Source organism: Schinkia azotoformans LMG 9581, assembly GCF_000307855.1.
In the GTDB taxonomy this organism is placed as follows: Bacteria; Bacillota; Bacilli; order Bacillales; family Bacillaceae_J; genus Schinkia; species Schinkia azotoformans.
On record NZ_AJLR01000125.1, the window covers coordinates 1 to 57,671 of the forward strand.

General features: G+C 37.4%; 65 protein-coding genes (1 of these 65 running past the window's edge). All 65 read left to right on the top strand.

All coding sequences use genetic code 11. From position 1 onward, the window contains the following. Positions 1–48 precede the first annotated feature (48 nt). Entirely contained in the window at positions 49–792 is a 744-nt protein-coding gene (gene rnc / locus BAZO_RS15105; RefSeq protein ID WP_003332499.1) for a ribonuclease III, read from the top strand. 166 nt (positions 793–958) lie between these two features. Further along, on the top strand, positions 959–4,516 hold the full coding sequence (smc, locus tag BAZO_RS15110) for a chromosome segregation protein SMC (protein WP_003332500.1): 3,558 nt from the start codon (positions 959–961) through the stop codon (positions 4,514–4,516). An 18-nt stretch (positions 4,517–4,534) separates the two neighbouring features. Continuing rightward, positions 4,535–5,542 (top strand): signal recognition particle-docking protein FtsY, encoded by a 1,008-nt coding sequence (gene ftsY / locus BAZO_RS15115; protein WP_003332501.1) that lies wholly within the window; start codon positions 4,535–4,537, stop codon positions 5,540–5,542. A gap of 83 nt (positions 5,543–5,625) precedes the next feature. After that, the gene (locus BAZO_RS15120; protein WP_003332502.1) at positions 5,626–5,958 is read left to right on the top strand and encodes a putative DNA-binding protein; all 333 of its coding nucleotides are present in this window, start codon (positions 5,626–5,628) and stop codon (positions 5,956–5,958) included. A 12-nt stretch (positions 5,959–5,970) separates the two neighbouring features. Next, the gene (gene ffh / locus BAZO_RS15125; protein ID WP_003332507.1) at positions 5,971–7,314 is read left to right on the top strand and encodes a signal recognition particle protein; all 1,344 of its coding nucleotides are present in this window, start codon (positions 5,971–5,973) and stop codon (positions 7,312–7,314) included. Between the two features lie 94 nt (positions 7,315–7,408). Next, positions 7,409–7,681 (top strand): 30S ribosomal protein S16, encoded by a 273-nt coding sequence (gene rpsP / locus BAZO_RS15130; protein WP_003332508.1) that lies wholly within the window; start codon positions 7,409–7,411, stop codon positions 7,679–7,681. Positions 7,682–7,695: 14 nt separating this feature from the next. Then, positions 7,696–7,923, top strand: coding sequence for a KH domain-containing protein (locus BAZO_RS15135; protein WP_003332510.1), 228 nt, complete (start codon positions 7,696–7,698; stop codon positions 7,921–7,923). 56 nt (positions 7,924–7,979) lie between these two features. Beyond that, positions 7,980–8,369, top strand: coding sequence for a YlqD family protein (locus BAZO_RS15140; RefSeq protein ID WP_003332512.1), 390 nt, complete (start codon positions 7,980–7,982; stop codon positions 8,367–8,369). Between the two features lie 15 nt (positions 8,370–8,384). Continuing rightward, positions 8,385–8,897: a ribosome maturation factor RimM gene (gene rimM, locus BAZO_RS15145; protein ID WP_003332513.1), complete on the top strand. Its 513-nt coding sequence runs from the start codon at positions 8,385–8,387 to the stop codon at positions 8,895–8,897. Further along, entirely contained in the window at positions 8,898–9,626 is a 729-nt protein-coding gene (gene trmD, locus BAZO_RS15150) for a tRNA (guanosine(37)-N1)-methyltransferase TrmD (RefSeq protein WP_003332514.1), read from the top strand. It begins immediately after the preceding gene. A gap of 138 nt (positions 9,627–9,764) precedes the next feature. Continuing rightward, positions 9,765–10,109, top strand: a complete 345-nt coding sequence (gene rplS, locus BAZO_RS15155) for a 50S ribosomal protein L19 (protein WP_003332515.1) — start codon at positions 9,765–9,767, stop codon at positions 10,107–10,109. A gap of 96 nt (positions 10,110–10,205) precedes the next feature. Continuing rightward, positions 10,206–10,754 carry a signal peptidase I gene (gene lepB / locus BAZO_RS15160; RefSeq protein WP_003332516.1) on the top strand — a complete coding sequence of 183 codons (549 nt, stop codon included), beginning with the start codon at positions 10,206–10,208 and terminating at the stop codon, positions 10,752–10,754. 13 nt (positions 10,755–10,767) lie between these two features. Then, positions 10,768–11,625 (top strand): ribosome biogenesis GTPase YlqF, encoded by an 858-nt coding sequence (ylqF, locus tag BAZO_RS15165; RefSeq protein ID WP_003332517.1) that lies wholly within the window; start codon positions 10,768–10,770, stop codon positions 11,623–11,625. A 133-nt stretch (positions 11,626–11,758) separates the two neighbouring features. Next, the gene (locus BAZO_RS15170) at positions 11,759–12,535 is read left to right on the top strand and encodes a ribonuclease HII (RefSeq protein ID WP_003332518.1); all 777 of its coding nucleotides are present in this window, start codon (positions 11,759–11,761) and stop codon (positions 12,533–12,535) included. A 31-nt stretch (positions 12,536–12,566) separates the two neighbouring features. Then, a complete protein-coding gene (locus BAZO_RS15175) occupies positions 12,567–13,715 on the top strand; it encodes a hypothetical protein (protein WP_003332519.1) in 1,149 nt (382 codons plus the stop codon). Further along, complete coding sequence (locus BAZO_RS15180; protein WP_003332520.1) at positions 13,712–13,999, top strand: FlhB-like flagellar biosynthesis protein; 288 nt, start codon at positions 13,712–13,714, stop codon at positions 13,997–13,999. Before BAZO_RS15175 ends, BAZO_RS15180 begins: the two co-directional genes overlap by 4 nt. A gap of 188 nt (positions 14,000–14,187) precedes the next feature. After that, positions 14,188–15,348: an ADP-forming succinate--CoA ligase subunit beta gene (gene sucC, locus BAZO_RS15185; RefSeq protein WP_003332522.1), complete on the top strand. Its 1,161-nt coding sequence runs from the start codon at positions 14,188–14,190 to the stop codon at positions 15,346–15,348. Between the two features lie 31 nt (positions 15,349–15,379). Then, on the top strand, positions 15,380–16,282 hold the full coding sequence (gene sucD / locus BAZO_RS15190; RefSeq protein ID WP_003332523.1) for a succinate--CoA ligase subunit alpha: 903 nt from the start codon (positions 15,380–15,382) through the stop codon (positions 16,280–16,282). A gap of 89 nt (positions 16,283–16,371) precedes the next feature. Further along, entirely contained in the window at positions 16,372–17,238 is an 867-nt protein-coding gene (gene dprA / locus BAZO_RS15195) for a DNA-processing protein DprA (protein ID WP_003332524.1), read from the top strand. Positions 17,239–17,371: 133 nt separating this feature from the next. Beyond that, positions 17,372–19,453, top strand: a complete 2,082-nt coding sequence (topA, locus tag BAZO_RS15200) for a type I DNA topoisomerase (protein ID WP_003332525.1) — start codon at positions 17,372–17,374, stop codon at positions 19,451–19,453. A 138-nt stretch (positions 19,454–19,591) separates the two neighbouring features. Then, positions 19,592–20,899 carry an FADH(2)-oxidizing methylenetetrahydrofolate--tRNA-(uracil(54)-C(5))-methyltransferase TrmFO gene (gene trmFO / locus BAZO_RS15205; protein ID WP_003332526.1) on the top strand — a complete coding sequence of 436 codons (1,308 nt, stop codon included), beginning with the start codon at positions 19,592–19,594 and terminating at the stop codon, positions 20,897–20,899. A gap of 208 nt (positions 20,900–21,107) precedes the next feature. Then, the gene (hslV, locus tag BAZO_RS15210; protein ID WP_003332527.1) at positions 21,108–21,653 is read left to right on the top strand and encodes an ATP-dependent protease subunit HslV; all 546 of its coding nucleotides are present in this window, start codon (positions 21,108–21,110) and stop codon (positions 21,651–21,653) included. Between the two features lie 16 nt (positions 21,654–21,669). Further along, a complete protein-coding gene (gene hslU, locus BAZO_RS15215) occupies positions 21,670–23,064 on the top strand; it encodes an HslU--HslV peptidase ATPase subunit (RefSeq protein WP_003332529.1) in 1,395 nt (464 codons plus the stop codon). Between the two features lie 88 nt (positions 23,065–23,152). Continuing rightward, complete coding sequence (gene codY / locus BAZO_RS15220) at positions 23,153–23,932, top strand: GTP-sensing pleiotropic transcriptional regulator CodY (protein ID WP_003332530.1); 780 nt, start codon at positions 23,153–23,155, stop codon at positions 23,930–23,932. 267 nt (positions 23,933–24,199) lie between these two features. Further along, positions 24,200–24,583, top strand: coding sequence for a flagellar basal body rod protein FlgB (flgB, locus tag BAZO_RS15225; RefSeq protein ID WP_003332531.1), 384 nt, complete (start codon positions 24,200–24,202; stop codon positions 24,581–24,583). A 2-nt stretch (positions 24,584–24,585) separates the two neighbouring features. Next, positions 24,586–25,038 (top strand): flagellar basal body rod protein FlgC, encoded by a 453-nt coding sequence (gene flgC / locus BAZO_RS15230; RefSeq protein ID WP_003332532.1) that lies wholly within the window; start codon positions 24,586–24,588, stop codon positions 25,036–25,038. 19 nt (positions 25,039–25,057) lie between these two features. Next, positions 25,058–25,366, top strand: a complete 309-nt coding sequence (gene fliE, locus BAZO_RS15235; protein WP_003332533.1) for a flagellar hook-basal body complex protein FliE — start codon at positions 25,058–25,060, stop codon at positions 25,364–25,366. 39 nt (positions 25,367–25,405) lie between these two features. After that, positions 25,406–26,983, top strand: a complete 1,578-nt coding sequence (gene fliF, locus BAZO_RS15240; protein ID WP_003332534.1) for a flagellar basal-body MS-ring/collar protein FliF — start codon at positions 25,406–25,408, stop codon at positions 26,981–26,983. Between the two features lie 11 nt (positions 26,984–26,994). Further along, on the top strand, positions 26,995–28,008 hold the full coding sequence (fliG, locus tag BAZO_RS15245) for a flagellar motor switch protein FliG (protein WP_003332535.1): 1,014 nt from the start codon (positions 26,995–26,997) through the stop codon (positions 28,006–28,008). Then, positions 28,001–28,819: a flagellar assembly protein FliH gene (gene fliH, locus BAZO_RS15250; RefSeq protein ID WP_003332536.1), complete on the top strand. Its 819-nt coding sequence runs from the start codon at positions 28,001–28,003 to the stop codon at positions 28,817–28,819. The genes fliG and fliH overlap by 8 nt, the downstream gene beginning before the upstream one ends. Further along, positions 28,806–30,116 (top strand): flagellar protein export ATPase FliI, encoded by a 1,311-nt coding sequence (gene fliI, locus BAZO_RS15255; protein ID WP_003332537.1) that lies wholly within the window; start codon positions 28,806–28,808, stop codon positions 30,114–30,116. Before fliH ends, fliI begins: the two co-directional genes overlap by 14 nt. A gap of 24 nt (positions 30,117–30,140) precedes the next feature. Continuing rightward, positions 30,141–30,584, top strand: a complete 444-nt coding sequence (gene fliJ / locus BAZO_RS15260; RefSeq protein ID WP_003332539.1) for a flagellar export protein FliJ — start codon at positions 30,141–30,143, stop codon at positions 30,582–30,584. Positions 30,585–30,592: 8 nt separating this feature from the next. Further along, complete coding sequence (locus BAZO_RS15265; RefSeq protein ID WP_003332540.1) at positions 30,593–31,213, top strand: MotE family protein; 621 nt, start codon at positions 30,593–30,595, stop codon at positions 31,211–31,213. Positions 31,214–31,259: 46 nt separating this feature from the next. Then, on the top strand, positions 31,260–32,612 hold the full coding sequence (locus BAZO_RS15270; RefSeq protein ID WP_003332541.1) for a flagellar hook-length control protein FliK: 1,353 nt from the start codon (positions 31,260–31,262) through the stop codon (positions 32,610–32,612). 18 nt (positions 32,613–32,630) lie between these two features. Next, positions 32,631–33,290 (top strand): flagellar hook assembly protein FlgD, encoded by a 660-nt coding sequence (gene flgD / locus BAZO_RS15275; RefSeq protein WP_003332542.1) that lies wholly within the window; start codon positions 32,631–32,633, stop codon positions 33,288–33,290. 15 nt (positions 33,291–33,305) lie between these two features. Beyond that, on the top strand, positions 33,306–33,686 hold the full coding sequence (locus BAZO_RS15280) for a TIGR02530 family flagellar biosynthesis protein (RefSeq protein WP_003332543.1): 381 nt from the start codon (positions 33,306–33,308) through the stop codon (positions 33,684–33,686). A 91-nt stretch (positions 33,687–33,777) separates the two neighbouring features. After that, entirely contained in the window at positions 33,778–34,566 is a 789-nt protein-coding gene (gene flgG, locus BAZO_RS15285; RefSeq protein WP_003332544.1) for a flagellar basal body rod protein FlgG, read from the top strand. A gap of 53 nt (positions 34,567–34,619) precedes the next feature. Further along, positions 34,620–34,832 carry a flagellar FlbD family protein gene (locus tag BAZO_RS15290; RefSeq protein ID WP_003332545.1) on the top strand — a complete coding sequence of 71 codons (213 nt, stop codon included), beginning with the start codon at positions 34,620–34,622 and terminating at the stop codon, positions 34,830–34,832. Continuing rightward, the gene (fliL, locus tag BAZO_RS15295) at positions 34,832–35,260 is read left to right on the top strand and encodes a flagellar basal body-associated protein FliL (RefSeq protein WP_003332546.1); all 429 of its coding nucleotides are present in this window, start codon (positions 34,832–34,834) and stop codon (positions 35,258–35,260) included. Before BAZO_RS15290 ends, fliL begins: the two co-directional genes overlap by 1 nt. Before the next feature lie 32 nt (positions 35,261–35,292). Beyond that, positions 35,293–36,291, top strand: coding sequence for a flagellar motor switch protein FliM (gene fliM, locus BAZO_RS15300; RefSeq protein ID WP_003332547.1), 999 nt, complete (start codon positions 35,293–35,295; stop codon positions 36,289–36,291). Next, on the top strand, positions 36,281–37,588 hold the full coding sequence (gene fliY, locus BAZO_RS15305; RefSeq protein ID WP_003332549.1) for a flagellar motor switch phosphatase FliY: 1,308 nt from the start codon (positions 36,281–36,283) through the stop codon (positions 37,586–37,588). Before fliM ends, fliY begins: the two co-directional genes overlap by 11 nt. Positions 37,589–37,617: 29 nt before the next feature. Continuing rightward, positions 37,618–37,980 carry a response regulator gene (locus BAZO_RS15310; protein ID WP_003332550.1) on the top strand — a complete coding sequence of 121 codons (363 nt, stop codon included), beginning with the start codon at positions 37,618–37,620 and terminating at the stop codon, positions 37,978–37,980. A gap of 22 nt (positions 37,981–38,002) precedes the next feature. Continuing rightward, positions 38,003–38,659 carry a flagellar biosynthetic protein FliO gene (fliO, locus tag BAZO_RS15315; protein WP_003332551.1) on the top strand — a complete coding sequence of 219 codons (657 nt, stop codon included), beginning with the start codon at positions 38,003–38,005 and terminating at the stop codon, positions 38,657–38,659. Then, positions 38,656–39,336: a flagellar type III secretion system pore protein FliP gene (gene fliP / locus BAZO_RS15320; RefSeq protein ID WP_003332552.1), complete on the top strand. Its 681-nt coding sequence runs from the start codon at positions 38,656–38,658 to the stop codon at positions 39,334–39,336. The genes fliO and fliP overlap by 4 nt, the downstream gene beginning before the upstream one ends. A 22-nt stretch (positions 39,337–39,358) precedes the next feature. Next, positions 39,359–39,628: a flagellar biosynthesis protein FliQ gene (fliQ, locus tag BAZO_RS15325; RefSeq protein WP_003332553.1), complete on the top strand. Its 270-nt coding sequence runs from the start codon at positions 39,359–39,361 to the stop codon at positions 39,626–39,628. Positions 39,629–39,631: 3 nt separating this feature from the next. After that, the gene (gene fliR / locus BAZO_RS15330) at positions 39,632–40,408 is read left to right on the top strand and encodes a flagellar biosynthetic protein FliR (protein WP_003332554.1); all 777 of its coding nucleotides are present in this window, start codon (positions 39,632–39,634) and stop codon (positions 40,406–40,408) included. A 1-nt stretch (position 40,409) separates the two neighbouring features. Further along, on the top strand, positions 40,410–41,501 hold the full coding sequence (gene flhB, locus BAZO_RS15335; RefSeq protein ID WP_003332556.1) for a flagellar biosynthesis protein FlhB: 1,092 nt from the start codon (positions 40,410–40,412) through the stop codon (positions 41,499–41,501). Between the two features lie 34 nt (positions 41,502–41,535). After that, positions 41,536–43,578, top strand: a complete 2,043-nt coding sequence (gene flhA / locus BAZO_RS15340) for a flagellar biosynthesis protein FlhA (protein WP_003332557.1) — start codon at positions 41,536–41,538, stop codon at positions 43,576–43,578. Then, on the top strand, positions 43,575–44,738 hold the full coding sequence (flhF, locus tag BAZO_RS15345) for a flagellar biosynthesis GTPase FlhF (protein WP_003332558.1): 1,164 nt from the start codon (positions 43,575–43,577) through the stop codon (positions 44,736–44,738). The genes flhA and flhF overlap by 4 nt, the downstream gene beginning before the upstream one ends. Beyond that, positions 44,722–45,585 carry a MinD/ParA family protein gene (locus tag BAZO_RS15350; RefSeq protein ID WP_003332559.1) on the top strand — a complete coding sequence of 288 codons (864 nt, stop codon included), beginning with the start codon at positions 44,722–44,724 and terminating at the stop codon, positions 45,583–45,585. Before flhF ends, BAZO_RS15350 begins: the two co-directional genes overlap by 17 nt. A 93-nt stretch (positions 45,586–45,678) precedes the next feature. Further along, on the top strand, positions 45,679–46,716 hold the full coding sequence (locus BAZO_RS15355) for a protein-glutamate methylesterase/protein-glutamine glutaminase (protein WP_051015820.1): 1,038 nt from the start codon (positions 45,679–45,681) through the stop codon (positions 46,714–46,716). 16 nt (positions 46,717–46,732) lie between these two features. After that, the gene (locus BAZO_RS15360) at positions 46,733–48,784 is read left to right on the top strand and encodes a chemotaxis protein CheA (RefSeq protein ID WP_003332561.1); all 2,052 of its coding nucleotides are present in this window, start codon (positions 46,733–46,735) and stop codon (positions 48,782–48,784) included. 39 nt (positions 48,785–48,823) lie between these two features. Further along, a complete protein-coding gene (locus BAZO_RS15365) occupies positions 48,824–49,294 on the top strand; it encodes a chemotaxis protein CheW (RefSeq protein ID WP_003332562.1) in 471 nt (156 codons plus the stop codon). Positions 49,295–49,298: 4 nt separating this feature from the next. Continuing rightward, the gene (locus BAZO_RS15370; RefSeq protein ID WP_003332564.1) at positions 49,299–49,937 is read left to right on the top strand and encodes a chemotaxis protein CheC; all 639 of its coding nucleotides are present in this window, start codon (positions 49,299–49,301) and stop codon (positions 49,935–49,937) included. Beyond that, positions 49,930–50,427 (top strand): chemotaxis protein CheD, encoded by a 498-nt coding sequence (locus BAZO_RS15375; RefSeq protein WP_003332565.1) that lies wholly within the window; start codon positions 49,930–49,932, stop codon positions 50,425–50,427. The genes BAZO_RS15370 and BAZO_RS15375 overlap by 8 nt, the downstream gene beginning before the upstream one ends. Before the next feature lie 41 nt (positions 50,428–50,468). Continuing rightward, positions 50,469–51,236 carry a FliA/WhiG family RNA polymerase sigma factor gene (locus tag BAZO_RS15380; RefSeq protein WP_003332566.1) on the top strand — a complete coding sequence of 256 codons (768 nt, stop codon included), beginning with the start codon at positions 50,469–50,471 and terminating at the stop codon, positions 51,234–51,236. A 26-nt stretch (positions 51,237–51,262) separates the two neighbouring features. Continuing rightward, the gene (locus BAZO_RS15385) at positions 51,263–51,574 is read left to right on the top strand and encodes a hypothetical protein (protein WP_003332567.1); all 312 of its coding nucleotides are present in this window, start codon (positions 51,263–51,265) and stop codon (positions 51,572–51,574) included. 73 nt (positions 51,575–51,647) lie between these two features. After that, the gene (locus BAZO_RS15390; protein ID WP_235786746.1) at positions 51,648–52,022 is read left to right on the top strand and encodes a DUF6115 domain-containing protein; all 375 of its coding nucleotides are present in this window, start codon (positions 51,648–51,650) and stop codon (positions 52,020–52,022) included. A 152-nt stretch (positions 52,023–52,174) separates the two neighbouring features. After that, on the top strand, positions 52,175–52,882 hold the full coding sequence (gene rpsB, locus BAZO_RS15395) for a 30S ribosomal protein S2 (RefSeq protein WP_003332569.1): 708 nt from the start codon (positions 52,175–52,177) through the stop codon (positions 52,880–52,882). Positions 52,883–53,042: 160 nt separating this feature from the next. Then, complete coding sequence (tsf, locus tag BAZO_RS15400) at positions 53,043–53,927, top strand: translation elongation factor Ts (protein ID WP_003332570.1); 885 nt, start codon at positions 53,043–53,045, stop codon at positions 53,925–53,927. A 79-nt stretch (positions 53,928–54,006) separates the two neighbouring features. Next, on the top strand, positions 54,007–54,729 hold the full coding sequence (gene pyrH, locus BAZO_RS15405) for a UMP kinase (protein ID WP_003332571.1): 723 nt from the start codon (positions 54,007–54,009) through the stop codon (positions 54,727–54,729). Positions 54,730–54,732: 3 nt separating this feature from the next. Beyond that, on the top strand, positions 54,733–55,290 hold the full coding sequence (gene frr / locus BAZO_RS15410; protein ID WP_003332572.1) for a ribosome recycling factor: 558 nt from the start codon (positions 54,733–54,735) through the stop codon (positions 55,288–55,290). 106 nt (positions 55,291–55,396) lie between these two features. Next, the gene (locus BAZO_RS15415) at positions 55,397–56,173 is read left to right on the top strand and encodes an isoprenyl transferase (protein WP_003332574.1); all 777 of its coding nucleotides are present in this window, start codon (positions 55,397–55,399) and stop codon (positions 56,171–56,173) included. 19 nt (positions 56,174–56,192) lie between these two features. Beyond that, positions 56,193–56,981 carry a phosphatidate cytidylyltransferase gene (locus tag BAZO_RS15420; RefSeq protein WP_003332575.1) on the top strand — a complete coding sequence of 263 codons (789 nt, stop codon included), beginning with the start codon at positions 56,193–56,195 and terminating at the stop codon, positions 56,979–56,981. A 13-nt stretch (positions 56,982–56,994) separates the two neighbouring features. Next, on the top strand, positions 56,995–57,671 hold the 5' portion of the coding sequence (locus tag BAZO_RS15425) for a 1-deoxy-D-xylulose-5-phosphate reductoisomerase (protein ID WP_003332576.1). 469 nt of this gene lie beyond the right edge of the window; 677 of the gene's 1,146 nt are visible here — the first part of the coding sequence; the start codon lies at positions 56,995–56,997; its stop codon lies beyond the right edge, outside the window.

Consider the following 57,671-nt stretch of genomic DNA (forward strand, 5'->3'; position numbering starts at 1 on the left):
CCAAGGCGCATTTGATATATATATTGCAGTTTGTTTCTGGAGGTTTTTATGACAAAGCCAATAAAAAAAAGAGAGAAGAAAATAGGGATTAAGCAAAAACTAAAGTTTCAAGAGCTGCAGGATTTGCTCAACATCCAATTTGAGAATGAGCATCTATTAGTTCAAGCTTTTACACACTCCTCTTATGTTAATGAACACCGTATTAAATCATCAGAAGATAATGAAAGATTGGAGTTTCTTGGAGATGCCGTTTTGGAACTAACAGTGTCCCATTATTTATTTAATAACTATCCCTCAATGAGTGAAGGGGATTTAACTAAACTGAGAGCCGCAATCGTTTGTGAACCATCTTTAGTGAATTTTGCTCATCAACTTTCCTTCGGAGAGTATGTGTTATTAGGAAAAGGGGAAGAACTGACAGGCGGAAGGGCAAGACCAGCGTTACTCGCTGATGTGTTTGAATCATTTATCGGAGCGCTGTATCTTGACCAAGGGTTAGATAAAGTGATTGAGTTCCTTCAAAAAGTCATTTATCCGAAAATTTCGGAAGGTGTTTTTTCCCACGTGATGGATTATAAAAGCCAACTTCAAGAAATCGTTCAAAGAAACGGACAAGGTTCCCTTGAATATTTAATCATCCAAGAAAAAGGTCCTGCACACAATCGTGAGTTTGTTTCGCGTGTAGCCTTAAATGGTGAAATTCTTGGTACTGGAGTAGGTAAATCGAAAAAAGAAGCAGAGCAAAAAGCTGCAAAAGAAGCACTTGATGAATTAAAAAAAGAAAGAAACTAAAATAAACTCAAACGTACTGTTACTTAGTTTTTTATCCGTTTGGTGAAAGACTTGGAACCAGTATGCTTGAGTTTAACTTTGTTCAGTAGAGGTCACCCACTGCCATAAGTGGTGGATTAATTGATCTTTACTAGTGCGCCTTTTCTTTTATAGGGAGGAACAATACATGCATTTAAAGCGTTTAGAAATAGTTGGTTTCAAAGCATTTGCTGATCGAACTTCAGTTGATTTTGTTCCAGGTGTAACAGCTGTCGTAGGACCGAATGGCAGTGGAAAAAGCAACATAACTGATGCTATCCGTTGGGTTTTAGGGGAACAATCTGTTAAGTCATTAAGAGGTTCAAAAATGGAGGATATCATTTTTGCGGGCAGTGATACAAGAAAGCCTCTTAATGTTGCCGAGGTGACCTTAACCCTTGAAAATGATGATCAATTTTTACCAATTGATTACCATGAAGTGAGTGTAACAAGACGGGTATACCGCTCCGGTGAGAGTGAATTTTATATAAATAAACAATCATGCCGCCTAAAGGATATTGTTGATTTATTTATGGATTCTGGGTTAGGCCGTGAAGCATTTTCAATCATCAGCCAAGGAAAGGTTGAGGAAATCCTCAGCAGCAAATCAGAAGATAGGCGTACCATTTTTGAGGAGGCTGCTGGGGTCTTAAAATACAAAACGAGAAAGAAAAAAGCCGAGATTAAATTATTTGAAACACAGGATAATTTAAACAGGGTTGACGATATTCTCCATGAAATAGAGGGCCAGGTAGAACCGTTAAAGGTACAATCCTCGATTGCCAAGGATTACTTGGATAAGAAAGAGGAGCTTGAAAAAACGGAAGTCGCATTGACCGTTTATGAAATAGAAGAATTACACGGAAAATGGGAGTTTCTATCAAAGCAATTTGAGGAGCATAAGGATGTTGAAATCGAGCTTTTAGCGAAGGTGCAAAAACAAGAGGCCGACATGGAAGCCCTTCGTGAAAACATTCAAGTGCTCGATGATTCGATCACCGAGCTTCAAGAAGTATTGCTTTTATCCAGTAATGAATTAGAAAAACTGGAGGGGCAAAGGGAGGTTCTAAAAGAGCGGAAAAAAAATGCCACTCAAAATCGTTCCCAACTTGAACAATCAATCGAAGATTTAAAGACGAAAACAGCAGACTATGAATCACAAATATCTATTCAAACGATAGTCTTAGCTCAATATCAATCTGAACTTCAAATTCTAAAAAAAGACTTAGAGAGCTGTGAGGAACAGCTTTTGGCAGTAAGCCATGATATTGAAGGCGAGCTTGAAAATTTAAAAAGCGATTACATCGATTTATTAAACAACCAAGCTTCCTTAAAAAATGAAAAAAGTCACTTGGATGACCAGCTAAAGCAATTGGATGGCAAGAAAGGGAGACTCGACCAGGATAACGAGAAATACTTGCTACTAAGAAAAAAATTAGAAGATAAAAAATCGGATTTACGTGCCAATGCTAAGCGAAAACAAGAGGAACTTCAAGCTCAAGTTTTAAAATATAAACAGTTGGAGCTTCAATTAGAAAAACAGCGGGATGAATACCACAAAAAAGAAACGCAGCTTTACCAAGCCTATCAATATTTACAAAAATTTAGATCAAGAAAAGAAATGCTTGAGGAGATGCAGGAAGACTATTCAGGTTTTTTTCAAGGTGTTAAAGAAGTGTTAAAAGCCAAACTGCCTGGTATCCTCGGGGCTGTTGCTGAATTAATTCATGTTGAAAAGCAATATGAAACAGCAATCGAAATAGCACTTGGCAGCGCCATGCAGCATGTGGTTGTTGATCATGAAAATCATGCCCGGGAAGCAATAGCTTTTCTAAAGAAACATCATCATGGCCGGGCTACATTTTTACCATTAAGTGTTATAAAGGGGAAAACTCTGCCCTTTACTCAAACATCGATGCTTGAACAACATCCGGCATTTATTGGTATAGCCTCTTCTTTGGTTACCTATGATAGCAAATATAATAATGTTATTGAGAACTTATTAGGAACCGTTATGATTACTGTTGACTTAAAAGGTGCCAATGATCTGGCGCGATTAATAAATCATCGCTATCGCATTGTAACTCTTGAGGGTGATGTAGTAAATCCCGGTGGCTCAATGACAGGTGGGTCGATTAAACAAAAAACAACTTCATTATTTACCCGTCAAAGAGAGTTGGAAGATTTAGTTAGCAAATTACCTGATATGGAACGGAAAACAGAAATCCTAGAACAACAGGTAAAAGTATTAAAAGAAGAAATTCATGAAAATGAAAATCAGCTGGCACACTTAAAAGAAATTGGTGAAACTTTTCGTATTGAAGAACATCAAATTAAGGGCGATATAAGAGAGTTAGAAATAGAAGAGAAAAATATCAATGAACGCCTCAAGCTTTATGACCTTGAAATAGAAGGATTTAATAAAGAAAAGGAAAGTGCCAATAAAAAACTGGATGAAGTAATCGAAAACCTTGCTAGATTAGAGGATAAAATTACATCCATTGATGAACAAATGACGATCCTTGCCAGTCAAAAGAAAAATCAACAAACATCTAAAGAAGCATTACAGCAAAAAGTAACGGAATTAAAAGTGTTAGCCGCTGAAAAAGGACAATTAGTTAAAAATCAGCAAGAGCAAGTAAATCGACTTCATGACGAAAAAACAATAACGATGAATCAATTAAAACTCGTGACATCGGACTTGGAGTTTTTAAATGATAAAATGAGTACCAATGTTTCAGGTGAAGGAAAGCTTGATGAACTAATTATTCAAAAAGCAAAGGAAAAAGACAGAACACTTACACTTATTACGAGCCGTAGGGAAGAAAGACTTGAGCAGCAATTGAAACTGGAGGATTTATCCCGGGAAAATAAAGAATTAAGACGGCAACATAGGCAAATGGTTGATGCGACAAAGGAAGAAGAAGTCAAAATAAATAGGCTTGACGTGGAGTTAGAAAATCGTTTAACCCATTTGCGTGAGGAGTATATGCTTTCCTTTGATGCTGCCAAGGAAAAGTATCCACTAACATTGGATATTGACGAGGCTAAACGAAAAGTAAAATTAATTAAAATGGAAATAGAAGAATTAGGGACCGTTAATCTTGGTGCAATCGAAGAATATGAACGAGTATCAGAACGTTATCAATTCTTAACTGAGCAGAAAAATGATTTAATGGAAGCGAAAAATACGCTGCATCAAATCATCGATGAAATGGATGAGGAAATGAGGAAACGTTTTGAACACTCCTTCTTTAGTATAAAAGCAGAATTTGAGCAAGTGTTTAAAGAGCTTTTTGGTGGTGGGCGAGCTGATCTCGTGCTTACTGCTCCGGAAGACTTACTTAACACAGGCGTCGATATTGTTGCCCAGCCACCTGGTAAAAAGCTTCAAAATTTGGGACTATTATCTGGTGGGGAACGTGCGTTAACAGCGATCGCCCTATTATTTGCCATCCTAAGGGTACGGCCGGTTCCGTTTTGTGTTTTGGATGAGGTTGAAGCAGCCCTTGATGATGCCAACGTTTCCCGTTTTGCTGCTTATTTAAAGCAGTTCAGCAAGGAAACTCAATTTATCGTCATTACCCATAGAAAAGGTACAATGGAGGAAGCAGATGTGCTTTACGGAGTTACCATGCAGGAATCCGGCATATCCAAGCTCGTATCCGTACGTCTTGAAGAATCAAAGCAGTTAATAGAAGGTTAACAAAAAGGAGGCTACATTTTGAGCTTTTTTAAAAAATTAAAAGAAAAGATTTCTCAAAAAACAGATGTAGTAACAGAAAAATTTAGGGATGGTTTGTCAAAAACAAGAAATTCTTTTTCCGAAAAAGTGAATGATCTCGTTTCACGCTATCGCAAAGTAGATGAGGAGTTCTTCGAGGAACTAGAAGAAATTTTAATCAGCGCTGATGTCGGCGTTACAACAGTAATGGATTTAATAGACGTTCTCAAAACCGAAGTTAAAAAACGAAATATCCAAGACCCGAAGGACGTTCAGGCTGTCATTTCCGAAAAACTGGTTGAATTATTCACTGATGATAATGATGAAAAGGTGGAAGGTTTAAATATCCAGCCAGATGGGTTAACAGTGATCCTATTTGTTGGAGTAAACGGTGTCGGTAAAACAACGACGATTGGAAAATTAGCTCATAAACTTAAAAACGAAGGAAAATCTGTACTACTAGCAGCAGGTGATACATTCCGTGCCGGAGCTATAGAACAATTAGAGGTATGGGGAGAGCGTGTCGGTGTTGAGGTCATTAAACAATCGGAAGGCTCTGATCCAGCCGCTGTTATGTTTGATGCGTTGCAGGCTGCGAAATCAAGGAAAGTTGATATCTTAATTTGTGATACAGCAGGACGCTTACAAAATAAAGTGAATTTGATGAAGGAGCTAGAAAAAGTTAAACGTGTGATTGAACGTGAGGTTCCTGGTGCTCCTCACGAAGTTTTACTTGTTCTAGATGCAACAACGGGACAAAATGCAATGAGTCAGGCAAAGCAATTTAGCGAAGCAACGAATGTAACCGGAATTGTGCTGACAAAACTCGATGGAACCGCAAAAGGTGGTATTGTTCTTGCGATTCGCCACGAATTGAAAACTCCTGTTAAATTTGTGGGACTTGGCGAAAAAACGGAAGACCTGCAAGAATTCGATCCAGAGCAGTTTGTATACGGGTTGTTTGCTGAAATGGTGGAAAGCTCTGAAACTGAAGACAAAGAAGTATAAAGTGTTTTTACTTGACATTACAGGTGGGGCAGTGTATATTTAAACCCGTAAAGGGAATTCACTTAACAAGGAGGGCACGGTGCATGCTCGAAAAGACAACGAGGGTAAATTATCTTTTTGACTTTTATCAATCCTTGTTAACAAAGAAGCAACGGAATTATATGTCATTGTATTACCTTGATGATTTTTCCCTTGGAGAAATCGCTGAGGAATATGATGTCTCAAGACAAGCTGTTTATGACAATATTAAGCGTACAGAGACGATGCTTGAAGATTATGAAAGTAAGCTACATCTTTTTGAGAAGTTTCAAGAAAGGCAAGAAATCATCCAAAAGCTAAAGCTTTGTTACAATAATCAACAATTAGATAGGGAAGCTATTAATGAATTGATGGATGCCCTTGAGAAATTAGATTAGGAGGCGGCCGCTATGGCGTTTGAAGGATTAGCCGACCGACTGCAAAATACGATCCAGCGAATTCGTGGCAAAGGGAAAGTAACTGAAGACGATGTTAATGAAATGATGCGCGAAGTGCGTTTAGCACTGTTAGAAGCAGACGTTAATTTCAAAGTCGTCAAAGACTTTATCAAGCGAGTGAAAGAACGGGCTGTAGGTCAGGAAGTAATGAAAAGCTTAACACCTGGCCAGCAAGTAATCAAAGTTGTTCAAGAAGAACTAACCGAACTTATGGGAGGTTCGCAAAGTAAAATCGCGGTCAGCAACCGTCCGCCAACCGTCGTCATGATGGTAGGTTTACAGGGTGCTGGTAAAACAACGACGACTGGAAAACTTTCAAATCTTTTAAGAAAAAAATATAATCGAAAACCTTTACTTGTAGCTGCTGATATTTACCGGCCTGCTGCTATTAAACAGCTTGAAACACTTGGAAAGCAGTTAAACATTCCTGTTTTCTCGTTAGGGGATCAGGTTAGCCCAGTTGAAATTGCAAAGCAGGCAGTCGAAAAAGCAAAAGAAGATCATCACGACTATGTATTAATTGATACAGCTGGTCGTCTTCATATTGATGAAACCTTAATGGATGAGTTAAAGCAAATTAAGGAACTTGCGAAGCCAGACGAAATCTTTCTTGTAGTTGATGCAATGACAGGACAGGATGCTGTTAATGTAGCTGAAAGTTTTAATGAACAGCTTGGTTTAACGGGCACGATCTTGACAAAACTAGATGGTGATACTCGCGGTGGTGCTGCCTTATCCATTAAAGCAGTAACCAATATTCCAATTAAGTTTGTTGGTATGGGTGAAAAGCTAGACCAATTGGAGGATTTTCATCCAGAACGGATGGCTTCGAGAATACTAGGAATGGGTGATGTGCTCACCTTAATAGAAAAAGCACAAGCCAATGTTGACCAAGAAAAAGCAAAAGAATTAGAAGAAAAAATGAGAACAATGAGCTTTACGTTTGATGACTTCTTAGAACAGTTGGCTCAAGTTCGCAAAATGGGTCCTTTAGATGATTTGATCGGCATGTTGCCGGGTGCTAATAAAATTAAAGGCTTAAAAGATTTGAAGGTAGACGAAAAGCAAATTAAGCATGTTGAAGCGATCATTCAATCGATGACAAAGAAAGAAAAAGTAAATCCAGAGATCATTAATGCCAGCCGGAAGAAACGAATTGCCAAAGGCTCCGGCAGAACCGTTCAAGAAGTCAATCGCTTGCTTAAGCAATTTGAAGATATGAAAAAAATGTTTAAGCAAATGAGCAACATGAACGTTAAAGGCAAGAAAAAAGGATTTAAATTTCCGTTTATGTAATTTCTAATAGGTGTCAATAAATTTTACTTTACAAATGAATCAAAACTTGATAGTATTTAAAAATGTGTAAAACATAATGGAGGTAGATTTAATTATGGCAGTAAAAATTCGTTTAAAACGTATGGGTCAAAAAAAGGCTCCTTTTTATCGTGTAGTAGTAGCTGATTCTCGTTCACCACGTGATGGACGTTTCATTGAAGAAATTGGAGTATACAATCCGGTTGCTAACCCAGCTGAAGTAAAAATCAATGAAGAAGCAGCACTAAAATGGTTACAAAATGGTGCAAAACCATCTGATACAGTACGTAACCTATTCTCTACTCAAGGCATCATGGAAAAATTCCACAACTTAAAGCAATCTAAGTAAGTTGTGTGATAACTATGATCGATTTAATTGAAACGATAGTTAAGTCACTTGTCGATTACCCTGATGATGTTGTTGTAAAAGAACAGGCAGACGAGCGAAAAGTCACATACAGCTTAACAGTTCATAAAGACGACGTAGGAAAAGTAATTGGTAAACATGGGCGTATAGCCAAAGCGATTCGGACAGTAGTTTATGCTGCTGCAACGAATGAAAGTAAAAGAATACACCTAGAAATTATGTAAGGGCGAGGATCAACCTCTCCCTTTTTTCATACCTTAAATCGTCTAGGAGAAAAGATATGAAAATTATTAGAAATATTGTTGTAAAGCAAATTTTGACTGAGAAAAGCAAACAAGAATTATTCATTCGATTTGAACAGCAAATTGAACAACTGAATAAGGAAATTGGGCAGCTTCGGTTTGAAAAGAAAAAGTATGAGAAAACTAAAAAAGCGCAGGCATCCCCGCTGGATGCGTCCCGATTTGATAAAGAAATCTCCAGTAGAATCGAAAAGTGCAAGTTATTACAATTTCAACTGGAACAATTAGAAATTCTGCCCGTTGGCACAGAGCTAAAAGAATCAGAAGTTCAAGGAATAGTGGAAATTAATGAAGGGGACAATTGGGGAGAACTTACAAAGGAACGAACGATTGTAATAAAGGATGGAATAATAGAAGAGATTAGATAGACGGGAGGTCTTTCGGTGGCAAAATATTTTAATGTCGGCAAAATTGTAAATACTCAAGGGATTAAAGGAGAAATTCGAGTAATTTCTTCAACTGATTTTCCTGAAGAACGCTTTCGAAAAGGGAACATTCTATATATAGAAGTTGCGCCGAATGATTTGATCGAAGTAAAAGTATCCTCACATCGGCTGCATAAAAATTTTCATCTGCTGACATTTGCAGGGTTCAATAACATCAATGACGTTGAAAAGTATAAAGGGAAAATGCTAAAAATCAGCGAAGATCAGCTTAATGATTTAGATGAAGGTGAATTTTATTACCATGAAATCATCGACTGTGAAGTATTTACAGACGATGGTGAAAAGCTTGGAACAATTAAAGAAATACTTTCACCAGGTGCGAACGATGTCTGGGTTGTAAAAAGGCCTGGGGACAAGGATTTGCTTTTACCATATATTGAAGATGTCGTTAAGGAAGTTGACGTGGAAAATAAAAAAGTAATAGTTCATTTAATGGAAGGATTACTGTAAATGAAAATCGATGTTTTAACTTTGTTTCCGGAAATGTTTCATGGTGTATTTGGTCATTCGATTTTGAAAAAAGCTGAAGAGCGTAATTTTGCAACATACCATGTACATAATTTTCGTGAGTTTTCTAAGAATAAGCATCAAAAGGTAGATGATTATCCATATGGTGGCGGAGCAGGGATGGTTTTGACACCGCAACCTATCTTTGATGCCGTTCATCACTTAACAAAAGATATGGAAAAACGTCCTAGAATTATTCTCATGTGTCCACAAGGAGAAAAGTATACTCAAAAGAAAGCGGAAGAATTAGCCGGGGAGGAGCATCTTATCTTTATTTGCGGGCATTATGAAGGCTATGATGAGCGGATTCGTGAATTTCTAGTGACGGATGAGCTATCCATTGGTGATTATGTATTAACAGGTGGCGAATTAGCCAGTATGGTCATTATCGACAGTGTTGTTCGCCTTCTTCCTGGGGTTTTAGGGAATGAAGAATCAGCTCCATGTGATTCTTATAGCAGCGGGCTATTAGAACATCCCCATTACACGAGACCGACCGACTTTAACGGTATGAAGGTTCCTGATACATTATTATCTGGGGATCATAAAAAGATCGAAGAGTGGAGACGTAAGGAATCAGTTAGAAGAACATTTCTAAGAAGACCGGATTTGTTAGAAAATCGAGAGTTAACGGAAGAAGAAAAAAAGTGGTTGAAAGAGTTTAAGAATTGATAATAGCTATTGAAACAAGCGGTTGTTTATGATATATTAATCCTTGTGCTTGAACTTGTGTTCAAGTTTTGAAAACGATGTTCCGCTGTAATATCAGATATTTTTTACATGAGCATCTGTGTGGAAGGAGTGAAAACGATGCAACAATTAATTCATGACATCACTAAAGAACAATTAAGAGCAGACATTCCTGCGTTCCGTCCTGGAGATACATTACGTGTACACGTAAGTATTGTCGAGGGTACTCGCGAACGTATCCAGGTGTTTGAAGGTGTTGTTATTAAGCGTCGTGGTGGTGGAATCAGCGAAACATTTACAGTACGTAAGATCTCTTACGGTGTAGGTGTTGAACGTACATTCCCATTGCATACACCGAAAATTGCGAAGATCGAAGTTATGCGTCGCGGTAAAGTACGCCGTGCTAAACTTTATTACTTACGTAGTCTTCGTGGTAAAGCAGCTCGTATTAAAGAAATTCGATAATTTGATGAAGAAGGAGCTTGGTATTCAAGCTCCTTTTTTCCAACTTACTTTAGCTTTATTGATTTCATATTTTTATGTATTTTGGAGGAACGGTATATGTCCCAAAGCAAGAACGAGGTATGGGAATGGATTAAAGCACTAATCATTGCAGTACTGTTAGCGGGTGGAATTCGGTTTTTCCTATTTGCTCCTATCGTTGTTGATGGTGAGTCCATGATGCCGACATTACATGATCATTATCGGATGATTGTAAATAAAATCGGCTACAAAATTGGAAAGCCTGAAAGATTTGATATTGTTGTATTCCACGCTACCGAGGAAAGAGATTATATTAAACGTGTCATTGGTTTACCTGGTGATCATGTTGAATACAAGGATGACGTTTTATATATTAATGGAGAGCCGATTGAGGAGCCTTATTTGGACCAATATAAACAGGATGTAAATGGGCCTCTTACTAATGATTTTACACTTGAAGAGGTTACAGGCTTGGATAAGGTACCGGAAGGTCACATATTTGTTCTTGGTGATAACCGCCGTTTTAGTAAAGACAGTCGAATAATTGGCACTGTGGAAATGGAAAAGGTATTAGGGAAGACAAATATTGTATACTGGCCACCAAGTGATTTTCAAATCATCAAGTAGTAGGTGAATAAGAATGACAATTCAGTGGTTTCCTGGCCATATGGCAAAAGCGAAACGACAAGTAATTGAAAAATTAAAATTAATTGATGTTGTAATAGAATTAGTTGATGCCCGGATTCCTTATTCATCGAGAAATCCAATGATAGATGAAATTATTTCAGGAAAGCCAAGATTAGTTTTATTAAACAAAGCCGATCTGGCTGATCCTAAAAAAACGGATGAATGGATTATATATTTCGAAAATAAAGGATATAAATGTTTAGCCATTAATGCACAGACAAAAAATGATATGAAAAATATCATCTCCGAATGTAAAGCCTTAACTCAAGAGAAATTTGATAAAATGAGGGCTAAAGGTATAAAGAATACAAGGGCGATACGAGCTTTAATCGTTGGTATTCCAAATGTCGGCAAATCTACATTAATCAACCGACTAGCTAATAAGCCGATTGCCAAAACTGGAGATCGACCGGGTGTTACAACAGGTCAGCAATGGATTAAGGTCGGTAAAGAGTTTGAACTGCTGGATACTCCCGGTATTTTATGGCCTAAGTTTGAGGACCAGGAAGTAGGATATCGTCTGGCCGTAACGGGTGCGATTAAAGAAAATCTCCTCGACTTTCAAGATGTTGTCGTTTATGCATTGAAATTTTTAACAAAGTATTATCCTGATAATCTAAAGGAACGTTATCAATTAAATGAAATTTCAACAGAAATGGTAGAGTTGTTTGATCAAATAGGTAAATTTAGGGGTTGTTTGATGGGCGGAGGACTGATTGATTATGATAAAACCGCAGAGGTTGTCATAAGGGATCTACGCTCTGGAAAACTCGGCCGTTTAACCTTTGATCATCCATCCGATATAGAATGATAAGGTGTCAGTCACTTCCTGAACGTTAATTAGTCCGGGAAGAGAGCTCGACACCTTCTTTATTTTTTTCAAGGAATGCCGATATAAGTTATATCTTTACTCAGTAAAAAAGAAAGTGAGTTTGAGTTTTACTATGACTAAAACAATCAAGGAAATCGAAGAAATATTTAGGAGCAGTGAAGATTTTTTCAATGAAGAATTTTTAGCGGAAGTAAAAAGTGATAAGCGAAAGGGCGTCCAGCTTTTATATAGCAAGTGGTTAAAGAACAAGGCAGAGGAAAAAAAGTTAAAGGACAAATTTGAGCAAATGTCCATTTATGAAAACGAATTACGGCATCAACATATACATAGGATTGCCGGTGTTGATGAGGTGGGAAGAGGTCCCCTTGCAGGTCCTGTTGTATGTGCAGCTGTGATTTTGGGAGAGAAATTTTTCCTGCCGGGTATAAATGATTCAAAAGCTATATCAGAAAAAAAACGGGAACTATTTTATGAATATATTATAGAGAATGCTATGAGTGTTGGCATCGGTAGTGCATCGGCAATTGAAATAGATGAATTAAATATTTATCAGGCTACAAAACTGGCAATGACCCGTGCTATTAAGAAATTGGAAATTTCACCTGAGTATTTACTAATCGATGCAATGGAGCTCCCGCTTTCGATTCCGCAAAAATCAATCATTAAGGGTGACGCAAAAAGTATATCAATCGCGGCTAGTTCAGTTGTTGCCAAAGTAACTAGAGACCGTTATATGAAAGAGCTGGGTAAGAAATATCCGCAATATGGATTTGAAAGTCATATGGGTTACGGCACAAGTCAACATTTACAAGCGATCGAAAAATATGGAGTCATAGAGGAACATCGGCGTTCATTTGCCCCGGTTAAAGATTTATTTCAATTAGTATAATGATCAATATTTAGCGAAGGAGAGGGTAGCATTGATTCAATTTAATAATCTGCAATCATTTTTCCAAAACGAAAAACTGCCTACAGGGCAAATGGTTCCTTCAAAAGTGGGGAATAATAGTATAGATGACCTTACGTTATCGAAAACGGAAAGTGCAGATATAGAAGAGCAGCTTATTACCCTTCTGAAAAAAGTAGGAATCGCTGATACGAAAGCGAATCAACAATTGCTGCGGTTATTTCTAAATGAACAGTTACCAATCTCAAAGGAGTCGCTAAAAGCTGCATCGGAGTGGTTAAAAGAAATGGCCAAAGGCGATATGCCCAAAGCGCTCGAAGCAATAAAAATGACAGTTCAGAAAGAACTGCCATTAACCGGGCCCATTCTTAATAGTATGTTGGCACTACAGACAGAAGAAACGATAACGACTAATCTAGCTAAAGTCTTTGAAGCACTTATATCAATCAACCCAAAAACAAATACACACCAACAGTTAGAAGCATTGTTAATACAGCTTACGGAACCAAGTCTACATTTAGAAAATGGAAAAGACATAACCCAATTGTTCAAACGAACGGTGGAAGCTATAGGATTACAATACGAGCACGATATTAGTATTTTGGAAAAAGAACAAACGGCTGAAAATAAATTACTTGCATTGAAGCCTTTATTAATGAAAGCACTAGAGGAAACATCTAACCCTCATGCTAGAGATAAAATGGATCAGTTATTAACGAGAATTACCGGACTCCAACTCATTAATAGCGGACAGGAAGGACAATTTCAGCAATTGTTAATACATCTTCCAATATTGCTTGGAAATCATTCAACAGATGTCAGATTTAAGTGGATCGGGAAAAAACAACAGAATGGTCAGATTGATCCGGACTATTGCCGCGTATTATTTTATTTAGAATTGGAGCATTTACAAGAGATGCTAGTAGATGTTCATGTCCAAAATAGAATTGTAAATATCCGAATATACAATGATAATCCGAAGCTAAATCCGGTTATTAAAAGTGTTCAGCAGCTATTAAAAGATAAACTTGAAAATCTTCAGTATCATTTGTCCAGCATAATTGTTTCAACGAAAGAAAATGAAAATAATAAAAAACCAAAAACAACTGAAAAACTATCCACATTTTCACCATCAATGAATGGAGTGGATATTAAAATATGAAACAGGATCTCAGGATGAAAAGAAAAGAAGCAGTAGCACTTTCCTATGATATTTCCAAAGATTTAGCTCCAAAGGTTATTGCAAAAGGGAAGGGTGAAGTAGCGGATAATATATTGGAAAAGGCAAAGGAATTTAGTATTCCTATCCAAGAGGACCCGACGTTAGTTGAACTTCTTGGTCAACTTGAAATTAATGAAACGATACCAGAAGAATTGTATCAAGCGATTGCAGAGATCTTCGCTTTTATCTACAGAATTGACAAATCGATGAAAGATGTCGAATAATAAAATGGATATTAATATTATATTGTCAAAATTTATCCCCAGCTGACTTTTTTTGTAAACAAAAAAATTTTAAAAGGAGTTTATAAAATTATGTAGAAATATAGACACTGGGGATAAAACTACTATACAATAAGACAGGTAGTCCAAATTTGTCTAAATTGTATACATAAGAGATTGGAGGATGGAGAATGAATATCCACGAGTATCAAGGCAAAGAAATCCTCAGACAATACGGGGTGGCAGTTCCAAATGGGAAAGTTGCTTTCACTGTTGAGGAAGCTGTAGAAGCAGCACAGGCATTAGATAGTAATGTATGGGTTGTAAAAGCCCAAATCCATGCAGGCGGTAGGGGTAAAGCCGGTGGGGTTAAAGTTGCAAAAAGTTTAGATGAGGTTAAACAGTATGCTAGCGAAATTTTAGGCAAAACGCTTGTGACTCATCAAACTGGCCCTGAAGGAAAAGAAGTGAAACGCTTATTAATTGAAGAGGGCTGCGACATTAAGAAAGAATATTATGTCGGCCTAGTCTTAGACCGAGCAACTTCTCGCGTTGTCCTAATGGCATCTGAAGAAGGTGGAACAGAAATCGAAGAAGTAGCAGCAGCTACTCCTGAAAAGATTTTCAAAGAGGAGATTGACCCAGCTATTGGCTTACAAGCGTTCCAAGCGCGTCGTCTAGCATACCAAATCAACATTCCAAATGAATTGGTTAATAAAGCTGTAGCGTTTATGATGGGCTTATATAATGCATATATCGATAAAGATTGTTCAATTGCTGAAATTAATCCGCTAGTTGTTACTGGAGACGGACAAGTTATGGCTCTTGATGCTAAGTTAAATTTTGACTCAAATGCACTTTACCGTCAAAAAGATGTACTTGCATACCGTGACTTAGAAGAAGAAGATCCAAAAGAAATTGAAGCATCTAAATACGATTTAAGCTATATTTCATTAGATGGAAATATCGGTTGTATGGTTAATGGTGCAGGTCTTGCAATGTCTACAATGGATATTATCAAGCATTATGGCGGTGATCCGGCTAACTTCTTGGATGTTGGTGGCGGCGCAACTGCCGAAAAGGTTACAGAAGCATTTAAAATCATCCTTTCTGATCCAAACGTTAAAGGTATTTTCGTTAATATCTTTGGTGGAATCATGAAGTGTGACGTTATTGCAGAAGGCGTAGTAGAAGCAGCGAAACAAGTAGGTTTATCGGTTCCTTTAGTTGTACGGTTAGAAGGAACAAATGTTGACTTAGGTAAGAAAATTCTTGCTGAGTCGGATATTGATATTGTTCCTGCAGAGTCTATGGCTGACGGCGCACAAAAAATCGTATCATTAGTAGGTTAATGAAAGCTGGATTAAGAAAGGAGAAAATGACGTGGGTGTATTTGTAAATAAAGATACAAAAGTTATTGTTCAGGGGATTACTGGTAAAACAGCCCGTTTCCATACACAACAAATGTTAGAATACGGAACAAAAATCGTAGGAGGAACATCTCCAGGTAAAGGTGGTACAGAGGTTGAAGGTGTACCTGTATTTAATACTGTTCAAGAAGCAGTAGAAGCCACAGGTGCTAATGCTTCCGTAATTTACGTTGCAGCACCATTTGCAGCAGATGCAATCATGGAAGCAGTGGATGCAGAACTTGATCTTGCCATCTGTATTACAGAGCATATCCCAGTATTAGATATGGTGAAGGTTAAGCGTTATATGGAAGGAAAGAAAACACGCTTAGTAGGTCCTAACTGTCCGGGCGTTATTACAGCAGACGAGTGTAAAATTGGTATTATGCCTGGCTACATTCATAAAAAGGGCCATGTAGGTGTTGTTTCACGTTCTGGAACATTAACTTATGAGGCTGTACATCAGTTAACTCAAGCTGGTGTTGGTCAAACTTCAGCAGTTGGTATTGGTGGAGACCCAGTAAACGGCACAAACTTTATTGATGTTTTAAAGGCATTTAATGAAGATGAAGAAACATTAGCAGTTATCATGATTGGTGAAATCGGTGGAACAGCTGAAGAAGAAGCTGCAGAATGGGTTAAAGCTAACATGACAAAACCTGTTGTAGGCTTTATCGGTGGTCGTACAGCTCCTCCTGGAAAGCGTATGGGACATGCTGGTGCGATTATTTCTGGCGGTAAAGGTACTGCTGATGAAAAGATCAGAGTTATGAATGAATGCGGCATTAAAGTAGCTGAAACTCCATCTGTTATGGGTGAAACTTTAATCTCAGTATTAAAAGAAAAAGGTTTATACGAAAAGTGTAAAAATCTATAGGAGCTAGACATTAGCGCGCAAAACTTATTACTAACTAGGGGCTGACACAACTTTTGTGACAGTCCCTTTTTAATTAGAGGGAGGACGTAATGGAAGAAATGAAAAAGCGGTTAGTCCATATACACAGCGCTAGAGGTATTGGATGGAAATCAATCTACAGATTTATTCATTTTGATTCTACACTTCAATTGATCTTCACTTTAAAAGAACATCAATTCCCTGCACTTTTTCAAATGACTGCAAAAAATGCAAAGTTATTTTATGCAGATTTACATTCCACATCTACCGACGCACTATTGGATCAGTTTCATAAAGAACAAGTGCACCTCTTAACTATTTTCGATAACGAATATCCTGCCTGTTTAAGCAAGATTTATGATCCCCCTTGGGTTTTATATTTAAAAGGTAAGAAATCACTACTAAAGAGCAATTGTATTAGCGTAGTAGGTACTAGAAATCCTTCGCCGTATGGAATCGACGTAATTAAGACGATTATCCCTCCGCTCATCAAAAATAATTGGACAATTGTTAGCGGACTTGCGCTCGGGATCGATGCTGAAGCACATAAAATTTCCATAAAGGAGAAAGGTAATACAATAGCCGTTCTCGGTTCTGGAGTTCATCAAATTTATCCCACAAGCAATCAAAGCCTAGCCTCTGAAATGGCAATCTCCCAGTTATTATTATCCGAATTTCCTCCATATCGGAAAGCTGAAAAATGGCATTTCCCATTAAGAAATCGAATTATCAGCGGTATATCAAAAGGAACGGTGATCATTGAAGCCAAAGAACGAAGCGGATCGTTAATAACAGCTGAACAAGCCCTAGAGCAAGGAAGAGACGTATTTGCAGTACCAGGTTCCATATTTGAACCTAGGAGCCATGGGACAAACCGCCTTATTCAACAAGGTGCTAAATTAGTCTTAACTGCAGAGGATATAATAGAAGAAATCTAAAAAATAATTATTAAAAAATAACGAAAATATACATTAAAATGTATAAATTGAGAAATCATGTTTGACAAAAGTATATAAAGTATTTAATAATAATGAAGATTTTATTATTACCTCGTTAGGGAGGGATAGGTATATGTCGGATTATTTAGTAATCGTAGAATCGCCGGCAAAGGCGAAGACAATTGAACGTTATCTTGGACGGAAATACAAAGTTAAAGCTTCCATGGGCCATGTTCGTGACTTGCCCAAAAGTCAAACTGGCGTTGACATAGAAAATCAATATGAACCGAAGTATATTACTATTCGTGGTAAAGGACCTGTATTAAAAGAATTAAAAACAGCAGCTAAAAAAGCGAAGAAAATCTACCTAGCAGCCGACCCTGACCGCGAAGGGGAAGCCATTGCATGGCACTTAGCCCATACACTTAATATTGATGAAAACTCTGACTGTCGTGTTGTCTTTAATGAAATTACCAAGGATGCAATTAAAGAAGCGTTCAAACATCCAAGAGCCATTAATAAGGATTTAGTGAATTCCCAACAGGCGAGAAGAATATTAGACCGCCTAGTCGGCTATAACATTAGTCCAATTTTATGGAAAAAAGTAAAAAAAGGACTAAGCGCTGGCCGTGTACAATCTGTAGCTGTGCGTTTAATCATAGACCGTGAAAAGGAAATACAAGAATTCGTTCCTGAAGAATATTGGTCGATCACGGGTCTATTTGAAGTAAATAATGAAACTTTCGAGGCCGGCTTTTATGGGGCGGATGGAAAAAAACTTGACTTAAGCAATGAAGATGAAGTGAAAAATGTTATAAATCGAATCAAGGGTAAAGATTATATTGTGCAATCCGTTAAGAAGAGAGAAAGAAAAAGGAATCCAGCAGCCCCTTTTACGACATCTTCCTTGCAACAAGAAGCTGCACGGAAATTAAATTTTAGAGCCAAAAAGACAATGATGATTGCTCAACAGCTTTATGAAGGGATTGACTTAGGCGGAGCGGAAGGAACAGTCGGTCTCATAACCTATATGAGAACGGACTCGACGAGAATATCCGAAACAGCCCAAACGGAAGCCAATCAATATATAGAATCCGAATTTGGAAAGGATTATACTGCGCAGAACGAAAAAAAGACTGAAAAAAAATCAGCCAATGCTCAAGATGCCCATGAGGCTGTGCGTCCTACCTCAATATTAAGGACGCCAAACAGCCTTAAAACGGTGCTCGGTAGAGATCAGCTAAGGTTATACCGCCTTATTTGGGAGCGCTTCGTTGCGAGTCAAATGGCTCCAGCAGTTATGGATACAATGACTGTTGACCTTGTAAATGAAGGCGTGATTTTCCGAGCTAATGGTTCTAAAGTAAAATTCCCTGGGTTCATGAAAGTTTATATTGAAGGTAATGATGATAATACCAAAGATGAGGATAAACTGCTCCCGGATATTGAGGAAGGGATGACTGTTTCCTCAAAAGAAATAGATCCAAAACAACATTTTACACAGCCTCCTCCAAGGTATACGGAGGCAAGGCTTGTAAAGACGCTAGAGGAGCTTGGAATTGGTAGACCATCTACCTTCGCCCCAACATTGGATACGATTCAAAAGCGGGGTTATGTTGCCTTAGATAATAAACGATTTATTCCAACCGAGTTGGGGACCATCGTTCATGAATTAATAATAGAATTTTTTCCGGAAATCTTGGACCTTGAATTTACGGCCAAAATGGAAACAAGTCTTGACCTTATCGAGGAAGGGCAGACAAATTGGGTTGAGATCATCGACGAATTTTACCAAGGCTTTGAAAAACGTTTAAGAGTTGCGGAAAAGGAAATGCAAGAAGTAGAAATAAAGGATGAACCTGCTGGAGAAGACTGCGAACAATGTGGTAGCCCGATGGTTTATAAAATGGGGCGCTTTGGAAAATTTATGGCTTGTTCAAATTTTCCGGACTGCCGCAATACAAAAGCGATTGTTAAAGAAATTGGCGTGAAATGCCCTACTTGTAAGGAAGGCAATATTATAGAAAGAAAAAGCAAGAAGAAACGGATTTTTTATGGCTGTGACACATATCCAAACTGTGAATTTTTATCATGGGATAAACCAATTGCACGGGCCTGTCCAAAATGCAGTGGCTTGTTAGTAGAAAAGAAATCAAAACAAGGAATGCAGGTTCAATGTACAAATTGCGATTATAAAGAAGAACCACAACAATAGTAGCTTTATTCAGTCTACTGAATAAAGCTGCTGCCTCCGGCGGATGCCTCAGATTTTCAGTGGTAGTTTTTCGAGCGAGCTCGAAAAAATCTGGGCACAAATACGCCAAGGCGCATTTGATTATAGGAGGGTTTGACATTGAGTCAGGATTTTATAACGATAGTTGGGGCGGGTCTTGCTGGCAGTGAAGCCGCGTGGCAAGCGGCTAACCGTGGCGTTAAAGTTCATCTTTATGAGATGCGTCCGGTAAAGCAAACACCTGCCCACCATACAGATAAATTTGCTGAATTAGTCTGCAGTAATTCATTAAGGGCCAATACATTAACCAACGCAGTAGGCGTCTTAAAAGAAGAAATGCGCCATTTGAATTCAATCATTATTGGTTCGGCGGATGAATGTGCTGTTCCTGCCGGTGGCGCATTAGCTGTAGATCGCCACGAATTTTCTGCTAAAGTTACGGAGAAAATAAAAAAACATCCGAATATTACTGTCATAAACGAAGAGGTTCAAAGGATTCCGGAAGGTATTGCGATCATTGCTTCCGGACCTTTAACTTCAGAAGCAATGTCTAATGAAATTAAGCAGTTAACCGGGGAAGAGTATTTTTATTTTTACGATGCCGCTGCACCGATCATTGAAAAAGAAAGCATTAATATGGAAAAAGCTTATTTAAAGTCAAGATATGATAAAGGTGAAGCAGCTTATATTAACTGTCCGATGACGGAAGAAGAATTTAATACCTTTTATAATGCCCTTATTCATGCGGAGACAGTTCCTTTAAAAGAATTCGAAAAAGAAATTTTCTTTGAAGGCTGCATGCCGATTGAGGTTATGGCCAACCGTGGAATAAAAACTATGCTTTTTGGACCGTTAAAGCCGGTTGGCTTAGAGGACCCAAGAACAGGAAAGAGACCGTATGCAGTTGTTCAGCTAAGGCAGGACGATGCCGCCGGAACATTATATAATATCGTTGGCTTTCAAACGCATTTAAAATGGGGGGCGCAAAAGGAAGTCATTCAGCTAATACCGGGTTTGGAGAATGCTGAAATTATTCGTTACGGCGTCATGCATAGGAATACGTTTATTAACTCACCAAACTTGCTAAAATCGACTTATCAGTTGAAAAAAGATGATAAGATATTTTTTGCTGGTCAAATGACCGGAGTCGAAGGCTATGTAGAATCGGCAGCTTCGGGGCTTGTCGCTGGCGTAAATGCCGCGAAACTTATTAAAGGCCAAACTCCTGTAAGTTTTCCGGAAGAGACCGCTATCGGAAGTATGGCTCATTACATAACGGCCACGAATGCAAAAAGCTTTCAGCCGATGAATGCTAACTTTGGCATATTTCCACCGCTTCCCCAAAAAATAAAAAACAAGCAAGAAAGATATGAAAAGCATGCAGACCGAGCATTGGGGTCTATTCAGAATTTTGTGAATTATTTATGAAAAGTTTGCAATTTACTATAGTAGTATGGTAAGATTTATGGGACTTAACCTTTAAACAGCAAAAGGACTTTTTTAGCAGCAAGGAATTGAAAAATTTGCTGCTGTTTCTTATGTTTGTTTCTAATAATAAATTCTTAATACATAAGAACCATTAGCTGATACATAGATTTAAGAAGAAGGAATTCCACTTATTCTTAGGGGGTCTTTTATGAGTTCATCATTTCATGCAACAACCATTTTTGCAATTCATCATAACGGGAAATGTGCAATGGCCGGCGACGGTCAAGTTACATTTGGAAATGCTGTTATTATGAAACATTCTGCACGAAAGGTCCGTAGATTATATAACGGGAAAGTCGTTGCCGGATTCGCCGGCTCTGTTGCAGATGCTTTCACATTGTTTGAAAAGTTCGAAGGACGATTGGAAGAATACAATGGTAATCTGCAACGCGCGGCAGTTGAACTTGCAAAGGAATGGCGCAGCGACAAGGTTTTAAGACAATTAGAGGCAATGCTCATCGTTATGAATGAAGATTATTTATTGCTCATTTCTGGAACGGGTGAAGTGATTGAGCCAGATGATGGCATACTTGCCATTGGTTCGGGCGGGAACTATGCATTATCAGCCGGTCGGGCATTAAAGCGATACGCTGGTGATCATTTAACTGCTAAGGAGATTGCAAAATCCGCTTTAGAAATAGCCGGTGAAATTTGTGTTTACACCAATAATAATATTATTGTGGAAGAACTTTGAGTTGGAGGGATCAAGGATGAAAAAGGATTTAACTCCGCGTCAAATTGTTGAACGCCTTGACCAATTTATCGTTGGGCAAGACAAAGCAAAACGTGCAGTTGCTGTTGCTCTTCGGAATCGATATCGTAGAACTCTACTTGATGATAGACTTCGGGATGAAATAACCCCCAAAAATATACTAATGATCGGACCGACCGGAGTAGGAAAGACGGAAATTGCAAGAAGACTAGCGAAGCTAGTTGGAGCTCCATTTATAAAGGTTGAAGCTACAAAGTTTACTGAAGTAGGCTATGTTGGCAGAGATGTTGAATCTATGGTAAGAGATCTAGTTGAAACATCGATTCGTCTTGTGAAGGAAGAAAAAATGCAAAGTGTCCGTGCGAAGGCAGAGGAAAATGCCAATAAACGAATTGTTGAATTGCTAGTGCCGACAAAACAAAAGCAAACACAATATCGAAATCCATTGGAAATGTTATTTGGTGGGCAAAATCAAACACAAGATTATGATCAACAGCCATCAGAGGACCAGAACATTTCACAACGAAGAAAGCAAATGGCTCATCAACTTGCTCTTGGTGAATTAGAGGATCATATCATCACTGTTGAGGTTGAAGAGCAACAAGCTTCGATGTTTGATCTACTCCAAGGTTCAGGTATGGAACAGATGGGCATGAATATGCAGGACGCGCTCGGCTCTTTAATGCCTAAGAAGAAAAAAAAGCGCAAGCTTACTGTAAAAGAAGCACGAAAAGTTTTGACACAAGATGAAGCTAATAAGTTAATTGATATGGATGAGGTAACAGGGGAGGCCGTTTCAAAAGCCGAACAAATGGGGCTCATTTTTATCGATGAGATTGATAAGATTGCCGGTAAAAATCAAAATTCCGCAGATGTATCTAGAGAAGGAGTTCAACGTGACATTCTACCGATTGTTGAAGGATCTACGGTTGTGACTAAATATGGTCCTGTGAAAACAGATCATATTTTGTTCGTGGCTGCGGGTGCTTTTCATATGGCGAAGCCTTCTGATTTAATACCTGAATTACAAGGTCGGTTTCCAATCCGTGTTGAGTTAACTAGTCTCTCTGTTGATGACTTTGTTCGAATTTTAACAGAGCCAAGCAATGCTTTATTAAAACAATATGAAGCATTATTGCAAACGGAAGGTATCAAACTTGAATTTTCTGACGATGCTATTCGTAAGATAGCAACAATTGCCTATGAAGTGAATCAGGAGACTGATAATATTGGTGCAAGAAGACTTCATACAATTCTTGAACGATTGCTTGAAGATCTATCATTCGAGGCTTCGGATATCAATCTGGAAAAGGTCATGATCACGCCGGAATATGTAGATGAAAAATTAAGTACAATTGCTAGAAATAAGGATTTAAGTCAATATATATTATAACTTTATTCATACTGAATAAAGTTAAAGCCTCTGGGCGCAAATACGCCAAGGCGCATTTGATTATTTTTCCAATATTAGGAGGATTAAGATGAAGTTACTTGATAAAACTAGACAAATTAACGCAATGCTGCAAAAAGTTGGCGGAAAACCAGTTAACTTTAAAGAAATGGCTGAAACTTTACGTGATGTGATTGAGTCGAATGTTTATGTCGTAAGTAGAAGAGGGAAATTGTTAGGATTTGCAATAAAGCAACAAATTGAAAATGATCGTATGAAATTGATGTTGGAAGAAAGACAGTTTCCTACTGACTACACAAATAATTTATTTAATGTAACAGAAACATCAGCAAATCTGGATATTGATAGTGAATATACAGCTTTTCCGGTAGAAAATAGAGATATTTTTCAAGCGGGCTTAACGACTATCGTTCCAATTAATGGTGGAGGAGAACGTCTAGGTACATTAATTCTTGCAAGAATTCAGGAAAATTTTTCAGATGATGATTTAATTCTTGCAGAGTATGGTGCAACAGTAGTAGGCATGGAAATTCTTCGTGAAAAATCAGAAGAAATTGAAGAAGAGGCAAGAAGTAAAGCCGTTGTTCAAATGGCAATCAGCTCATTATCATATAGTGAGTTGGAAGCAATTGAGCATATCTTTGATGAACTGGAAGGTAATGAAGGATTGCTAGTTGCCAGTAAAATTGCCGACCGTGTAGGAATTACACGTTCAGTTATTGTTAACGCACTAAGAAAATTAGAAAGTGCGGGTGTAATCGAATCACGTTCTCTTGGTATGAAAGGGACATATATCAAGGTATTAAATGACAAATTCCTTATTGAACTTTCAAAATTAAAAACCAATTAATAATAAAAGCTGTCCAATTTGGGTTGTTTCTACTAAATTTGGGCAGCTTTTTTTTATGTGGTTTTTGTAGGATAAATGGGACTTTTTTTCTAATTTTATAGACATTTGCCGACAATTTGTTTTTTTTGTTATCATTTGTATAGAAATGATTTATAATAATGTGTAAATTGTAATATGATATTCTATAGTGTATTTTATCTTGGGAATAATTACCTAATTCCTGTGGTTTAGTTACATAGTAAAATGAATGTAGTGAGGAGATATACTATGAAACTATTTTCAGATTCTATTCAGTCATTAGAAAATGCTTTGGCATACTCATCGCTTAAACAAAAGACGATCTCAAATAATATTGCCAATGTAGATACGCCTAACTATAAAGCTCAGGAAGTAAGCTTTAAATCTGAATTTGATCGTGCTACATTACAAGCACGTCGTTCCGATGCTCGGCATTTTGAGTTTAAGCGTGGAAGTTCCAATATTGAAGTAAATACTAGAGCCACAACGTCCTATAACCATAATGGAAACAATGTCGATATTGATAAAGAGATGGCAGAAATGGCTCAAAACCAAATTTACTATAATGTCCTTGTTGATAGGATGAATAGTAAGTTTAATTCTTTAAAAGAGGCTTTAAAGGGAGGTAACTAATCTTGCGTGTTTTTAATGGAATGAATATATCTGCCTCTGCTTTAACGGCTCAGCGCTTTCGTATGGATGTCATTTCATCGAATATGGCCAATGCGGAATCAACAAGAGCTAATTTTGTAAACGGTGAGTGGCAGCCCTATCGCAGAAAAATGGTCGAATTTGAACCTGTTAAAGGTTCATTCAATACTTATTTAAATAAGGCAATGAAGGAGTCGCAAAATCCGGGACAAGGTGTTCGAGTTAGAGCCGTTGTGGAGGACGAGACGCCATTTACGTATGTATATAATCCTGAACATCCAGATGCGAATGCAGATGGATATGTTGCTATGCCTAATGTCGATCCTCTTAAGGAAATGATAGATTTAATGAGTGCAACTAGATCATATGAAGCGAATATCACTGCTTTTAATGCGACGAAAAGCATGTTGATGAAAGCACTTGAAATTGGGAAGTAGTGAGGAGGTAAAGCATTAGATGGAACGAATTTCGCCCTTTAAATTAAATCAGCCAACAAATTTACGTAATGATTCTATTTCTCAAAGAGTCACTCCCTCTGAAGCACACCAGAAATTTTCAAGTGCTTTAAAGAGTGCAATCAATGAACTTAATCAGTCACAAATACAATCTGATATTGCTACGAATAAATTTATAAAAGGTGAAATAACGGATATTCATGATGTAATGATTGCAGCACAGAAGGCAAGTATAACAAGACAAGCAGCGATTGAAGTACGTAACAAAGTAATCGATGCCTATAAAGAAATTATGAGAATGCAAATCTAAAAAAAGAATAAAACATAGAGGAATATGCTGGGGGCCATCATGAACGAGAAGCTAGTAAACTTGAAAAATAAAATTATGGATTTTTGGAATGCTAGGACGAAAACCCAAAAAACCATTATTGCCAGTTCAGTAGGCGCATTCATCGTCATTTTGATTCTCGTTTCAATTTTTGCATCAAAACCTAATCTTGTCCCTCTTTATAGTAATTTATCTCCCCAGGAAACCGGGCAAATAAAAGCTACATTGGATTCAAAAGGGATAAAATCTGAAATAACAAACGATGGTACTACTATTAAAGTGCCATCCGAATTAGTAGATACATTAACAGTGGAATTGGCGGCTGAAGGTATACCTGACAGCGGTGAAATATATTTTTCATCATTTGGTGAGGGTGGATTTGGTACGACCCAAGAAGAGTTTGAGATGAGAAAAAATGCAGCTGTTCAAAGTGAGCTTAAAAGACTGATCAAAAGATTTGAAGGTGTGCAGGATGCGGAAGTAATGATTTCACTGCCACAGCAAAGTGTTTTTATCGGTGAAGAGCAAGGAACTGCTTCTGCGTCAATCGTCATCCACCAAAAACCAGGCTATAAATTTAAGGATGAACAAATTGAGGGACTATACCATCTTGTTTCTAAAAGTGTGTCAAACCTGCCTATAGAAAATATCGTCATCACAAACCAGTATTTTGAGCATCTAGATCAAAAAAAATTATTTGCCGGAAATAATGGAAATGCAGGTGTTAACTTTACAGAACAATATGAAATCCAAAAGCAGGTTGAAAGGGATATCCAACGCCAAGTTCAGCAAATGCTTGGACTCATGATGGGTAGAGATAAGGTTATTGTTACAGTAACAGCAGATATTGATACATCTAAGGTCAATACAACAAGTAATATTGTAAAGCCAATAGATGAAGAGAATATGAAGGGAATTGCCATCAGTGCAGAAAAAATCTCTGAATCCTTTGTTGGTGATGGAGCTGCAGGTGGACAAGTTGGAGCTGGACAAAATGATGTCCCAAATTATCCAGCCCAAAACGGTAATAATAATGGCGAATATGAAAATATTGAAGAAAGAATAAATTATGATGTAACAAGAATTATGGAAACTGTCGAAGGATCGCCCTATAAAGTGAAGGATCTTGGGATTCAAGTGGCTATTGACAGCACGGATTTAGATGATCAAACGAAGCAAACACTTGGTGCGGAAATCCAAAATATGCTCAATGGCATCATTAAAACGACAATCGACAATAAGGAAGCCGATCTAAATGGAAAAGTAAATGTGACCTGGCAAGCCTTTAATGGCATCGAACCAATGCCTGTACCGACATTTATGGATACGGTTCAAAGTAATTTAGCAATGATTATTGGCGGTGTTTTACTATTGTTAGCCGTTGTTATTGGTTTATTTATGTTCCTTCGCAGAAATAAGAAAAAAGAGGCTATCGAAGATTTGGCTCCAATTACGGAAGGGCCAATTATCGATATTCCAGATGTGAATGAGGAACAGCAAACGGAAGCAAGCGCAAGAAGAAAACAGCTTGAAAAATTGGCAAAAGAAAAGCCAGATGAATTTGCGAAATTATTGCGCTCTTGGTTGGCTGAAGATTAGGGGGGGCTTTTATGTCTAAAAACTCGGAAGAACTTACAGGAAAGCAAAAAGCTGCCATACTCCTTATTTCTCTTGGGCCAGAAGTCTCTGCACAAGTATATAAGCACTTATCAGAGGAAGAAATTGAGAAGCTTACATTAGAGATTTCAAGTGTAAAGAAAGTTGAAACAAAACAAAAAGAGGATATTCTTGATCAATTTCATCAAATCGCCCTTGCTCAAGAGTATATTTCACAGGGTGGTATTGGCTATGCGAAGACAGTTTTGGAAAAAGCGTTAGGACCAGAACAAGCGGCATCGATTATTAACCGTTTGACTTCCTCCTTGCAAGTTAAACCATTTGATTTTGCAAGGAAGGCCGATCCTTCCCAAATATTAAACTTTATCCAAAACGAGCATCCACAAACAATTGCGTTAATACTTTCGTATCTTGACCCGGAAAAAGCCGGTCAAATTCTGTCTGCACTCCCACAGGAAATGCAGGCAGATATTGCAAAACGTATTGCTTTAATGGATAGTACGTCACCGGAAATTATTAATGAGGTTGAACAAATTTTAGAACGAAAGCTATCTACTACGGTAACTCAAGACTATACTCAAACTGGCGGTATTGAGGCTGTTGTTGAAGTGCTAAATGGTGTAGACAGAAGTACGGAGCGGACTATATTAGATGCACTAGAAATTCAAGACCCTGAGCTTGCTGAAGAGATTAAAAAGAGAATGTTTGTCTTCGAGGATATTGTTACACTTGATAATCGTGCGATTCAACGTGTTATTCGTGATTGTGAAAATGCAGATTTAATGCTTGCACTTAAAGTAGCAAGTGAGGAAGTTAGAGAGATTGTCTTTAAAAACATGTCAAAACGGATGGCAGAAACATTCATCGAAGAAATGGAATTTATGGGACCTGTACGTCTTCGCGATGTTGAAGAAGCACAGACAAGGATTGTTGCTACGATCAGACGTCTAGAAGAAGCTGGTGAAATCGTGATTGCCCGTGGAGGAGGAGACGATATCATTGTCTAGAGTTATCAAATCTCCTTTCACACAAACTGAAGAAGGTAAAAAAAGGGTCATCCAATTAAAACCGTTAAGCGGAGAACGGCAGTATTTCGAAGATAGTTACAATCAAAGCGAAGAAGCGGAGGAGAAGGCTGTTGATTTAAGGGAAATTGAAGTAAAGGCCGACGAAATTATTCGCAATGCCGAGAAAGAGGCCATTTCAATTTTAAGAGATGCCGAAAATAAATTACAAGAAATCATGCATCAAATAGAAGTAGAAAAACAGAATTGGGATATCGAAAAAGAGCATTGGATTGAAACAGCCAAACAAGATGGGTATGCAGAAGGCTTTGAGGTAGGTAGACAGGAAGGAGTTCACGAATTTAAAACTCTGATCAACACTGCCAAAGAGACTGTAATCCTAAGTAAACAAGATTATCTAAAAAATGTGGAACAATCGGAAACAACCGTTCTTCATCTAGGATTAAAAGCGGCAGAAAAAATTATCGGTTTTATTTTGGAATTAAACGAGGATATTTTTCTGAATTTGGTTAAGCAGGTTGTTAAAGAAGTAAAGGACCATCAGGATGTACAAATCCATGTTCATCCTAAATATTATAGTCTTTTAATATCGCAAAAAGAGGAAATTAAAGCTTATTTCAATAACCCAACAACGCAAATTTATATTTTTCCTGATGATGAACTAAAAGAAACGGATTGTATCATCGAATCGTCATTTGGAAGAATCGACGCAAGTATAGATAGTCAGCTAAATGAACTAAAGCTTAAGCTACTCCAAATTTTGGAGGGAGAGATGGAAGATGAAAACTGCTAATCTCATCTCTATGATCGATTCAATTGATACTTTTAAACGCTATGGCCGTGTAACAAGAGTCATCGGTTTAATGATAGAATCGCGCGGACCGGAAAGCTCTATTGGGGACTTATGCTATATCCACGTAGGTTTGAAGCGAAAGCGGATTATTCCTGCTGAAGTGGTAGGATTTCGTGATTCATTTGTTTTGCTTATGCCTTATACCGATATACAGGATATTTCTCCGGGCTGCCTCGTTGAGGCTACAGGTGAATCATTACAAATTAAAGTTGGATCTGCCCTGATCGGAAAAGTTCTAGATCCGCTTGGTTTACCGATGGACGAAAGTCCGCTTCCGAAGGGATTAACACCAGCTCCAACAGACCAGTCACCTCCTAATCCGATGAAAAGGCCCCCGATCGAAGAAGAGATCGAGGTAGGAATTCGAGTAATCGATAGCACCTTAACAGTCGGTAAAGGACAGAGGATTGGTATCTTTGCCGGTAGTGGTGTGGGAAAAAGTACGTTGATGGGAATGATCGCTCGCAATTCTGAAGCCGATATTAATGTAATTGGTTTAATAGGTGAGCGTGGTCGTGAAGTAAGGGAGTTCATTGAACGAGATTTAGGGGAAGAGGGCTTGAAAAAATCGGTTGTTGTCTGCGCAACCTCTGATCAACCGGCACTAATGAGGTTAAAGGGTGCGTATACAGCTACTGCAGTCGCAGAATATTATCGTGATCAGGGCTATAATGTCATGATGATGATGGATTCGGTAACACGTGTTGCAATGGCACAGCGAGAGATTGGACTTGCTATTGGTGAACCACCGACGACAAAAGGGTATACACCCTCTGTATTCGCTATATTGCCAAAGCTCTTGGAACGAACCGGTATGAATGATAAAGGCTCCATTACGGCATTTTATACAGTATTAGTTGATGGCGACGATATGAATGAGCCCATCGCAGACGCCGTACGCGGGATTTTAGATGGTCACCTTGTTTTGGACCGGGCCTTAGCGAATAAAGGCCATTATCCGGCTATTAATGTATTAAAAAGTGTCAGCCGTGTTATGAATAACATCGTTTCAAAAGAGCACCGAAAAGCGGCTGAAAGATTAAGAGACTTGCTGTCAACTTATATAAACTCAGAAGATTTAATTAATATCGGTGCTTATAAACGCGGATCCTCTAAGGAAATTGATGAAGCTATTCGCTTTTATCCAAGGATTATCTCTTTTCTAAAACAAGAGACAGATGAAAACATCCGAAAATCAGATTCCATATCCACTCTCATTCAGTTATTCGAAAATTAAATCATGTTTTTGGGGGTAGTCGATATGGCATTTAAATATAAATTCGAAAAATTATTATCAATCAAAGAAAACGAAAAAGATGTCGTTATCGGTGAATACAACGATGCTGTCCAAAAATTTGAGAAAGCGGCAACTAAACTATATCAATTGCTTAAGCAAAAGGAAGATTTAATAGATCAACAAGGGAAACAATTAACATCGGGCTTAAATATTAGACAAATTCAGGATTTACAACGATTTTTGCCATTCCTTGATAAATCAATTGCGGAGTGGCAAGTTCAAGTCGCAAAAGCTCGTAAATTTATGGAATTAAAACAACAGCTTTTACTTGAAAAAAACATTGAGGTAAAAAAATATGAAATAATGAAAGAAAAATCCTTGGCTGCCTATAGTCAATTGGAGAAAGCAGAGGAAAATAAATTAATGGATGAGATCTCGATCCAACAATATATGAATCGAGGAAATTAGGTGTTTATATGAGCAATAAAGCTGAAGAACTAAGCCTAAATGAGGAGAAAAAAAGTAGCAAAATTCAGTGGTTTTTGTTTGTGATCGTGATTCCGCTCTTTTTTGCCATAGCTATAGCCTTAGTTGTGATGACAATGTCCGGTATTAATGTATTTGACTTAGCTAAAAAGTATAGCGGTGATATACCGATTATTTCATCAATCGTTTCTAATGATGAAGATAAGGAAGAAGTTAGTGATAGTGTTTTTTCTTTAAAAGCTACAATTGAAGATCAAAAAGCGGAAATTGCAAATTTGCAGGCTGAAATTGAAAGCAAGCAAAAAGATCTCAAGGCTTCGCAAGAAGAAATTGATAAATTAGTGAATGAAATCAAAGCTTTGGAAGAGAAAGAAAAAGAGGCAACAATCAAGCTGGAAGAGCTTGCGAAGGTTTACGAAACGATGTCGGCGAAAAAATCAGCTGCCATTCTATCCGTTATGGCAAATAAAGATTCGATTGAAATATTAGTCAAATTGAATAATGAAACAAGAGCCGCTGTTTTGGAAAAAATGGAACCTAAAAAAGCAGCAGAATTAACCGTTTTATTAAAAGCCGAAGAGAACAAAGCCGGAATTAATAGTGAAGGGTAAAAAATAGTATTCATTCTGCGTTTTTACTTGAAAGGAGGTGAGAAAAATGAATGCCGCAGCCGTATTTGTAAATCCTAAAGCAACACAAAAGGTAGACATTCCGAAGAAATCGATGGATACAGTGAAAAATGGTGGTAATGAGACAAACCCATTTGCAAAACTATTGAGTGGGGAAGTAAACAAAAACGAATATGTAACAGTTCCTAAAGGGAAAGAGGATTCTCAGCCTCTTTTAGTAAAAGCCGAAGTTGCAGCTGATAATTCGGTGGATTCCGAAGAACTACTTCAGGCAATGGAACAATTGCAGGAGTTAATTCCAATAGATCAAGGTTTTATTGATCCTAAACTGATAGAAGATCCGGAAGTGTTAGCTTTGTTGAATCAAATGCCTCCGCAAATTCAGCAGTTACTGAAGGATTTTATTCAATCAGGTCAATCATTTGAATATTTAGTAGCTCAAACAGAGACTGGCAGTCAAGAACAAATAGGTCTATTACTACTTTCTCTATATCAGCTTGAGAAAAAAGGACAATTACCAGATGATCTGAAACAGCCTGAATTTATGAAGCTTTTACAACGCCAAATAAATGAAGAGTTCAATGTTCAGATTCCTGAAAAAGAAGTTCAAAGCGCAAGCATGCTTTTAAGTAAGCTCAATGAATTGCTTAATAAAAAGAATACGACGAATCCGGTTGATACTGTCATGCAAAATAAATTTGAGCTAAGACAAGCGATTCAAAGGGTACTTTATAGTACGTCTGCTAACGAAAACGCTGGTCAGCAAGATACTGCTAAAAAGGAATCAAGTGGCACAACAAACAATGTTACTGAAGTTAAAATGACACAATCTGTTGTGCACGAGGATGTATTTGACCAGCTTGTTGCTAGTTCTATCAAGGATGGGGGATCGGTAAATCGAATCCAACAATATGCTTTAAATGTAGGACAAACTTCCGGCTCGCCGTTGCCTGAGGACCAAATTTTGGAACAACTCCAAACTATCATGAAGCAAAGTAAATTTAGCACGTCACCGAATGGGACTAATCAATTGATGCTTAAGCTAAATCCTGCGCATTTAGGAACACTTACGATCAAGCTAATTGAATCAAATGGTGAAATGATCGCTCGCATTATTGCATCATCGAAAACGGCCAAGGAAGTCATCGAAACAAACTTAAATTCACTAAGGCATGTTTTTACAACACAAAATATAACGGTTGAAAAGTTGGATATCCAGTATCAGGGTGATAGCCAGTTTGATGAAAGCAATAAAGGAAACCGTCAGCAAGAGGACCAATCGAAACGAAACGAGCAGGAACCAGCGAATCAAAGGAACAAAGATGAAGATTCAATAGATTCAAATTCATTTAAGGATGAACTATTAAACATTATGGTATAGGAATGAGGTTATCATGAAATGACAAATACAATTGATCCAAGCCTATATCTAGAGAATTATAGACAGGCACAACGAAAAGCACCATCTAACAATTTAGGGAAAGACGAGTTTTTAAAAATATTAATGGTGCAATTACAAAATCAGGATCCGCTAAATCCGATGGAAGATAAAGAGTTTATTGCCCAAATGGCTCAGTTCACATCATTAGAACAAATGACAAAAATGGCCTCTTCTTTCGAAAAATTTATCGAATTTCAAAAAAGCAACACACTTAGCTCTTATGTTGGTTGGATAGGGAAAAAAGTTGATTGGGAAATTATCATAAAGAATGTTGATGAGGACGGCAATGAACTTGAACCTACTATTGAAACAGGTTCAGGCACAATTGAATCAATTGTCAATAAAGGTGATATTGTCGAGCTTCACTTAGATGATGGTAAGGTAATATACCAAGATGAGATCAAAAAAGTGCAAAATCAATATGAATCATCTTATGAAAACCAATTAACAACGGCCAGCCAAATGATTGGCAAACTTGTTTCATGGATCAATGAAGATGATGAACCGATTGATTCAATCGTTAGATCTGTCCAAATGAAAGATGGTATAGTTCAGTATGAATTAGAGGACGGAACTTTAATTAGCGGCAATCAAATAACAAAGGTGACTAAACAATAATTAGGTGGTGGAAACATGGATCATCGAATACAGCAATTAAACTACCATCCACTCTCCCATATTAAGCAGCAAAGTAAAAAAACGGTCGACCATACTGGCCCTTCGTTTAAAGAACTGCTTGGCAATACTATCAAAGAAGATACTACCTTAAAAATTAGTAAACATGCAGAAAAACGTTTAACTGAAAGAAATATAAAAATAGACCAAGAGCTTTGGAATAAAATTGAGCAAAAGGTTCATGAAGCAAAAGGTAAAGGTGTCAGCGATTCATTAGTTGTTACGGATCAAGCGGCGTTAATTGTCAGTGCTAAAAACAATACAGTCATTACCGCAATGGACCGAATTGAAGCAAGTTCACAAATTTTCACCAATATTAATGGAACGATCTTAATTTAACGCAAGTATAGAGCTGGACCGTATGGGGGCTCTAAAACACTGCTGACCGATAGATGCAGTGAACAATAAACAATGAAGGAGCGCATATTTTATGTTACGTTCAATGTATTCAGGGATTTCAGGAATGAAAAACTTCCAAACAAAACTAGATGTAATTGGTAATAATATTGCCAATGTTAATACGTATGGGTTTAAGAAGGGAAGAGTAACGTTTAGTGATTTATATAGTCAACAAATATCAGGAGCCACTGGTGCAACTGGAACTAGGGGTGGGGTGAATCCTAGACAGGTTGGACTAGGGGCCCAGTTAGCCTCAATCGATACAATTTATACTCCAGGGAGTACGCAATCTACAGGGAGACCACTCGATTTAGCAATTACTGGCGATGGATATTTCCAGGTTAAAGACCCTGGTGGTAATATTTTATTTACTAGAGCTGGGAATTTTTATTTTGATGAGAATAATGGTGATATTGTTAATTCAGATGGATACCACTTGGTTGGAACTGGAGGAAAAACACCTTTAAATATTCCAGCAGATGCTGAGTCCTTCAGTATTGGTGCTGATGGTACGATCAGCTACATTCCTGCTGGAGGTGGAACAGTAAACACAAGTCAAAAGATTGAGTTAATGAATTTCTCTAACCCAGGTGGCCTAACCAAGGTTGGTGGCAATTTGTTCCAAGAATCAGATAACTCTGGTACTGCGACAGCAATGAAAAATCCAAAAATTCAATCCGGCGCACTTGAAATGTCCAACGTCGACCTATCTGAAGAATTCACAGAAATGATCGTTGCCCAAAGGGGATTCCAAGCGAACACTAAAATTATTACAACATCTGACGAGATCCTGCAAGAATTAGTTAATTTGAAACGATAAACGATAATGTAAGGAGGTAGGGAGTTAAGCCAACCGCTTGACTCCCATCTATTTTGATTAAACTTACACGATTAAATGGACAAACCTTTTATCTAAATGCAGTTTATATAGAGCAAATCCAATCGTTTCCTGATACAACAATTACCTTAACGAATGGCAAAAAAATTGTCGTGCGGGAAGTAGAGGAAGATGTTATTCTTTTAGTTAGGGAATTCTATCGTGATATTAATATATTAGGACTTTCTGAACAAAGGGAGGAGGAATAATGGCTAAAAATAAAATGATTAATATAATGATTATCATTTTAGTAGTGATTGCTTTATCGGGTGTAGTGGCTTATTTTGTCATTACAAATATAAATAAAGTTGATAGTCCAAAAGAACCGACGATTGATGAAATATTAGAACAATCGATTGATACCGAAGAAATAACAACAAACTTAAATGATGGCCATTATTTAGTTATTCAGTTGAAAATACAAACAGACAATAAAAAGACAAAAGAAGAGTTGGAAAAACGAACTTTCCAAATCAAAAATATACTTATCCAAGAGCTTTCTTCGATGAAGTCAGAGCAATTTACGTCGAAGGAAGGATTAATTGAAGTAGAAGAACTATTAAAAATGAGGCTGAATGAAATCGTGCAAAAAGGTACTGTAGAAAAAGTCTACATTACAAATCGATTAGTTCAGTAGTATGTAGAGGTTTTTTTCGGAGGTGAGGGTAATTGGCAGAAGAGGTTTTATCCCAAAGTGAAATAGATGCACTACTATCGGCACTTTCAGCAGGGGAAATGAACGCAGAGCAATTAAAAAAAGAAGAAAAAGAAAAGAAGGTCAAGGTTTATGACTTCAAACGTGCATTGCGTTTCTCGAAAGACCAAATTCGCAGTCTTACAAGAATGCACGAGAACTTTGCAAGACTCTTAACGACCCATTTCTCTGCACAACTTAGAACATATGTGCAAATCTCTGTCGCATCTGTTGACCAAATTCCTTATGAAGAATTTATACGCTCCATCCCGAAAATGACAATTTTGAATGTTTTTGAGGTGCCGCCACTAGAGGGAAGGCTTTTGATAGAAGTAAATCCAAATATTGCTTACGCAATGATGGACCGTGTCCTTGGTGGGAAAGGAAACAGTATAAATAAAGTTGAAAATTTAACTGAAATTGAAACAAAAGTCATGTCCAATTTATTTGAACGTGCTTGTGAAAATCTTCAAGAGGCCTGGGCTTCTGTTGCCGAAATTGATCCAATGTTAACGGACTTTGAGGTCAATCCACAATTTTTGCAAATGGTATCCCCAAACGAAACTGTTGTAGTCATTTCATTGAATACGACAGTTGGCGAAACAAGTGGAATGATTAATATTTGCCTGCCACATGTATTATTGGAACCGATTATTCCAAAGTTATCTGTTCATTATTGGATGCAAACCAATAATAAAGAACGGATGCCTGAAGAGATTTCGTTACTCGAAAAACGAATTAAAAAAGCAGAACTCCCTATACAGGCTATTCTCGGAGAGTCAACGATTAGTGTGCAGGAATTTTTAAACCTAAATGTTGGCGATGTTATTCAACTTGATCAACTTGTTGATAGCCCATTACAAATAAAAATTGCCGACCATCCAAAATTCATCGGGCAGCCAGGTAAAATGAGACATAATATAGCAATTCAAATATTAGACAAAATAAAGGCGGGTGAAGACAATGGTCAGTGATGGCATGCTGTCACAAGATGAAATTGATGCCCTACTCAGAGGGGGTGGGGATGATATCAGTTTTGATGAACCAACGAATTCAGATGATCAAACTACTAATATTGATGACTATTTGTCCCCTCTTGAACAAGATGCATTAGGTGAAATAGGGAATATTTCCTTCGGCAGCTCTGCGACTGCACTGTCGACTTTACTTAACCAAAAAGTTGATATAACGACTCCAAAGGTTTTTATCGTTAGGAAAAGTCAATTGGCAGAAGCATTTCCACAGCCCTATGTAGCAGTTCAAGTTCAATATACGGCAGGGTTTAAAGGAGTCAATTTGCTCGTTATTAAAAAAAGCGATGCCGCGATTATTGCTGATTTGATGTTGGGTGGGGATGGTAAAAATCCATCAGAAGATTTAGGGGAAATTCAATTGAGTGCTGTTCAAGAAGCAATGAACCAAATGATGGGTTCAGCAGCAACCTCAATGTCAACAATTTTTAGTAAAAAAGTTGATATTTCTCCACCAAGTATTGATTTTCTAGATTTTATGAAGGGATCAGGTACTGACAGAGTTCCTGACGAGGAAGTACTCGTTCAAATTTCATTTAATTTAAAAATTGGTGATTTAATAGATTCAAATATTATGCAACTTTTACAGATAGATTTTGCAAAGGACATGGTAGAAGGATTATTAAATCCACAGCCCAATAATGAACCTGATTTAGTAAATTCAAATCCGGCTAGTGTTATGAGTGCAGCACCAATGGAGCAGCCCGTTACTTCCGTCGAGCAAGAGAGCAATGCGCCGATTTTTAGTGCGCCAATGGAAGAGCCGACTATGAATATGAATTATTATCAGGATCCTAGACAACAACAAATGCCGATGGGGAATTTTGGACAGCCGATGATGCCGTCATTTAATGGAGCAATGCCTAGTAATCCGATTCAAAGTGGTCCACAGCATATTGGTAGTGGTCCGGTAAATCCAACTAATGTTCAACCTGTTGTGTTTTCATCATTTGAGCAACCGACATTGCAGCGACAGGAGTCTAGTAACCTTAGCATGCTTTTAGATATACCACTTCAAGTAACAGTTGAACTTGGAAGAACTAAACGGTCAGTTAAAGAAATATTAGATTTATCAGCCGGTTCCATTATTGAACTAGATAAATTGGCAGGGGAACCTGTTGATATATTAATAAATAATAAATTGGTGGCTAAAGGGGAAGTAGTTGTCATTGAAGAGAATTTTGGTGTAAGGGTCACTGATATCATTAGTCAATCAGACCGCATCAAAAATTTACAATAAATTATATAGAACCGATGGAGGTATGTATTGTGGCAAATAGAATTTTGATTGTAGATGATGCAGCTTTTATGAGAATGATGATTAAAGATATCCTAACTAAAAATGGATTTGAAGTAGTTGGAGAAGCTGCTGATGGATTGCAAGCAGTTGAAAAATACAAAGAGGTTAATCCGGATTTAGTGACAATGGATATTACGATGCCTGAAATGGATGGCATTACATCATTAAAAGAAATCAAAAAAATCGATCCAGGTGCAAAAATTATCATGTGTTCTGCAATGGGACAACAAGCAATGGTAATTGATGCTATCCAGGCTGGTGCAAAGGATTTTATTGTAAAGCCATTCCAAGCAGACCGCGTTTTAGAAGCAATCAAGAAAACACTTGGATAGTAAAAGAGGGGGCAGCATATGCTTGCGTAAATTACTATTAATACTAATACTTTTGGTTTATGCTCCGTTTGGGCTAAATGTCCAAGCGGAGACAGATACAGGAAACGAAACCGTTGATCAGATGTTACAGGAAAGTCAAAACACCGATGCAACTTCTAAAACGACGAAACAAACAGATCAAGAATTAGTTCAAACTGAACCACCTGCAATTGAAAATCAATTTGGATGGCTTGATTTTGTAAAGATGTTTTTTGCATTAGCTGTTGTTATTGCACTTATATACATTATTCTACGATTTATTAATAAGAGGAATCGTCTGTTTGGCCAAATGAAGGCAATGGAAAATTTAGGCGGCATTTCTGTAGGCCCAAATCGTTCAATTCAATTAATTAGAATTGGCGAAACAGTTTTAGTTGTTGGAGTTGGGGAGACGATTCAATTGTTAAAAGAAATAACTTCCCAAGATGAAATAGAGAAGCTTATAAGTCAAAATGAAATCCAGCCGATTCAAGTTGGACAAACTATACTAAATAAGATTATCTCTAAAAACGATGATAAAACTAGTATGAAAAGTAGTTCTGCAAATAGCTTTAGTCACATGCTTAAGGGGCAATTAGAGGATCTAGCTGAAGGGAGAAAAAAGCTTTATGACAAAATTAAGAGGGATCAGGACGAATGACTGAGTTTCTTCCGGGTATTGATCCAAGCTTTTTTAATAGTACAGATCCAGCTAACGTGTCCACAACTGTTCGGTTAATTCTTCTCTTAACAGTTCTTTCAATCGCTCCTAGTATATTAATTTTAATGACTAGCTTTACAAGAATCATTATCGTCCTTTCTTTTGTAAGGACGTCACTGGCAACACAACAAATGCCGCCAACACAGGTGTTAATTAGTTTAGCCCTTTTTATGACATTTTTTATTATGGCACCAACGTTTTCGGAAATTAATGACCAAGCGGTTTCTCCTTTTTTGGATGGTCAAATTACGGAACAGCAGGCGTTTGATCGTGCATCTGTACCAATTAAGGAGTTTATGAGTAAACATACAAGGCAAAAGGATTTAATGCTGTTTCTAAACTATGCAGATATGGAAAAACCAAAAACGATTGAGGATATCCCATTAACAGCGCTTGTGCCTGCTTTTGCGATAAGTGAAATTAAAACCGCATTTCAAATTGGTTTTATGATCTTTGTCCCGTTTTTAGTAATCGATATGATCGTAGCCAGCATTTTGATGTCGATGGGGATGATGATGCTCCCACCTGTTATGATATCATTACCATTTAAAATATTATTATTTGTTATGGTCGATGGCTGGTATCTAGTTGTAAAGTCATTGCTTTTAAGCTTTTAACTTCATTATATAGGGTGATTACATGAACTCTCATTTTGTGATCGGTGTCGCTGAACAAGGGATTATGACGGTGTTAGCAGTGTCTTTACCATTGTTATTATTAGCACTAGGGGTTGGACTTGTTGTCAGTATTTTCCAAGCGACAACGCAAATTCAGGAACAGACACTAGCCTTTATTCCGAAAATCATTGCGGTTTTGGCTGGTCTTGTCTTTTTCGGACCTTGGATGCTTTCAAGAATTGTAGACTATTCGTTTCAAATATTTAATAATCTTTATAAGTTTGTAGGGTAAGAAATGATAGATTTAATAAATGCTTTTCCGGTATTTTTATTAGTATTTATTCGGGTTACATCCTTTTTTGTAACGGTTCCTCTCTTTTCTTATCGGAACATACCAACAACTTATAAAGTAGGTTTAGGATTTTTTTTATCCTATATCATGTTTTTATCGATGGAACATCCAAGTTTAGCTATTGATGAAGCGTACTTTATGCTCGTCCTAAAAGAGATGCTAGTAGGTTTATTTATAGGACTAATCGCTTTTATGGTTTTGTCAGCCATCCAAATTGCCGGTGGATTTATAGATTATCAGATGGGATTCGCCATCGCTAATGTTATTGACCCGCAAACTGGAGCGCAAAGCCCGATCTTAGGTCAATATTTATATACATTTGCACTTTTACTATTGTTAATAGTGGATGGTCATCATTTAATCCTTGATGGTATTTATTACAGCTATAAAATAGTCCCGCTAGAGCAGGTATGGCTTCCGCTTGGCAGCGAAAGGCTCGTGGAATTTATCGCAACTACATTTAATTCGATGTTTATCATTGCCTTTCAAATGGCGATCCCGCTTGTTGGCTGTTTGTTCTTAGTAGATATAGCGTTAGGGATCACGGCGCGAACAGTTCCACAACTGAATATTTTTGTAGTAGGTTTACCATTGAAAATATTAGTTGGTTTTATTTTACTCGTAGTTGTGATGCCGGTCTTCTTAATTCTCTTTCAAAAATTATTTGAGTCCATGCTGTTCACGATGCGGGGATTGATGCAAATCTTTGGGGGCGTATGAAATGCCGATTCATGGTTATGTTCAACTGGACCTACAGTTTTTTGCGGGTGAAAAAACAGAAAAAGCAACACCGAAAAAACGCCAAGATGCTAGGAAGAAAGGCCAAGTAGCGAAAAGTCAGGATGTCAGCGCAGCGCTAATGCTATTTTTTGTCTTTCTTTTGTTCTTATTTTTTGGCGGTTCTTTAAAAGAGCAAATGTTAACATTGGTCACGGTGTCTTTAAATGAGTATATGCTTTGGGACATTACAGAAGCGAATATTCATAAATTGTTCATTGATTTTACGCTTCGGGCTTTATATTTTGTAGCCCCGATTATGCTAACGGTGGCGATTATCGCTGTTGCTTCTAATTTCATGCAATTTGGCTTTTTATTTTCAACAGAAGCGATTCAGTTTAAATTGGAAAAAATAAACCCGATAACTGGGGCAAAGCGAATATTTTCAATTCGCGCGATCGTTGAACTATTTAAATCGATTCTCAAAATTTCAATCGTTGGAACAGGAGCTTTTACTGTTCTTTGGTTGAATTTTGATGATGTATTGATTCTATCGCAAAAAAGTGTAGGTGCATCCTTAGCGTTTATCGGTAAGGTTACGACACAAATGGGCTTAGTTGTATCCATTTTATTAATTGTTTTATCAGTATTTGATTATGCTTATCAAAAATTTGAACATGAAAAAAACCTTCGCATGTCAAAACAGGATATTAAAGATGAATACAAGAACATGGAAGGGGACCCGAAGATTAAATCGAAAATTAAAGAAAAACAAAGGCAAATGGCGATGCAGCGCATGATGCAGGAGATTCCAAATGCAGACGTTGTAATCACAAATCCTACCCATTATGCTGTTGTTTTAAAATATGATGAAAGTAAAGCAGACGCCCCGATTGTGGTCGCAAAAGGGGTTGATTATATCGCCTTAAAAATTAAACAGATTGCCAAAAATCATGATGTTGTTACAATTGAAAACCGGCCATTAGCTAGGGCGTTGTATGCGCAAGCTGAAATCGGAGACGCGATACCTGAACAGTTTTTTAAAGCGGTAGCCGAAATACTGGCTTATGTATACAGACTGAAAAGAAAAGTTTGACTTTATATGACTTTTCTAGATCGGAGAGAATTATATGTCAGCAAGAGATCTTCCCGTTCTTTTGGGAGTAATTTTAATCATTGCAATGCTTATCATCCCATTGCCTGGGTGGTTATTAAGCATACTCATCATCATGAATATAACGCTTGCTTTGATTGTAATCCTAGTATCGATGAACATGAGGGAAGCTCTCCAATTTTCGATCTTTCCTTCATTACTATTATTATTAACTTTGTTTCGATTGGGGTTGAACGTTTCCACTACTAGATCCATCTTAAGTAAGGGTGAAGCCGGAGGAGTAGTTGAAACGTTTGGTCATTTCGTTATCGGTGGAAATGCGCTTGTCGGTTTTGTTGTCTTTTTAATCTTAATTATTATTCAATTCATCGTTATTACAAAAGGTGCAGAACGTGTTTCCGAGGTAGCAGCACGTTTTACGTTAGATGCGATGCCAGGGAAGCAAATGAGTATTGATGCTGATTTAAATGCCGGCATGATTTCTGAATTGGAAGCCCGTGAACGACGTGAAAAAATTCAACGGGAAGCAGATTTTTACGGGGCGATGGATGGTGCCAGTAAATTTGTTAAAGGTGATGCGATCGCCGGGATTATTATTACGATTATCAATATTATCTTTGGAATTATTATCGGTATGGTGCAAATGGACCTTGCCTTTGGTGAAGCAACCCATAGATTTACACTATTAACAGTTGGTGACGGACTTGTCAGCCAGATACCGGCGCTTATCATTTCAACTGCAACCGGTATTGTTGTAACAAGGGCCGCTTCAGATGGGAACCTTGGCTCAGATGTTGTCGGTCAGTTATTCTTTACCTTTCCGAAACTTTTATATATTGCAGGGGGAACAATTGCCGGACTAGGTCTTTTTACCCCGATAAATGATATACTTACATTACCGATTGCCGGACTTCTTTGCGCAGGCGCTTATTTCTTATCGAAAAATAGCCAGCCTATACATGAATTAGAAACTGCAACTGGTGAAGAGGAAATGGAAGCAGAGGATCTGAAAAGTCCAGAAAGTGTTGTTAGTTTACTTAATGTCGACCCGATTGAGTTCGAATTTGGCTACGGATTAATCCCGCTTGCCGATACGAATCAAGGTGGAGACCTCTTAGACCGAATTGTTATGATTAGACGTCAGTTGGCGATTGAGTTGGGTGTTATTGTCCCTGTTGTTCGGATTCGTGACAATATCCAACTGCAGCCAAATGAATATCGAGTTAAAATTAAAGGGAATGAGTTGGCACGAGGGGAGTTATTACTTGACCATTATATGGCGATGAGCCCTGGAATTGATGATGAAAGTATTGAAGGCATTGATACGGTGGAACCTGCCTTTGGCATGCCTGCTAAATGGATTGCTGAGGATATGAAGGAAACAGCTGAGTTATCAGGGTATACTGTCGTTGATCCGCCATCAGTTGTCTCCACCCATCTTACTGAGATCATCAAAAATAATGCAAATGTTCTCCTAGGAAGACAAGAAACGAAACAATTGATTGATCATTTGAAGGAGTCCTACCCGATCCTAGTGGATGAAGTAACTCCTGATCCGTTATCAATCGGAGATGTTCAACGAGTGTTAGCTAAGCTCCTAAAAGAGCGTGTATCAATTCGAAATCTTCCAGTTATTTTCGAGGCATTAGCTGATTATGGCAGACTGACAAGCGATTCTGATTTATTGGCAGAATATGTTAGACAAGCTTTATCACGCCAAATTACTCGACAATATTTGGTTGATGGTGAGTCTCTTAAAGTCGTAACTTTATCTGGTAAAGTCGAGAAAACTATTGCAGAAGGAATTCAACAGACGGAACATGGTAATTATTTGTCATTGGATCCTAATGTTACACAAGCGATTATTGAAAATATTGCGTCCGAAATGGAGCGAGTATCCATGTTTGAACAATCATCCGTTATATTATGCTCACCTGCCGTAAGGATGTATGTTAAACAATTAATTGAACCATATTTTCCGGTTATACCTGTTTTATCATATAACGAGTTAGAATCTACTGTAGAAGTTCAAAGTATAGGGGTGGTGAATATTGAATGAAGGTAAAAAAGTTTATTGCACCTAATATGCCGGAAGCGATGAAAATGATTCGTAATGAATTAGGAAAAGATGCGGTCATTTTAAATTCTAAGGTTGTGCAAAAGGGTGGGATTTTCGGTTTTTTTACTAAAAAAAATATTGAGGTGATCGCCGCTGTAGATCCTCAGCCAATACCGAAAAAGCAACCAATGCAAAAAGAAAAAATAGAACCTAAGATAGAGTTTCAACCGGCTCCGATCATTAAATCAGTTGAAGTTCCAAAAACGGATGCTGAATTGTTAAAAGAAATTAAAGATTTAAAAGAAATGCTGAAAGGATTATCGGTGCATAATGGTCGGGATAGCTTTGAGCACTATCCCGGTCCATTAAAGGATATGAATCAGTTTTTAAGCAACCAGGAAGTTGACCTGCAGCTGCGAAAAGAAATCATGGGCTTTTTGCTTGAAAAATGGTATGTGAATAAAGGTGAAGCAAATTTCGAACAAATTACCACTTGGGGTAAAGAGTATCTTGTAAACAGCATGTCACCTTTATCATTTGGAGCCATTAATTTCTCAAAGAAATATATTAACGTTGTTGGTCCAACCGGGGTAGGGAAAACGACAACTTTAGCTAAGATTGCTGCTCAGGCTGTGCTGAAATATGGAAAGAAGGTTGCTTTCATAACAACTGATACGTACCGAATTGCAGCGATCGACCAGCTTAAAACATATGCAAAAATATTAAATGTTCCATTAGAGGTTACATATACAATTGATGATTTTGTAAAAGCAAAAGAAAGATTCTCCCACTTTGATCTCATTTTAATTGATACTGCTGGAAGAAACTTTAGAAATAAACAATATGTCGAAGATTTGAAATCTGTAATTAGCTTTGATGAAAACCTTGAGACCATTCTAGTACTTGCTTTAACATCTAAATATTCAGATATGCTGGATATCTTTGAACAATTCTCATCCATTAAAATTGATAAGCTGATTTTTACCAAGGTTGATGAGACATCTAAATATGGGACAATATTAAACCTTATTTTTAAATACAAAATAGGGGTTGCTTACTTAACTAATGGACAAAATGTTCCCGATGATATTTTTGAAGCATCACCAGAATCAATAGCAAATACTGTTTTTGGGGTAAATAGACATGAAAGATCAAGCTGAAAAATTAAGAGCGAAAATTGAACTTTTGCAAAATAAGGCAAAGACAAAAACCATTGCTGTCGTTAGCGGTAAAGGTGGGGTAGGAAAATCAAACTTTTCGTTAAATTTTGCTCTAGGTTTGTCCAGTGCCGGGTCTTCAGTGTTATTATTTGATATGGATATAGGTATGGGAAATATCGATATTCTAATGGGCGTCACTCCAAATTATACGATTGTTGATATGTTTGAAAGTGATTTAAAGCTAACGGATATTATTGAAAAAGGCACTAATAATCTTTCCTATATTGCTGCTGGTACAGGTCTTTCGAAGATTTTTAAGCTTGACAACAATAAGTTTGAATTATTTATTACTCAATTAGAGGAGATTATCGAGGATTTTGAATATATCATTTTTGACATGGGTGCCGGCATTACTGAGGAAAGCATGCAGTTTATTTTATCCGTAAATGAGCTTTTTGTTATTGCAACTCCAGAACCTACTTCAATTACAGATGCGTATGCAGTCATGAAGTATATTCATTTAAAAGAATTAGATATGCCCTTTTATTTAATCGTTAACAGGACTTATTCCGAAAAACAGGCATTATCGACATCAAATCGTCTGAGTAATGCAGTGAAGCAGTTTTTAAACAAGGATGTTGTAACGTTAGGAGATTTGCCTGATGATCGGGTTGTTTTGAAGGCTGTGAGCCACCAAATGCCATTTTTACTATATGCCCCCAATTCAGATGTGAGTCGTTCGATGTTAAAGATTGTGGAGCGGTATACGAATCAAAATTTTGATCAAATGAAGTCAACATCCTCCTATAGTTTTATTTCTAAACTACGACGATACTTTATTAAATAAAAATCAAATGAGCGTGTTGAATTTGATTTCTAAAGGGAGGGTAGGTTTGTGACAAATCAAGTGAAAGTTTTAGTTGTTGATGATTCTGCATTTATGAGAAAGCTAATTACAGACTTTTTAAATGAGGATCCCCGTTTTAATGTTGTTGGAACAGCTAGAAATGGAAAAGATGCCATCCAAAAGGTTAAGGAATGGCAGCCTGATGTTGTCACACTTGATGTTGAGATGCCGGAAATGAATGGTCTAGATGCACTGCAAGCAATTATGAGTGAAAATCCTACAAGAGTTGTTATGCTCTCAACTACGACAAAAGAAGGCGCAGAAAACACATTGCTAGCCATGTTATACGGAGCTATCGATTTTATCGCAAAGCCTTCAGGAGCGATTTCACTTGATTTGGACAAGGTAAAAGAAGAAATTATTATGAAGGTTTTAATGGCCTCCAAAGTCAATGTTCAAGGGTTTTCAATGAAAAAGAATAAAGTTACCCCTCTTTTTGAAGATGTCCAGCCGCGGCAGACGAGGACAGTTGAAAAAACGCAAAAAAATACCGTTAAAAAACTTGTTTGTATAGGCACCTCCACTGGCGGCCCTAGGGCTCTTCAACAAGTATTGACGAAGCTGCCGAAAACAATAGATGCACCAATCCTTGTAGTTCAGCATATGCCAGCCGGCTTTACTAAATCTTTAGCGGCACGGCTTAATTCTATAAGTGCAATTAATGTAAAAGAAGCTGAAGACGGTGACATCTTAGAAAATGGAACAGCCTACATCGCACCTGGAGGTTATCACCTAAAATTAAAAAATAGTGGAGGAAATAATATTACTATTTATTTAGATCAGACGGTCCCCATTAATGGTCATCGTCCCTCAGTTGATGTTATGTACGAGTCGGTGAGTGAAATTAAAAATTATAGTAAAATTGCAGTGATTATGACTGGAATGGGGGCGGATGGGGCAAACGGCTTAAAAACACTGAAATCCTCCGGTAACACAATAGCAATTGCGGAATCTGAGGAAACGTCTGTTGTTTTTGGAATGCCAAAATCGGCAATTGCAACTAATTTGGTCGATGAAGTTGTCAACTTAGATAAAATCGCTTCAACTATAATGAAATATATTGAAAGTTGATATGGGGGTGTTCAATATGGATACAAATCAATATTTAGAGATGTTTATCGATGAGAGCAAGGAACATTTGCAAGCTATCAATGAGAATTTATTAGCTTTGGAAAATGACCCGAATGATATGAATATTGTTAATGAAGTATTTAGGTCTGCCCATACTTTAAAAGGTATGTCAGCAACAATGGGTTATGAAGATTTAGCCAATTTAACACATAAAATGGAAAATGTGTTGGACGGCATAAGGAACCATAAAATATCCGTTAATTCGGATATATTAGATGTTGTCTTTTCTTCTGTTGATGATCTTGAGGCAATGGTCAATGACATTGCTAGCGGTGGAGACGGAAAAAGAGATGTTTCCGAGGTTGTTCAAAAGCTGTTATTAATTGAAAAAGGTGAAGACCCTAAGAGTGGAACTGTAAAAATAGCTACGGAAGCAAAAAAAGAAGTGGGAAATACCGGAAATGACCGAATGGGTATCCTCGATGAATTCGAAATCACTGTGTTAGAACAATCAAAAGAGCAGGGATTTGACAGTTATCATATAACCGTAAAGCTAAGAGATGATTGTTTATTGCGTGGTGCTCGCGTTTTTATGGTGTTTGAGATTTTAGAACAAATCGGAGAAGTAATTAAAGCAAATCCTTCTGTTGAAGATCTTGAAGAAGAGCGCTTTGATTATGAATTTTCAGTAGTGCTCGTAACTAAAGAAAATGCTGAAGATATTGAAAAGCGGATCATGAAAGTTTCCGAGATTGAGAATGTAATAGTGAATGTATTTTCAATCGAGGAGTATAAACAGGACCAAAATAGCAAGAATGAAAATAATTTAATTGTTGAAGAAAATGCTTCTTCTTCTGCTACCCAGGAAACTAACTCCAAAGGGGAAAGTGGAAAAGAGAAAATAAAAGGACAAAATGTCTCTAATAAGACGATCCGTGTTAATATTGAACGTTTAGACATTTTAATGAATCTATTTGAGGAGCTTGTCATAGATCGGGGCCGTCTTGAACAAATCTCCAATGACTTAAATAACGCTGAACTTCACGAAACTGTGGAGAGAATGTCACGAATTTCAGGAGACCTTCAAAATATTATTTTGAACATGCGGATGGTTCCTGTTGAACAAGTATTTAATCGTTTCCCAAGAATGGTAAGACAATTAGCACGCGACCTAAACAAAAAAATCAATTTGGAAATTATCGGTGCAGAAACAGAATTGGATCGGACTGTAATTGATGAGATTGGTGACCCACTTGTCCATTTAATTAGAAATGCACTTGACCATGGAATTGAGACGCCTGAAGAACGAATTGCAAAAGGCAAACCTGAAGAAGGTACAGTAGTTCTTAAAGCGTATCACAGTGGAAATCATGTCTTCATTGAAATTGAGGATGATGGCGCAGGTATTAATCGTGATAAGGTGTTAAAGAAAGCAATTGAACGTGGGGTTGTAACTGCAGAAGCAGGAGCAAATATGACCGATAAGCAGGTTTATGAGCTTATTTTGGCATCCGGTTTTTCAACAGCAGATAAGATTTCTGATGTTTCGGGACGTGGTGTTGGACTGGATGTTGTTAAGAGCACGATTGAATCATTAAGTGGTTCCGTTTCGATCGAGTCCAGATTCGGTCATGGATCGATCTTCTCGATTCAATTACCATTAACATTATCCATTATCTCTGTCATGCTTATTGAAATTCAAGAGGAAAAATATGCAATTCCTTTATCCTCTATTATCGAAACGGCTATTATTAAAAAACAAGATATTTTAAATGCGCATAACCAAAAGGTGATCGATTTCAGAGGCAAGGTAGTGCCATTAGTATTTCTAAAGGAGATTTTCGAGGTACCAGTTGTAAACGAAGAAGATGGTCTTTATTCCGTAGTCATTGTTCGAAAAGGGGAAAAAATGGCCGGTCTTGTTGTAGATTCATTCATAGGTCAACAAGAAATCGTCTTAAAGTCATTAGGTAATTATTTAAATTCAGCGTTCGCTATTTCAGGTGCTACGATCCTTGGGAATGGACAAGTTGCCTTAATTATTGATTGCAATGCTTTGATTAAATAACAAAAGATGAAGGCACTTGATGATAAGGAGGAATAAATAATGTCCACGGAAGCTTTAACTGACATAAAAGTAATCGTTTTTCAGCTAAAAGACGAAGAATATGGTATTCCAGTTCAACAGGTCCAATCAATTGAGCGAATGATGCATATTACACGTGTGCCCAAAGTGGCTAAATTTGTTAAAGGGGTTATGAACCTGCGAGGGGTTGTGACTCCAATTATCGATTTGCGTAAAAGATTTGGAATTGAAGAGGTCGCATACACAGAAAGTACACGAATCATCATTGTTGGGGTGGCTGACATGGAGGTTGGCCTAATCGTCGATGCAGCAAACGATGTTATTGATATTCCTGAAGGAGCAATTGAACCGCCGCCGGAAGTAGTCGGTACTGTTGAAGTAGAATACTTAAATGGTGTTGCTAAACTTGATAAACGGCTTTTAATATTACTAAATCTTGAAAAAGTTTTAATTTCTGATGGAATTAAAGAATTAAAGTTAGTAGAGGGCTAAAACTATGTCTTTTATTGAACAAATTAAAGGTCACCATTTAGATATTCTAAGAGAGGTCGGAAATATCGGTGCCGGCAATGCCGCCACCGCGCTCTCAAAAATATTAGGGAAACGGGTTGATATGACCGTTCCTAATGTAAGAATTGTATCTTTTGATGAAATGATGGATATGGTTGGCGGAGCGGAAAATGTTATTGCGTCGATATTCCTTAGAATTGAGGGTGACGCACCAGGGAGCATATACTTTATGCTTCCATTAGAGCAGGCAGAAAAATATATAGAATTAATGACAGGAGAAGAAAATTTCTCGTTTGATAATCCACCTTATCCTGAGTTATCCGTTTCTGCTCTGCAAGAACTTGGAAACATCCTTTCCGGCTCTTATTTATCTGCATTGTCAGACTTTACAAAACTAAACCTATACCCAACAGTGCCAGCATTAGGAATTGATATGGTAGGTGCGGTTCTTAGTTATGGATTAATGGAAGTTTCTCAAGTTAGTGATTATGTGATCGTCATTGATACAGCTGTTAGTGAACAAGAAGAAATTAAAGATAGTGTTAAGGGGCATTTTTTCCTTTTGTTAGATCCTGAATCATTTGAGAAAATATTCAGTGCGTTGGGAGTACCACTTGATGAATGACACAGTAAACATTATTAAGGTCGGGATCGCTGATATGAATGTAGTCCAATCGCCAAGTCTTATTCGCACATCAGGATTAGGGTCTTGCGTTGGAGTAGTTATTTATGATACCCAAAAAGAGATTGCTGGTCTTGTACATGTTATGCTTCCTGATTCATCTTTAGCTAAAGCAGATTCTATAAATATTGCAAAGTATGCAGATACTGGTATAGAGGAATTAATAAACAGATTAACTAAAATAGGTGCGAGAGTTACTAATTTAAAGGCGAAAATAGCGGGTGGGGCGCAGATGTTTCAATTCTCTACTCAAAATGAGATGATGAGAATAGGACCTCGTAATGTAGAAGCGGTAAAAAAAGAACTGCAACGCTTTCGTATCCCGATTATAGCTGAAGATGTTGGGGGAAGTAGTGGGCGAACAATTGAGTTTAACCCAAGTACAAGAAAGCTAAATATTAGAACGGTGAATCAAGGGGTTAAAGATATTTAATACTATCAGAATTGTTGAAACGTCTTTGAAGGAGGATGACCATGACGAGAATACCTTCCAATGAGGATCAGATATGGCAGAAGTGGATCAATAATAAGGATCCTCAAGCTGGTGATTCATTAATACGTCTATATATGCCTCTTGTTAGTTATCATGTACAAAGGATTTCTGTAGGATTACCTAAGAATGTAAATAGAGAAGATGTAAAAAGCTATGGTCTAATGGGATTATATGATGCTCTTGAAAAATTTGATCTTTCTAGAGATTTGAAATTTGATACTTATGCATCCTTTCGAATTAGAGGTGCCATTTTGGATGGTCTTCGTAAGGAGGATTGGCTTCCTCGAAGTTTGCGGGAGAAAAATAAAAAAATTGAAGCCACCATCGAACGATTAGAACAAAGATTTATGCGAAATGTTACAGTTGAAGAAATAGCAGCGGAAGTTGAAATGACTGAAGATGAAGTAAATAATGTGATTACAGAAGGTTTTTTCGCTAATATTTTATCCATTGATGAAAGCAATAAAGACTCTGATGAGAAAGAGGGATTAAGCTTTTCCATTCGTGATAAAAACAGTTTAACCCCTGAGGAGCATACGATAAAAGAGGAACTATACAATGAACTTGCCGATGCGATTGTCGAACTAAATGACAAAGAGCAACTTGTTGTAAGTTTATTTTATCACGAAGAATTGACACTTACTGAAATTGGACAGGTCTTAGGTCTATCCACTTCAAGAATTTCGCAAATCCATTCTAAGGCTCTTTTTAAACTTCGCTCCTCATTAGGAAAAATCATGTCCATGTAATTATCCTTTACGAAGGAAGTGAGAAGATGAGTTTAAAGCTTGTAGAGTTACAGGTTGCGCTTCCAAGAACACAGGATTTAGGGAAAATACAAGAACAATTACAGCAAAAAGGTCAACTTGTGCAAGATCAGTTAGCTTCAGCACAACAAAAGGAAGATCTTGAAAAGCAAAAACAAGTAAACAAATATGATGAAACTACAAAAAATAAACTTCAAAAAGATGGTCAAAATTCTAATGGTGCCTACGTCACAAATAAAAGAAAAAAGCAAAACAAACAAATGCATCCTGCTGAAGCACATCACCCCTATAAAGGAAATCTAATAGATATAGAGGGATAAAATGTATCCATATATGCTTACAATCAGTTTTATCTTACATGTTTTCGCATTCTTTTGGATATTCTTATTATCGATGCGTTTAAAACGTACAAATGAAATAGAAAAAAGGCAAGCGGAAATACAAAAAGAAATAGAAGATTTGTTTCAGTCATACCTGCTGGAGATGAAAGAAGAAAATGAAAAGTTGTTGAATTTGATTGATAAATCAAAACCACCTATAAATAAACGTGAAAAAGTGACTCAACAACCTTATCAAACTCAGGAAAAACCGAAGCCAAAAGAGTATACACCACCAATGCCTTCTGCTCAAGATCGTTTTGAGCAATCATTAAATTCCAAAGTGGTTTTACTTCATGAGCAGGGTTTTAAAGCAGAGGAAATTGCCCAAAAATTAAATAAAGGAAAAACTGAAATAGAGTTAATTCTTAAATTTAATGGGTCAAAATGATAAAAGACTTGATTTAGAGATGTGCAGTATGGTATAGTAACTTTCGGTGTTAAATACACACGTCCGTTGATTAAAATATAGGTGCTGCAAATGCAGTCATATTTTAAAATGATGCGAACGGAGGAAATAAAACCATTTAGGAGGAAAAAAGAATGTCAGTAATTTCAATGAAGCAATTATTAGAAGCTGGTGTACATTTTGGACACCAAACACGCAGATGGAATCCTAAGATGAAGCGTTACATCTTCACAGAGCGTAACGGCATCTACATCATCGACTTGCAAAAAACAGTTAAAAAAGTTGAAGAAGCTTTCAACTTCATGAAAGAAGTAGCTGCAAATGGTGGAACAATTCTTTTTGTAGGTACTAAAAAGCAAGCTCAAGATTCTGTTAAGGAAGAAGCAGAACGCAGTGGACAATACTTCGTTAACCAACGCTGGTTAGGTGGTACTTTAACAAACTTTGAAACAATCCAAAAACGTATTGCACGCCTTAAAGAAATTGAAACAATGCGTGAAGATGGAACATTTGATGTATTGCCAAAGAAAGAAGTAGTTAACCTAAATAAAGAATTAGAGCGTCTTGAGAAGTTCTTAGGCGGAATTAAGGAAATGAAACAGATCCCTGATTGCTTATTCATTATCGACCCTCGTAAAGAGCGTATCGCAGTTGCTGAAGCTCACAAATTAAACATTCCAATTGTGGCAATTGTTGATACAAACTGTGATCCAGATGAAATCGATTATGTAATTCCTGGTAACGATGATGCAATTCGCGCTGTTAAGCTTTTAACTGCAAAAATGGCTGATGCTATTATCGAAGCTAAACAAGGTGAAGAAGTAGCAACTCCTGCTGAATAATAAGAAAAGCGGAAGTGCCCGTTTTTGGAGTCGCTGGGTGCTGGAACTGGACATAGAAGTAATTATAAAGGTGATAAGAGGGACATGCCTTTTATCACCTTTTTAAAAACATTCACAAAATAAAATGGGTATACATAACTAATCTTAAGGAGGATTCAACATGGCAGTTACTGCACAAATGGTAAAAGAGCTACGTGAAAAAACAGGTGCTGGAATGCTTGATTGTAAAAAAGCACTTACAGAAACGAATGGTGATATGGATAAAGCAATTGACTTTCTTCGTGAGAAAGGGATCGCTAAAGCTGCAAATAAAGCAGACCGTATTGCTGCTGAAGGTACAACTTCAGTATTAACTAATGGTAATAAAGCAGTTATTTTAGAAGTAAACGCTGAAACAGATTTCGTTGCTAAAAATGATGCTTTCAAACAATTAGTGTCAGAGCTTGGTGAACATTTATTATCCGAGCAACCAGCTACACTTGAAGAAGCATTAACTCAAAGCTTAAATGGAAATGGTCCCGCTCTAGAGGAACATATTAATGCTGCAATTGCAAAAATCGGTGAGAAGATCTCATTACGCCGCTTCCAATTGGTTGACAAAGAAGATAGCGATGTTTTCGGTGTTTACCTACATATGGGAGGACGTATTGGTGTGTTATCAGTGCTAGCTGGTACTAATGATGCAGATGTAGCAAAAGATGTATCAATGCATATTGCTGCTGTAAACCCACGTTATATTACACGTGATGAAGTTCCTGCAGAAGTATCAAACCATGAGCGTGAAGTTTTAACACAGCAAGCCCTTAACGAAGGCAAACCTGCAAACATCGTTGAGAAAATGGTTGAAGGCCGTCTAGGTAAATTCTTCGAAGAAATTTGCTTACTAGATCAAGCTTTCGTTAAAGACCCAGATCAAAAAGTTGGCAAATATGTTCAATCTAAAGGTGCTTCTGTAAAATCATTCATTCGCTATGAAGTAGGAGAAGGAATGGAAAAACGTCAAGAAAACTTTGCAGAAGAAGTAATGAACCAAATCAAAAAATAATGGCAATTATGTAGGGAACACATCGTGTTCCCTATTTTTAGAAAGACGGAAGAAACGATTTTTCAACTTGGAGGTAGTCATGACTAATCCGAAGTATAGACGTGTTGTATTAAAATTAAGTGGTGAAGCCCTTGCAGGTGAAAAAGGGTTTGGGATTGACCCAGCTGTCATCAATAGCGTTGCTAAGCAAGTCAAGGAAATAGCTGAGATGGATGTTGAAGTAGCGGTTGTTGTTGGCGGCGGGAATATTTGGCGTGGTAAAATAGGCAGTGAAATGGGAATGGATCGCGCAACGGCTGATTACATGGGCATGCTTGCAACTTGTATGAATTCTTTAGCACTTCAAGATAGTTTAGAGAGCATGGGAATTCAAACTCGTGTCCAAACATCTATAGAAATGCGTCAAGTTGCAGAGCCGTACATTAGAAGAAAAGCGATCCGGCATTTAGAAAAGAAACGTGTTGTTATTTTTGCTGCTGGTACGGGAAATCCTTATTTTTCAACGGATACGACTGCAGCACTACGAGCTGCCGAAATAGAGGCAGATGTGATCTTAATGGCTAAGAATAATGTTGATGGTGTCTATAGTGCAGATCCTACTATTGATAAAAATGCAGTTAAATATGAGACTCTCTCTTATTTGGATGTAATTAAAGAAGGATTAGCCGTTATGGATTCTACTGCATCATCGTTATGTATGGATAATAATATTCCATTAATCGTATTCTCAATCATGGAAGAAGGAAATATTAAACGTGCAGTTTGCGGCGAAAATATAGGAACGATTGTAAAGGGGAAATAAGTAATGGGACAAACAGTTATTAAAAACACTAAAGAAAAAATGAATAAAGCCATTCAAGCATTCAAACGTGAATTAGCTACTGTTCGTGCAGGAAGAGCAAACCCATCGCTACTAGACAGAGTATCAGTAAATTATTATGGTGCACCAACACCACTAAATCAATTATCTTCTATTACTGTTCCAGAGGCACGCCTTTTAGTAATCCAACCATACGATAAATCAGTTTTAAATGATATCGAAAAGGCAATTTTAAAGGCTGATCTAGGACTTAACCCTTCAAATGACGGAACCATTATTCGAATTGCAATTCCAGCGTTAACAGAGGAGCGTCGCAAGTCATTAGCTAAAGATGTTAAGGCAATGGCAGAGGATGCAAAAATTGCTATTAGAAATGTTCGTCGTGATGCCAATGATGACTTGAAGAAGTTAGAAAAAGATGGACAGATTACCGAAGATGAACTTCGTAGTTTTTCTGACGATGTTCAAAAAGAAACTGATAACCATGTAAAAGAAATTGATAATATTACAAAAGAAAAAGAAAAAGAAATAATGGAAGTTTAGACCAATTCACGATACAATATTATTTACAAAGAAACCCTCTTATCATTCAATCAGGGGGTTTTTTTACTATGACGTAATTCAAAAAAAGTTTAGGTGGAGGATCCGAATGCTCGATAAGTTCTCATTAAAAAAGAAAAAAAAAGAAGCCAGCGCTTCAAATTATTCCAAAGAACATATTGATCTTTCTTCCGTACCTAGTCACATTGCTATCATTATGGATGGAAATGGCCGTTGGGCAAAAAAAAGAGGTCTCCCTCGTATAGCCGGTCACCATGAAGGAATGAAAGTAGTTCGGAAAATAGTTAAAGCTTCTAATGAAATTGGAGTTAAAGCATTAACTCTTTACGCGTTTTCGACAGAAAATTGGAAAAGGCCGAAATCGGAAGTTGAATATTTAATGAGACTGCCTGAAGAATTTTTAGGATCATTCTTACCTGAATTGGTTGCAGAAAATGTCCAAGTGCGTGTTATGGGAAATAAAGAACAATTACCAGCCCATACATTACGGGCCATCAATAAAGCTATGAATGATACAAAAGAAAACGATGGGTTAATTTTAAATTTTGCATTAAATTATGGAAGCCGCTTTGAAATAATTGAAGGTATTAAGCAAATCATAAAAGATACGAATAATGGTAAACTAAGCGTCGATGATATTAATGAAGAGCTATTTTCGGAGTATTTAATGAGCTCTGACTTAGCTGAACCGGATTTATTAATTCGGACTAGTGGAGAGGTACGTCTAAGTAATTTTATGCTGTGGCAGTTAGCATATGCCGAATTTTGGTTTACCGAAGTATTATGGCCCGATTTTGAGGAAAAAAATTTTTATCAAGCGATCGTAGAATATCAACGTCGTGGCCGGAGGTTTGGTGGCGTCTAAATAAAAGTGAGGAACTAAAATGAAAACTAGAATACTGACAGCAATTATTGCAGCAGCCATTTTTTTACCGCTGGTTATTATTGGGGAAACCCCATTTGTTATTTTAGTGTACCTTTTAGGTACAATTGCCTTGAAGGAATTATTAAGGATGAAAAAAATTCGGGTGTTATCATTACCTGGTTTAATCGGATTTATATTTCTATGGGTATTGTTAATTCCCCATTCATTTTTAATCGAAAGCGTGGGTGCCAACTTTTCCAAAATTGAAGCGGCTCTTATTGTTGTAATGCTGCTGTTGATCTACACCGTCATTTCGAAAAATGAGTTTACATTTGATGATGCTGGATTCATCATTTTATCGACTGTATACGTTGGCGTTGGATTTTATTATTTAATCGAAACAAGAATGGCTGGGTTATCCTACGTCTTTTTTGCATTATTTGTCATTTGGGCAACGGACTCTGGCGCATACTTTATTGGGAGAGCATTTGGGAAAAGAAAGCTTTGGCCTGAAATTAGTCCGAATAAGACGGTAGCAGGCTTTGTTGGCGGAGTTTTGTCTGCACTATTGGTAGGGTTAATTTTTCAAATCGTAAGTCCGTTGCATCCTTCTTTACTTTTTGTATTGGTCGTAACGGTTGTTACCTCCCTCTTTGGTCAGATGGGTGACCTGGTTGAATCTGCTTTAAAAAGACATTTTACAGTAAAGGATTCAGGTCATATCCTTCCTGGCCATGGCGGAATTTTGGACAGGTTTGATAGTCTTCTTTTTGTTTTACCGATACTTCATTTTTTACAGTTCATTTAGGATGGGAGCAACTATGAAAAAAATAAGTTTACTCGGTGCAACTGGATCCATTGGAACGCAAACATTAGATGTGATCAAGCTGCATCCAGATCAATTTACATTAGAAGCAATTTCAATTGGGAAAAATTTAACATTGGGTTTGGATATCATTCATACATATATACCAAAGGTTGTTTCAGTTATCGATAAAGAAAGCTATGAATATTTACAGTCAAGGGTTCCCGATAATGTGAAAGTTGTTTATGGTGATGAGGGATTAATTGAAGTTGCAGCGAATGTCGAATCACAGGTTGTTGTAAATGCTGTTATGGGAAGCGTGGGCTTAAAGCCTACATTAAAGGCGATTGAAGCAGGAAAAACGATGGCCATTGCCAATAAAGAAACTTTAGTCACAGCTGGTCACCTTGTAATGGGGGCAGCTAAAACTCATAATGTTCACATATTGCCTGTGGACAGTGAACATTCTGCTATTTTTCAATGCTTGAATGGTGAAGATAAAAAAGCTTTGGAACGAATCATATTAACAGCTTCTGGCGGAAGTTTCCGTGATCGAACCCGGTCAGAACTGAAGGATGTGACAGTAGAATCTGCTCTTAACCATCCAAATTGGTCGATGGGAGCTAAGATTACCATTGATTCTGCAACTATGATGAATAAGGGCTTGGAGGTAATTGAGGCACACTGGTTATT

Bases quoted from the DNA above. Each gene is read 5' to 3' on its own strand.
- fliQ (WP_003332553.1), top strand. From the start codon at position 39,359: ATGAACTCTCATTTTGTGATCGGTGTCGCTGAACAAGGGATTATGACG.
- ylqF (WP_003332517.1), top strand. From the start codon at position 10,768: ATGACAATTCAGTGGTTTCCTGGCCATATGGCAAAAGCGAAACGACAA.
- flhF (WP_003332558.1), top strand. From the start codon at position 43,575: ATGAAGGTAAAAAAGTTTATTGCACCTAATATGCCGGAAGCGATGAAA.
- flgD (WP_003332542.1), top strand. From the start codon at position 32,631: ATGACAAATACAATTGATCCAAGCCTATATCTAGAGAATTATAGACAG.
- BAZO_RS15355 (WP_051015820.1), top strand. From the start codon at position 45,679: ATGAGAAAGCTAATTACAGACTTTTTAAATGAGGATCCCCGTTTTAAT.
- BAZO_RS15120 (WP_003332502.1), top strand. From the start codon at position 5,626: ATGCTCGAAAAGACAACGAGGGTAAATTATCTTTTTGACTTTTATCAA.
- fliJ (WP_003332539.1), top strand. From the start codon at position 30,141: ATGGCATTTAAATATAAATTCGAAAAATTATTATCAATCAAAGAAAAC.
- topA (WP_003332525.1), top strand. From the start codon at position 17,372: ATGTCGGATTATTTAGTAATCGTAGAATCGCCGGCAAAGGCGAAGACA.
- BAZO_RS15265 (WP_003332540.1), top strand. From the start codon at position 30,593: ATGAGCAATAAAGCTGAAGAACTAAGCCTAAATGAGGAGAAAAAAAGT.
- flhA (WP_003332557.1), top strand. From the start codon at position 41,536: ATGTCAGCAAGAGATCTTCCCGTTCTTTTGGGAGTAATTTTAATCATT.
- flgB (WP_003332531.1), top strand. From the start codon at position 24,200: ATGAAACTATTTTCAGATTCTATTCAGTCATTAGAAAATGCTTTGGCA.
- BAZO_RS15270 (WP_003332541.1), top strand. From the start codon at position 31,260: ATGAATGCCGCAGCCGTATTTGTAAATCCTAAAGCAACACAAAAGGTA.
- BAZO_RS15135 (WP_003332510.1), top strand. From the start codon at position 7,696: ATGATCGATTTAATTGAAACGATAGTTAAGTCACTTGTCGATTACCCT.
- rnc (WP_003332499.1), top strand. From the start codon at position 49: ATGACAAAGCCAATAAAAAAAAGAGAGAAGAAAATAGGGATTAAGCAA.
- ffh (WP_003332507.1), top strand. From the start codon at position 5,971: ATGGCGTTTGAAGGATTAGCCGACCGACTGCAAAATACGATCCAGCGA.
- flhB (WP_003332556.1), top strand. From the start codon at position 40,410: ATGCCGATTCATGGTTATGTTCAACTGGACCTACAGTTTTTTGCGGGT.
- BAZO_RS15420 (WP_003332575.1), top strand. From the start codon at position 56,193: ATGAAAACTAGAATACTGACAGCAATTATTGCAGCAGCCATTTTTTTA.
- BAZO_RS15365 (WP_003332562.1), top strand. From the start codon at position 48,824: ATGTCCACGGAAGCTTTAACTGACATAAAAGTAATCGTTTTTCAGCTA.
- BAZO_RS15170 (WP_003332518.1), top strand. From the start codon at position 11,759: ATGACTAAAACAATCAAGGAAATCGAAGAAATATTTAGGAGCAGTGAA.
- BAZO_RS15280 (WP_003332543.1), top strand. From the start codon at position 33,306: ATGGATCATCGAATACAGCAATTAAACTACCATCCACTCTCCCATATT.
- fliE (WP_003332533.1), top strand. From the start codon at position 25,058: ATGGAACGAATTTCGCCCTTTAAATTAAATCAGCCAACAAATTTACGT.
- tsf (WP_003332570.1), top strand. From the start codon at position 53,043: ATGGCAGTTACTGCACAAATGGTAAAAGAGCTACGTGAAAAAACAGGT.
- pyrH (WP_003332571.1), top strand. From the start codon at position 54,007: ATGACTAATCCGAAGTATAGACGTGTTGTATTAAAATTAAGTGGTGAA.
- rplS (WP_003332515.1), top strand. From the start codon at position 9,765: ATGCAACAATTAATTCATGACATCACTAAAGAACAATTAAGAGCAGAC.
- BAZO_RS15375 (WP_003332565.1), top strand. From the start codon at position 49,930: ATGAATGACACAGTAAACATTATTAAGGTCGGGATCGCTGATATGAAT.
- dprA (WP_003332524.1), top strand. From the start codon at position 16,372: ATGGAAGAAATGAAAAAGCGGTTAGTCCATATACACAGCGCTAGAGGT.
- fliF (WP_003332534.1), top strand. From the start codon at position 25,406: ATGAACGAGAAGCTAGTAAACTTGAAAAATAAAATTATGGATTTTTGG.
- BAZO_RS15415 (WP_003332574.1), top strand. From the start codon at position 55,397: ATGCTCGATAAGTTCTCATTAAAAAAGAAAAAAAAAGAAGCCAGCGCT.
- fliL (WP_003332546.1), top strand. From the start codon at position 34,832: ATGGCTAAAAATAAAATGATTAATATAATGATTATCATTTTAGTAGTG.
- flgG (WP_003332544.1), top strand. From the start codon at position 33,778: ATGTTACGTTCAATGTATTCAGGGATTTCAGGAATGAAAAACTTCCAA.
- BAZO_RS15380 (WP_003332566.1), top strand. From the start codon at position 50,469: ATGACGAGAATACCTTCCAATGAGGATCAGATATGGCAGAAGTGGATC.
- BAZO_RS15385 (WP_003332567.1), top strand. From the start codon at position 51,263: ATGAGTTTAAAGCTTGTAGAGTTACAGGTTGCGCTTCCAAGAACACAG.
- fliG (WP_003332535.1), top strand. From the start codon at position 26,995: ATGTCTAAAAACTCGGAAGAACTTACAGGAAAGCAAAAAGCTGCCATA.
- BAZO_RS15140 (WP_003332512.1), top strand. From the start codon at position 7,980: ATGAAAATTATTAGAAATATTGTTGTAAAGCAAATTTTGACTGAGAAA.
- codY (WP_003332530.1), top strand. From the start codon at position 23,153: ATGAAGTTACTTGATAAAACTAGACAAATTAACGCAATGCTGCAAAAA.
- fliR (WP_003332554.1), top strand. From the start codon at position 39,632: ATGATAGATTTAATAAATGCTTTTCCGGTATTTTTATTAGTATTTATT.
- trmD (WP_003332514.1), top strand. From the start codon at position 8,898: ATGAAAATCGATGTTTTAACTTTGTTTCCGGAAATGTTTCATGGTGTA.
- fliI (WP_003332537.1), top strand. From the start codon at position 28,806: ATGAAAACTGCTAATCTCATCTCTATGATCGATTCAATTGATACTTTT.
- lepB (WP_003332516.1), top strand. From the start codon at position 10,206: ATGTCCCAAAGCAAGAACGAGGTATGGGAATGGATTAAAGCACTAATC.
- BAZO_RS15370 (WP_003332564.1), top strand. From the start codon at position 49,299: ATGTCTTTTATTGAACAAATTAAAGGTCACCATTTAGATATTCTAAGA.
- hslU (WP_003332529.1), top strand. From the start codon at position 21,670: ATGAAAAAGGATTTAACTCCGCGTCAAATTGTTGAACGCCTTGACCAA.
- frr (WP_003332572.1), top strand. From the start codon at position 54,733: ATGGGACAAACAGTTATTAAAAACACTAAAGAAAAAATGAATAAAGCC.
- fliP (WP_003332552.1), top strand. From the start codon at position 38,656: ATGACTGAGTTTCTTCCGGGTATTGATCCAAGCTTTTTTAATAGTACA.
- hslV (WP_003332527.1), top strand. From the start codon at position 21,108: ATGAGTTCATCATTTCATGCAACAACCATTTTTGCAATTCATCATAAC.
- BAZO_RS15390 (WP_235786746.1), top strand. From the start codon at position 51,648: ATGCGTTTAAAACGTACAAATGAAATAGAAAAAAGGCAAGCGGAAATA.
- smc (WP_003332500.1), top strand. From the start codon at position 959: ATGCATTTAAAGCGTTTAGAAATAGTTGGTTTCAAAGCATTTGCTGAT.
- BAZO_RS15360 (WP_003332561.1), top strand. From the start codon at position 46,733: ATGGATACAAATCAATATTTAGAGATGTTTATCGATGAGAGCAAGGAA.
- rpsB (WP_003332569.1), top strand. From the start codon at position 52,175: ATGTCAGTAATTTCAATGAAGCAATTATTAGAAGCTGGTGTACATTTT.
- sucC (WP_003332522.1), top strand. From the start codon at position 14,188: ATGAATATCCACGAGTATCAAGGCAAAGAAATCCTCAGACAATACGGG.
- BAZO_RS15350 (WP_003332559.1), top strand. From the start codon at position 44,722: ATGAAAGATCAAGCTGAAAAATTAAGAGCGAAAATTGAACTTTTGCAA.
- BAZO_RS15180 (WP_003332520.1), top strand. From the start codon at position 13,712: ATGAAACAGGATCTCAGGATGAAAAGAAAAGAAGCAGTAGCACTTTCC.
- rpsP (WP_003332508.1), top strand. From the start codon at position 7,409: ATGGCAGTAAAAATTCGTTTAAAACGTATGGGTCAAAAAAAGGCTCCT.
- fliY (WP_003332549.1), top strand. From the start codon at position 36,281: ATGGTCAGTGATGGCATGCTGTCACAAGATGAAATTGATGCCCTACTC.